This is a genomic window from Paenibacillus sp. FSL K6-0108 (genome assembly GCF_045040695.1).
Lineage (GTDB): Bacteria > Bacillota > Bacilli > Paenibacillales > Paenibacillaceae > Paenibacillus > Paenibacillus pabuli_B.
In genome coordinates this window covers 6,978,062-7,035,732 of sequence record NZ_CP150288.1, presented here as the reverse complement: position 1 = coordinate 7,035,732, position 57,671 = coordinate 6,978,062, and the positions used below count along the sequence as shown (strand labels likewise).

General features: G+C 49.1%; 41 protein-coding genes and 1 riboswitch (2 of these 42 running past the window's edge). Of the genes, 34 read left to right on the top strand and 7 right to left on the bottom strand.

Annotated features, from left to right (window positions below):
• On the bottom strand, positions 1–1,531 hold the 5' portion of the coding sequence (locus MHB49_RS31895; protein WP_405154258.1) for an FAD-dependent oxidoreductase. Its footprint begins 14 nt before the window's first position; 1,531 of the gene's 1,545 nt are visible here — the first part of the coding sequence; it begins with the start codon at positions 1,529–1,531; its stop codon lies off the left edge, out of view.
• 389 nt (positions 1,532–1,920) lie between these two features.
• Here MHB49_RS31895 and MHB49_RS31890 point away from each other — a divergent pair, with 389 nt between their 5' ends.
• Positions 1,921–4,740, top strand: coding sequence for a glycoside hydrolase family 3 C-terminal domain-containing protein (locus tag MHB49_RS31890; RefSeq protein ID WP_405154257.1), 2,820 nt, complete (start codon positions 1,921–1,923; stop codon positions 4,738–4,740).
• Between the two features lie 103 nt (positions 4,741–4,843).
• Here MHB49_RS31890 and metE read toward each other — a convergent pair whose 3' ends face one another.
• The 3 genes from metE to MHB49_RS31875 form a co-directional block, all read right to left on the bottom strand.
• A complete protein-coding gene (gene metE / locus MHB49_RS31885; protein WP_405154256.1) occupies positions 4,844–7,192 on the bottom strand; it encodes a 5-methyltetrahydropteroyltriglutamate--homocysteine S-methyltransferase in 2,349 nt (782 codons plus the stop codon).
• A gap of 221 nt (positions 7,193–7,413) precedes the next feature.
• Positions 7,414–7,615, bottom strand: a riboswitch (cobalamin riboswitch).
• Between the two features lie 281 nt (positions 7,616–7,896).
• A complete protein-coding gene (gene nrdG / locus MHB49_RS31880; RefSeq protein ID WP_247899724.1) occupies positions 7,897–8,406 on the bottom strand; it encodes an anaerobic ribonucleoside-triphosphate reductase activating protein in 510 nt (169 codons plus the stop codon).
• Positions 8,403–10,364, bottom strand: a complete 1,962-nt coding sequence (locus MHB49_RS31875; protein WP_405154255.1) for an anaerobic ribonucleoside triphosphate reductase — start codon at positions 10,362–10,364, stop codon at positions 8,403–8,405. The genes nrdG and MHB49_RS31875 overlap by 4 nt, the downstream gene beginning before the upstream one ends.
• A gap of 373 nt (positions 10,365–10,737) precedes the next feature.
• On the opposite strand from MHB49_RS31875, the gene MHB49_RS31870 reads away from it, so the two are divergent.
• Positions 10,738–12,375 carry a histidine kinase dimerization/phospho-acceptor domain-containing protein gene (locus MHB49_RS31870; protein WP_405154254.1) on the top strand — a complete coding sequence of 546 codons (1,638 nt, stop codon included), beginning with the start codon at positions 10,738–10,740 and terminating at the stop codon, positions 12,373–12,375.
• Positions 12,376–12,423: 48 nt separating this feature from the next.
• Here MHB49_RS31870 and MHB49_RS31865 read toward each other — a convergent pair whose 3' ends face one another.
• On the bottom strand, positions 12,424–13,437 hold the full coding sequence (locus tag MHB49_RS31865) for a LacI family DNA-binding transcriptional regulator (RefSeq protein ID WP_247899721.1): 1,014 nt from the start codon (positions 13,435–13,437) through the stop codon (positions 12,424–12,426).
• A gap of 305 nt (positions 13,438–13,742) precedes the next feature.
• Here MHB49_RS31865 and MHB49_RS31860 point away from each other — a divergent pair, with 305 nt between their 5' ends.
• Both MHB49_RS31860 and MHB49_RS31855 read left to right on the top strand, forming a co-directional pair.
• Complete coding sequence (locus tag MHB49_RS31860) at positions 13,743–15,389, top strand: cellulase family glycosylhydrolase (protein ID WP_405154253.1); 1,647 nt, start codon at positions 13,743–13,745, stop codon at positions 15,387–15,389.
• Between the two features lie 206 nt (positions 15,390–15,595).
• Positions 15,596–16,534: an aldo/keto reductase family protein gene (locus MHB49_RS31855; RefSeq protein ID WP_247899719.1), complete on the top strand. Its 939-nt coding sequence runs from the start codon at positions 15,596–15,598 to the stop codon at positions 16,532–16,534.
• 121 nt (positions 16,535–16,655) lie between these two features.
• On the opposite strand, the gene MHB49_RS31850 is transcribed toward MHB49_RS31855, so the two are convergent.
• The gene (locus MHB49_RS31850; RefSeq protein WP_405154252.1) at positions 16,656–17,783 is read right to left on the bottom strand and encodes a GGDEF domain-containing protein; all 1,128 of its coding nucleotides are present in this window, start codon (positions 17,781–17,783) and stop codon (positions 16,656–16,658) included.
• Between the two features lie 275 nt (positions 17,784–18,058).
• On the opposite strand from MHB49_RS31850, the gene MHB49_RS31845 reads away from it, so the two are divergent.
• The 19 genes from MHB49_RS31845 to MHB49_RS31755 all read left to right on the top strand — a co-directional run bounded on the left by MHB49_RS31845 (position 18,059) and on the right by MHB49_RS31755 (position 37,608).
• Positions 18,059–18,454 (top strand): Fur family transcriptional regulator, encoded by a 396-nt coding sequence (locus tag MHB49_RS31845; protein WP_024632818.1) that lies wholly within the window; start codon positions 18,059–18,061, stop codon positions 18,452–18,454.
• Positions 18,430–19,236, top strand: coding sequence for a winged helix-turn-helix domain-containing protein (locus MHB49_RS31840; RefSeq protein ID WP_405154251.1), 807 nt, complete (start codon positions 18,430–18,432; stop codon positions 19,234–19,236). The genes MHB49_RS31845 and MHB49_RS31840 overlap by 25 nt, the downstream gene beginning before the upstream one ends.
• 230 nt (positions 19,237–19,466) lie before the next feature.
• A complete protein-coding gene (locus tag MHB49_RS31835) occupies positions 19,467–20,930 on the top strand; it encodes a catalase (RefSeq protein WP_405154250.1) in 1,464 nt (487 codons plus the stop codon).
• Positions 20,931–21,172: 242 nt separating this feature from the next.
• Positions 21,173–21,589: a BlaI/MecI/CopY family transcriptional regulator gene (locus MHB49_RS31830; protein ID WP_247899715.1), complete on the top strand. Its 417-nt coding sequence runs from the start codon at positions 21,173–21,175 to the stop codon at positions 21,587–21,589.
• Between the two features lies 1 nt (position 21,590).
• Positions 21,591–22,451: a M56 family metallopeptidase gene (locus tag MHB49_RS31825; RefSeq protein ID WP_405154249.1), complete on the top strand. Its 861-nt coding sequence runs from the start codon at positions 21,591–21,593 to the stop codon at positions 22,449–22,451.
• A gap of 40 nt (positions 22,452–22,491) precedes the next feature.
• Complete coding sequence (locus MHB49_RS31820) at positions 22,492–22,902, top strand: DoxX family protein (protein ID WP_247899713.1); 411 nt, start codon at positions 22,492–22,494, stop codon at positions 22,900–22,902.
• Positions 22,903–23,181: 279 nt separating this feature from the next.
• Positions 23,182–23,883 carry a pirin family protein gene (locus tag MHB49_RS31815; RefSeq protein ID WP_405154248.1) on the top strand — a complete coding sequence of 234 codons (702 nt, stop codon included), beginning with the start codon at positions 23,182–23,184 and terminating at the stop codon, positions 23,881–23,883.
• 48 nt (positions 23,884–23,931) lie between these two features.
• On the top strand, positions 23,932–24,267 hold the full coding sequence (locus MHB49_RS31810; RefSeq protein ID WP_405154247.1) for a hypothetical protein: 336 nt from the start codon (positions 23,932–23,934) through the stop codon (positions 24,265–24,267).
• 320 nt (positions 24,268–24,587) lie between these two features.
• Positions 24,588–26,048 carry a spore germination protein gene (locus MHB49_RS31805; protein WP_405157285.1) on the top strand — a complete coding sequence of 487 codons (1,461 nt, stop codon included), beginning with the start codon at positions 24,588–24,590 and terminating at the stop codon, positions 26,046–26,048.
• A 4-nt stretch (positions 26,049–26,052) separates the two neighbouring features.
• Positions 26,053–27,252 (top strand): Ger(x)C family spore germination protein, encoded by a 1,200-nt coding sequence (locus MHB49_RS31800; protein ID WP_405154246.1) that lies wholly within the window; start codon positions 26,053–26,055, stop codon positions 27,250–27,252.
• Positions 27,245–27,466 (top strand): hypothetical protein, encoded by a 222-nt coding sequence (locus MHB49_RS31795; RefSeq protein WP_247899706.1) that lies wholly within the window; start codon positions 27,245–27,247, stop codon positions 27,464–27,466. The genes MHB49_RS31800 and MHB49_RS31795 overlap by 8 nt, the downstream gene beginning before the upstream one ends.
• A 51-nt stretch (positions 27,467–27,517) precedes the next feature.
• Positions 27,518–28,738: an endospore germination permease gene (locus MHB49_RS31790; RefSeq protein WP_405154245.1), complete on the top strand. Its 1,221-nt coding sequence runs from the start codon at positions 27,518–27,520 to the stop codon at positions 28,736–28,738.
• A 130-nt stretch (positions 28,739–28,868) separates the two neighbouring features.
• Positions 28,869–29,702 (top strand): uroporphyrinogen-III synthase, encoded by an 834-nt coding sequence (locus tag MHB49_RS31785; protein WP_247899704.1) that lies wholly within the window; start codon positions 28,869–28,871, stop codon positions 29,700–29,702.
• 223 nt (positions 29,703–29,925) lie between these two features.
• Positions 29,926–30,645 carry an SDR family oxidoreductase gene (locus MHB49_RS31780; RefSeq protein ID WP_405154244.1) on the top strand — a complete coding sequence of 240 codons (720 nt, stop codon included), beginning with the start codon at positions 29,926–29,928 and terminating at the stop codon, positions 30,643–30,645.
• Between the two features lie 36 nt (positions 30,646–30,681).
• Positions 30,682–31,320 carry a ThuA domain-containing protein gene (locus tag MHB49_RS31775; protein ID WP_405157284.1) on the top strand — a complete coding sequence of 213 codons (639 nt, stop codon included), beginning with the start codon at positions 30,682–30,684 and terminating at the stop codon, positions 31,318–31,320.
• Between the two features lie 72 nt (positions 31,321–31,392).
• On the top strand, positions 31,393–31,770 hold the full coding sequence (locus tag MHB49_RS31770; protein WP_053782782.1) for a phasin family protein: 378 nt from the start codon (positions 31,393–31,395) through the stop codon (positions 31,768–31,770).
• Positions 31,771–33,441 (top strand): ABC1 kinase family protein, encoded by a 1,671-nt coding sequence (locus MHB49_RS31765; RefSeq protein ID WP_405154243.1) that lies wholly within the window; start codon positions 31,771–31,773, stop codon positions 33,439–33,441. It abuts the gene before it with no gap.
• A gap of 563 nt (positions 33,442–34,004) precedes the next feature.
• On the top strand, positions 34,005–35,456 hold the full coding sequence (locus tag MHB49_RS31760) for a SulP family inorganic anion transporter (RefSeq protein ID WP_405154242.1): 1,452 nt from the start codon (positions 34,005–34,007) through the stop codon (positions 35,454–35,456).
• Between the two features lie 583 nt (positions 35,457–36,039).
• A complete protein-coding gene (locus MHB49_RS31755; RefSeq protein WP_405154241.1) occupies positions 36,040–37,608 on the top strand; it encodes a DEAD/DEAH box helicase in 1,569 nt (522 codons plus the stop codon).
• Positions 37,609–37,839: 231 nt separating this feature from the next.
• On the opposite strand, the gene MHB49_RS31750 is transcribed toward MHB49_RS31755, so the two are convergent.
• Entirely contained in the window at positions 37,840–38,772 is a 933-nt protein-coding gene (locus tag MHB49_RS31750; protein ID WP_405154240.1) for a hypothetical protein, read from the bottom strand.
• Between the two features lie 408 nt (positions 38,773–39,180).
• Between MHB49_RS31750 and MHB49_RS31745 the strand changes: the two genes are divergently transcribed.
• The 11 genes from MHB49_RS31745 to MHB49_RS31695 all read left to right on the top strand — a co-directional run.
• Positions 39,181–40,974, top strand: coding sequence for a vWA domain-containing protein (locus MHB49_RS31745; RefSeq protein ID WP_405154239.1), 1,794 nt, complete (start codon positions 39,181–39,183; stop codon positions 40,972–40,974).
• Positions 40,975–40,992: 18 nt separating this feature from the next.
• Positions 40,993–44,382, top strand: coding sequence for a tubulin-like doman-containing protein (locus tag MHB49_RS31740; RefSeq protein ID WP_405154238.1), 3,390 nt, complete (start codon positions 40,993–40,995; stop codon positions 44,380–44,382).
• A gap of 14 nt (positions 44,383–44,396) precedes the next feature.
• Entirely contained in the window at positions 44,397–46,952 is a 2,556-nt protein-coding gene (locus tag MHB49_RS31735; protein WP_405154237.1) for a transcription initiation factor TFIID, read from the top strand.
• 221 nt (positions 46,953–47,173) lie between these two features.
• Complete coding sequence (locus MHB49_RS31730) at positions 47,174–48,457, top strand: vWA domain-containing protein (protein ID WP_405154236.1); 1,284 nt, start codon at positions 47,174–47,176, stop codon at positions 48,455–48,457.
• Between the two features lie 20 nt (positions 48,458–48,477).
• Positions 48,478–49,125: a beta-mannanase gene (locus MHB49_RS31725; RefSeq protein WP_247899694.1), complete on the top strand. Its 648-nt coding sequence runs from the start codon at positions 48,478–48,480 to the stop codon at positions 49,123–49,125.
• Positions 49,126–49,215: 90 nt separating this feature from the next.
• The gene (locus MHB49_RS31720; RefSeq protein WP_247899693.1) at positions 49,216–50,475 is read left to right on the top strand and encodes a TRAFAC clade GTPase domain-containing protein; all 1,260 of its coding nucleotides are present in this window, start codon (positions 49,216–49,218) and stop codon (positions 50,473–50,475) included.
• On the top strand, positions 50,472–53,648 hold the full coding sequence (locus MHB49_RS31715; RefSeq protein WP_405154235.1) for a hypothetical protein: 3,177 nt from the start codon (positions 50,472–50,474) through the stop codon (positions 53,646–53,648). Before MHB49_RS31720 ends, MHB49_RS31715 begins: the two co-directional genes overlap by 4 nt.
• 451 nt (positions 53,649–54,099) lie before the next feature.
• Complete coding sequence (locus MHB49_RS31710) at positions 54,100–54,987, top strand: ABC transporter ATP-binding protein (protein WP_405154234.1); 888 nt, start codon at positions 54,100–54,102, stop codon at positions 54,985–54,987.
• An 89-nt stretch (positions 54,988–55,076) separates the two neighbouring features.
• Positions 55,077–55,889 (top strand): ferric iron reductase, encoded by an 813-nt coding sequence (locus tag MHB49_RS31705; RefSeq protein WP_405154233.1) that lies wholly within the window; start codon positions 55,077–55,079, stop codon positions 55,887–55,889.
• Positions 55,890–56,073: 184 nt separating this feature from the next.
• Entirely contained in the window at positions 56,074–56,556 is a 483-nt protein-coding gene (locus MHB49_RS31700) for a glutathione peroxidase (protein ID WP_405154232.1), read from the top strand.
• Between the two features lie 558 nt (positions 56,557–57,114).
• Positions 57,115–57,671, top strand: the start of a protein-coding gene (locus MHB49_RS31695) for an FAD-dependent oxidoreductase (RefSeq protein WP_405154231.1). 805 nt of this gene lie beyond the right edge of the window; the window shows 557 of its 1,362 coding nt (coding positions 1–557); the start codon lies at positions 57,115–57,117; its stop codon lies beyond the right edge, outside the window.

Here is a 57,671-nt window from a genome sequence, read left to right as displayed (position 1 = left end):
CCAACACCTTGAGGTCTTCAACGGCAGGGCCTTCAATGACTTTGCCAGCATAGTCGTAGCGTGAGCCATGGCATGGACAATCCCAGGAGCGTTCCCCTTTATTCCATTCCACCTCACAGCCCAAGTGGGTGCAGGTAGTGTCCACTAGAAAGAGTTTGCCATTCGGATCTTTGTAGGCGCCAGCCCGTTTGCCGTCATGGCGAACAACAGACCCTTCATCGTTACTGAGTTCTCCGACGTTTCTGTGAATAATGCCCACTTTGCCGGAAATTAGTTCCTTGGCTACATTGGCATTCTCTACAATGAAGTTTTTCACTCCAGGATCTGCCTTGAACCTTGCAGGATCGAATACAGCTGCGTAAGAGTTGTCCCGTCCAGTAATTCGATCCGTAAGAATATGTCCAGCCATCGTTCCTGTGGTCATGCCCCACTTGGCAAAACCCGTAGCTACATAAACACGCTCATGTCGGCCAGTGATCGGTCCAATGTAAGGGACCTTGTCGAGTGAAATCAGGTCCTGGGCTGACCAGCGAAACGGAATGTTGCGAATGCCAAATGTTTCGGCCGCATAGCGCTCCAGATGTTCATAGTGACCAAACGTACAGATGCCTTGTCCTGTTTTGTGATTTTCTCCTCCGAACAGGATGTGTTCCTTGCCTTCATGGATCACGGTGCGAAGTGAACGATAGGGTTCATCATCCGAGAGGTACATCCCACCAGTAAACGGCTTCTGAGGCTCAACAACAACAGCATAAGAACGTTCAGCGTGCAGCCTTGTAAAATAAAACCCAGGGTCGTAAACCGGAAAATGGGAGGCGACAACGACATGTTCGGCCGTTACGGATGGACCGTTCTCATATGTTCGCACATGTAGCGAGGCGTCTTCCTCTACATCGGTTACCGTTGTATGTTCGTAAATGCGGACACCTTGCTTAACTGCAGATTCCAGTAGGTAATGTAGATAACGAAGCGGATCAAAGCGAGCCTGTCCCGGCATCTTAATGCCTGCCCTGGATGGGACAGGGATAGGAAGGGGATCAACCCATTGACCCGGAATATCCAGCTTGCCATAGGCGGTCAGTTCAATTTCCAGCTTCTTGAGGTTCTCCTCGGATTGAATATAGACGTAGGCATCTTCCTCAGCCCACTGACAATCGATCTTCTTCTCTTTCACCAGATCGCGTATCCACTTGGCTGCTGTCGCATTGCCTTCATAATACATGCGGGCCTGTTCCTCACCAAAATGATGCAGCAATTCATCGAATATCACGCCATGCTGCGCGGATATTTTGGCGGTTGTATGGCCGGTTGTGCCATCCAGTATTTTTCCAGCTTCAAGCACAACCACGCGCATACCTTTCTGGGCCAGCAGATAGGCGGTTGTGATGCCCGCGATTCCTGCACCAATAATGGCTACATCGGCAGTTGTATCTTCTGTCAGTTTCGGATATTCATTGAATGTATTTGTTGCTCTCCACAGCGATTCCGGAATGGAAGGCAAACCCGTGGAGGGCTGTTGGTGGTCACTCACTCGATTTTCCTCCTTCAATATTCTCCTTCATTAAGGACTATGCTTGGCTCAATAAGAACGTCATACCTATACTCCTATCCATGATTACCATACTGTGCCAGAATAAAACGGTTGTCCTCATACTTTCCCGAGGAAAGTTCACATTTTCCTATGGAGCCCCCCTGTTTTTTTTGGCAAACATGCTATATGATAGTTTTATCGAAACCGTTTTAGTAAATAAAAAGAAGAGTTAACGATGGCCTGTAAATTGCTTGTTATAAAAGGTTATATCTTCGAATTGTGAGGTCGGATACATCAAGATTACATCGTAATTATTTGCTGGTTATGTATTCGCTATCATTCCGAATAAATCTAATAAATCAATGAACACCCAAAGGAGATTCCATATCATGACCAACCAAACGAAATATCCCTTCCAGGATACAACGCTCGAACTGGATACACGTGTAAAGGACCTCGTATCCCGTCTGTCGGAAGATGAGAAAATCGAATCCATGCTGCAATACCAACCCGCAGTAGAACGACTGGGTATCGCAGCATACAAACACGGCACAGAAGCAGCTCATGGTCTGGCTTGGCTTGGCGAAGCGACTTCCTTCCCGCAGCCGGTAGGGCTGGCGTGTACATGGGATGCGGACCTGATGAAAGAAATCGGCTCCGTGATCGGAGACGAGGCACGTGTATTTTACAAACGCAATCCAGCAGTAAACGGTCTGACGCTGTGGGCACCTACGGTTGATATGGAGCGTGATCCGCGTTGGGGTCGGAACGAAGAGGCTTATGGTGAAGACCCGGAACTGACTGCTGAGCTGACAACGGCTTTGGTTAAGGGAATCCAGGGCGACCATCCGAAGTATTACAAGGCGGTTGCCACGTTGAAGCATTTCCTTGCAAACAATAATGAAGTGGACCGCGGCAGTGGTTCATCGAGCATTGATCCACGCAACATGCGTGAATATTATTTGAAGGCGTTCGAGAAACCGTTTAAAGAGGGCGGCGCGCAGTCCATGATGACCGCGTACAACTCGATTAATGGTACACCGGCATTGCTGCATCCGTTTGTAAACGAGATTGTGAAGGGCGAATGGGGCATGGATGGCTTCATCGTGAGTGATGCAGGGGACGTCATGGGGATCAAGAACGATCATAAATACTATGATTCCCACACACCAGGTACAGTAGAATCCGTCAAAGCCGGAATTGACAGCATTACCGATGATGCGGAGCTGTCGAAGCAGGCGCTGCGTGAAGGATTGGAGCAGGGCACACTCACCATGGATGACATTGATCTAGCGTTGTTTAATACGTTCCGTGTCCGTTTCCGTCTGGGAGAATTCGATCCGGCTGAGGGCAATCCGTATGCTTCCATTGGTGAAGAAGCGATGATGACGGAAAAGGCGAAGGCTCTGTCATTGAGAGCAGCGAGAGAACAAGTGGTATTGCTCAAAAATGATCAAGGCACACTGCCGCTGGATAAAACAAAATCCGGCAAAGTGGCTGTGATTGGTCAACTGGGCGGAACAGTCTATCGTGACTGGTATGCAGGCACCATGCCATATAGCGTATCCCCGCTTGAAGCGATCAGCGGCAAAGTAGGCAGCGACAAAGTTGCGTTCAAGGATGGTAATGACCGCATTACACTTACTTCCGCAGCAAGCGGCAAGGCTGTCGGGCTGGCTGGAGATGAGAAATCATCCATCATTGCTTCAGGAGATGCCGAGACATTTACACTGAGTGACTGGGGCTTTGGCAGCTATACCCTGCAGGCAGCAAGCAACGGCAAATATCTGACAACAGATGAAGAAACGGTTACGGCATCGGCGGATGAAGTATATGGCTGGTTTGTGAAGGAAGTATTCCATCTGTTGCCGCAGCAGGATGGAAGCGTGGGGCTAACGACTTGGAACGGCAAAACCGTAACAGCACCGAATGGCGGAAACGATGCGTTTGCCGTCTCCGAAGAGTTGAAATCCTTTGGTGCTACGGAAACATTCAAAAAGGATATCGTGGTGAATGGATTGGAGGAAGCGGTAGCGGCCGCGAAGGAAGCGGAGACGGCGATTGTATTTGTCGGCAACAATCCACTTGTGAATGGTAAAGAAGAAATCGACCGTCCAGGTCTGGATCTGGCTGAATCCCAGCAGCGTCTGGTTGAAGCCGTATATGCAGCGAATCCAAATACTGTTGTAGTTATCGTGGGAAGTTACCCGTTCACATCCAACTGGGTACAGGAAAACATCCCGGCTGTATTGTATACATCGCATGCAGGACAAGAGTTGGGGAACGCTGTGGCTGACGTATTGTATGGCGATTATGCGCCAGCAGGCCGCCTGAATATGACATGGGTACAATCGGCAGATCAGCTGACCGATATCAGAGATTATGATATCATTCAATCCGGACGTACGTATCAGTATTTTGAAGGTGACGTACTGTACCCATTCGGACATGGATTAACGTATGCATCGTTTAAATACAGTAATTTGGAGCTTAACCCTGCCCAGGCTGGAGTGGATGAGTCCGTTACTGTGCATGTGGACGTGACAAATACAGGAACGATCGCCAGTGATGAGGTTGTGCAGTTGTACGTGCGCGCCGGACAGTCACGTGTGAAACGTCCGCTCAAAACATTAAAAGGTTTCCGTCGTCTTCATATTGAAGCTGGAGCTACAGTAAAAGTCAGCTTCACACTGCCCGTTCAGGAACTGGCGATCTGGGATGTAACCCGTGATCGTTATGTGGTCGAAAGCGGCACCTACTCCATTATGGTGGGCAAATCTTCTGCCGATGTTCAGCTTGTTGCTGACCTGACCGTACAAGGCGAGACTATTCCTGCACGTAATCTGGGTGTAGCTACTCGTGCTGAGAATTACGATGCATACTTCGGTGTGGATCTGGATGAGAGCAAGGAAGGCGGAACTTCTGTCCGTGTGATTGGGGAGCAGGGATGGATTGCCTTCAAAGATGCGGATCTGGGCAGCGGGGCAGCAGCGCTTGAAGCTCGTGTATCGGCAGAACAGGCAAATGCGGTATTGGAAGTTCGACTGGGCGCACCTGACGGTACACTGGCAGGACACGTGGAACTGACACAGGGCGAGGCACAGCAGTGGGCCACGGTTAAGGCAGACCTGCAAGGCGTATCGGGTCAACAGGATGTATACCTCGTGTTGTCCGCAGGAGTACGTGTCAGCCATTTCGAGATTCGTTAAGTCAGATAAAAAGATATTGCCAGAATAAACAAATAGAATGATCGTAAATGACAAAAGCCTCCGAAGGAATTCGGAGGCTTTTGTCTGCATGCACAAGCTTCGTTTAGATGGAGGAGTCTGCCGTTACTCGTTCTCTTGCCGTACGGGCAGCGTCAACCATGATGCTCAATGCATCAACGACTTCGGCTTTACCACGTGTTTTCAGTCCGCAGTCAGGATTCACCCAGAACAGATCTGCTGGCAGCACTTGAAGTGCGCGCTCGATCATATTCAACATCTCGTCCTTGCCTGGAACACGCGGACTGTGAATGTCGTATACACCGAGTCCGATGCCTTTGTCATACGTATTCTGCTCGAAGCTGCCTACCAGTTCCCCATGGCTGCGGGATGTTTCAATCGAGATTACATCTGCATCCAGGTCGCTGATGGCTTCAATAATATCATCGAACTCGCAGTAGCACATGTGGGTATGCACCTGCGTTGTCGGTTTTACGGTTGCAGTAGCCAAACGGAAGGATTCCACGGCCCATTGCAGGTACTCATCCCACTTGCTTCGTTTGAGCGGCAGTCCTTCACGCAGAGCCGGCTCATCCACCTGAATCATCTCAATGCCTGCTTGCTCCAGCGCTTCAACCTCGTCCCGAATGGCGCGAGCAATCTGGTAGGATACTTCGCTGCGCGGAATATCCGAGCGGACAAAGGACCAGTTCAGAATGGTTACCGGACCTGTGAGCATGCCTTTCACCGGTTTGCTGGTCAGTGTCTGGGCATACGCCGTTTCTTTCACCGTCATCGGTTCATTGAACAGCACATCTCCGTAAATGACAGGTGGTTTCACGCAGCGTGAGCCGTAGGATTGTACCCAGCCGTTTTTGGTGAAGGCGAATCCGGTCAGCTTCTCACCGAAAAATTCGACCATATCGGTACGTTCAAACTCACCGTGCACAAGCACATCCAGACCAATTTCCTCCTGAATGGTGATCCACTCCTGAATTTGCTCGCGCACATAGGCGTCATACTGCTCCGCGTTCCATTCGCCTTTGCGGAAGAGGGCACGTGCCTTACGCACGTCTGCCGTTTGCGGGAAGCTGCCAATGGTTGTCGTGGGCAGCAGCGGGAGCGACCATTTTTGCTGCTGCAATTCGCGCCGCTCCTGGAATGACGCGCTGCGAAGCAGCTGCTCGTCAGCGTGCACCCCAGCAGGCGAACCGCTCAGGCGTGTCCGTGATTCGGACTCGCTCAGCAGGCGCACCGCTTCGGTGCTCGCCTCCACGCGGCGGCTAGCTTCAGCCACAGCCGCTGCCGGGTCCGCCTGCTTCGCACCGCCGGACAACAACGTGCCGAGCGTCGCAATTTCCTCCAGCTTCTCATCGGCAAAGGCCAGGGCATTGCGCAGTACCGGATCAAGCGCGCTCTCCTGAGCGGCAGTAACCGGTACATGCAGCAGGCTGCAGGAAGGCTGAATGATCAGCTTGCCTTCGGCAGCGAATTCAGTCACCTGCTCCAGCAGCTTCGCCGTCTCTGCGAGATCGGCGCGCCAGATGTTGCGCCCGTCGATGACACCGGCGCCCAACCATTTATCCTGCGGGAAGCCATGCTCCCGCAGGCTGGCCAGGTTGCCTTCATAGCCGTGGACCAGGTCCAGGCCAATTCCGGCAACAGGCAGTGCTGTCACGACCGGATAAGCTTCCACCGATTCGAAGTACGTTTGAAGCAGCAGCTTCAATTCCGGTGCTGCTTGTGCCAAGGCAGCATACACCTGCTGCAGCAAGGCTTCATCCTCGTAAGAGACCGCCAGCGTCAGAGCTGGCTCGTCGATCTGTACCCACTGTACACCTTCTGCCTGAAGCTCGGACAGAAGCTGGGCGTATACCGGAACGAGGCGTGTAACGATCTCGGCGAAGCGTTCCGCGTCATAGCCTTTGGCGAACCGTACATACGAGTATGGTCCGACAACGACGGGTTTACCCTCCAGCCCAAGCTCCTGCTTCGCTTCGCGATAGGCGGCAAGGGGTTTATTTTCAAGCAATGCAAATGCAGTATCATTATGAATCTCGGGTACGATGTAGTGATAGTTGGTGTTTAGCCATTTGGTCATCTCACAGGCCGTTGCCTGGTCATTACCCCGGGCCATAGCGTAATAGGTAGATACGGATACCGGTCCGCCTGTATGGTTAAAGCGCTCAGGGACGACGCCAAACATCGCCGATACATCGAGAATATGGTCATAGTAGGAGAAGTCGCCCACAGGAATCAGATCGAGCTGCTGTGCCTGCTGTTTCTTCAGATCCTGCAACCGAAGAGTGGTCAGTTCCTGATGAAGCGCGGATTCATCGATTCGGCCAGCCCAGAAAGACTCCAGTGCTTTCTTCCATTCACGTCCCGCACCGATGCGGGGGTAACCGAGGTTGCCTGTCAGAACTCGTGCCTGTTGTTGCTGTGATTGCGACATGTAAAATTCCTCCTCATTATAATGGTGAACTCATCATTCAGGTTGAAGCTACGGTGTTGTGTTTCATTTGAAAGCATCAAAAAAAGGCGTTCCTTCCGATTCCGTACCCCGAGAGACAGGCATCATGAATGACGACTGTGCACAAAGATAGAATGGGAAAGAACACCTGCTATAAGTCATTTTAGCGGCTGCTCTAACACCTCCCTATCTTCCGTAGGTCATGCGATGCTGTCGAAACAGGCAGGTCTCCTGGCTTACGGATCATGGTCTTGAACATGTCCTTCCCGGTGGATACACCAGTGGATTGTTTATGTACAGACTCCCCGTTTACAGTGGCGGGACCGCGACGGATTTGCACCGTGCTTCCCTTTTAAGCCTGACTACGCATGAAGCGCAGTCGGCACCTGTTTCCGTGTGCAGAAATGTGCGTACACATCTCCGGCTATGAAATTGAGTGACCAAGCATAGATGATAGATTATATAATGATGCAATCGTCGTATACTTGCTCTTATGCTACCAATCATAGACGATAACCTATTGGCTTGCAACATATATCATTAATCCGATCGGAAATGAAATAGAGTCAGTTGAAACCTTGGTTTATTAACAGATTTGACTCCTTAAAATGACTCTTCAAAATGAACTAAATGAACTGAATATCCATCATCACACGTTGTGCTTGATTCTCCTCAAATAAAAAACGTTACCCTGCATCCAACTGCAAGGTAACGATTGTCTGACCAGCCCTCGTTGCTTCCACATCAATGATGCGCTGATTACGACTGCCCCGAAAAGGAAGAGACACATCACGCTCAGCTGCGATATAAGGCCCATCAATTATGACGTCACATAGCCGGGATAACTCGGCACGCGACGGTTCTGTAATCAGCTCCTCGTATACAAACCCCGTGTAGGCCCATACCGTCAGATCAGGCCGAGCAGCTCGAAGCTGCCGAACCCAGGATGCACACTCCGCAGCAGAGAAAAAAGGATCACCTCCGCATAACGTAACCCCTTCCAGCAAGGGATGGGAGGTCACTTCATGCAAAATCTGCCGCTGCCGCTCCTGCGTGAATGGTTCACCTGCACGGAAGCTCCAGGAGTCCGGGCTGAAGCAGCCCGGACAGGCATGTCGGCATCCACTGATGAACAACACGGCACGCAGGCCAGGCCCCTCATTCACCGATTCCGGGATATAACCGTACAGATTCACCGATGCTTCACCCGGTCTCTCACTTCGGCCTGCTTCGCCGCATTGAAGCGAACCTTATAGTCCCCGGTCAGATAGCCTGTCACCCGGCGCAGCCGCTGGAAATGCACATGGTTTTCATGAGCATCACATCCTGGACATACATCTCCAATGACACCCTCATAGCCACAGGACGGACAGCGGTCGATCGGATGATTAATGGAGAAATACCCGATGTCCTGGGCCAGCGCGTATTGCACAATCCGTTGGAAAGCTGATGTATTGGCCCTTACATTCCCGTCGAGTTCGACGTAAGAGATCGCTCCGGCATTACATAAGGAGTGGAAGGGAGCTTCCAATTCAATCTTGCGATAGGCAGGAAGGGGGTGATAGACCGGAATGTGAAATGAATTAGTGTAGTATTCCCGGTCGTTGACCCCTGCAATGCTGCCGTATCTCTCCATATCAATCTTGGTGAATTTGCCGGATAGGCCCTCAGCAGGCGTAGCAAACAAGGTGATATTCAGGTTATGCTGCTCACTCATCCGGTCGCAGAACTCTCTCATTGTACGAATGATGTTCAAGGCTTCTCGGTGTACATGCAGATCTTGTCCATGGTGACGGCCATAGAGAGCGGTCATACATTCAGCAAGCCCGATAAAACCAAGGGATAACGTACCATGCTTCAACAGGTCGGCCACCGTTTCATTTGGAGCCAATTGTTCACCGCCTTCCCATACCCCTTCCCGCATCATGAAGTCCGACGCTTTGGCAGGCTGGTTCGTCTGAATTCGATATCGGTGCAGCAGTCCATCCGTAGCATTGTGCATGACGGTTTCCAGCGCCTTATAGAAGCCAGCCCGGTCTGCGATGGCTCTTGCTCCTTGGCAGATCCCATATCGAATGCCGAGCTTGACCAGATTAATGGTATTAAAGGAAAGGTTCCCTTTACCGCTCTGACGATTGCGTCCGAAGCGATCTGCCAGTGTACGTGTACGACATCCCATCGTGGCAATGATTGTATCCGGATCTTCCGGTCGATAATAGGGCAGGTTGAAGGAGGCATCCACATTGACAAAATTCGGATACATGCGCCGTGAGGAGCAGGTCACAGCGAGCCGGAACAGATCGTAATTCGGATCTCCCTCAGATTGGTTAATGCCTTGCTTGCACTGGAAAATATGTTGTGGAAACACGGGCGTCTCCCCGTTGCCGAGTCCACGAATGGTCGCTTCCAGAAGCGAGCGGGACACGAGCCGGCCTTCGGATGAAGTACACAGTCCGTAGTTCAACGAAGTGAAAGGAATCTGTCCGCCAGCACGACTGCTCATGGTGTTCAGATTATGGATCAGAGACTCCGCAGCCTGTCCGGTCTCCAGTTCCGTTTCTTCACAGGCAAAGGCAAAGGCTCGTGGACACTTCTCCTTCGCGTCATCACTATTCAAATGCAGCTGTTCATCCTCAATCTGTGCATTTTCCCCAAAAAGTCGCTGCCCTTTCCGGTAATGCTTACGAAACGAACGCTTCACATAAGGTGCGAGATCCCAGTCGATTTTATTGGCGGATACCCCGCCGTATTGGCTGTTCTGCTGGGATTGAAAAATAATGGCGACCAGTGCCATGGCTGACATGATCGTCTGTGGTGTACGAACCGAACCGTTGCCAGTGTTGAATCCAGAGGCCAGCAATCGGTCAAACGGGATAAAGATACAGTTGGTCGTTCCAAGAGCATACTGATCCAGATCGTGTACATACAGATCTCCGTTCTCCACAGCTGCAGCGAGCTCCTTCGGCAGCACATGACGCAGAGCATGCCACTTGGCGGTCTCCGAACCGAGCCTGCTCATCTTGCCGCTAAATGAGTCTCCGTTCAAATTGGCATTCTCCCTCAGGGTATCGGCGTCTTCCGCGCCGATAATTCGTCTTCCCAGGTCTGATAGCAGATCGGATGCCGGTGGAGAGGCATACTCAAGCATGTTCATGTCAGGTTCCTCCTAAATAATGAAATTGAAAATGTATGGGATAATGTCCATTCATTGAACACTACATGTAGAGTTTCTTTATCCATTTATAAACTATATATTGTTATTTAGGTGTGATAATGATCACATGAGAGAAGCTGGTCAACTGTCATGATTTGTAGCCCTGAATGATAAAGGTTTTCAAAGCTGGAGGGTAAGCGTATAATTTCTATTTACCGTGCAAGTTCAGTTGACGATGCTTGAAAAAAAGGATAGAAAACTTCATATATGAATAGTTTGTGACAGCTGTTTCGATATTTGAACCCTCGTTAATCGATTGAATCATACTGTGGAATACGGATTAGAAATGCAGCTAAGACAAGAGGGGTGAGTCATGGAAACGGTAAGCATTACAAGGGGCTTCTATGAAAATATACAGGAAGCCGCGTCTCATATTGTTGACGTATTAAGCGGAATCTTAAAGGTGAACACCATCTTCGTTGCCACGAATGATGGCGTGACCAATGTTATTATCGAGGCTTTTAACCGCGAGGAAGAGTTGATCGCCAAAGGTAGTGAACTTCCATTTGAAGCTTCATATTGCAGCTTGGTATTGAGAGATAAGGGCAGCAGTCTGATCATCACGGATACATGTGAACACCCTCTTACAAAATCAATGGACGTAACAAGCGGACTGGGCAATCGTTTCTTTGTGGGGATTCCCATCATGCGGAGGTCCGGGGATACGTTCGGTACGATCTGTCTGATGGATGATCCTGATTATGTGATAAGTGAAACGGATATGAAAACATTGCAAGCCATGGCCGTTTTTCTAGGATATGTTGTGGATCTGGAAGATACGCTTCAAGTTCAGGAACAGAAGCTGAGTGATTCGGAGCAATTACAAGCGCAATTGCAGGCAGAGAAGGAACGTGCGGAGTCTGAGGCGATGACCAAGACGCAGATGCTGTCGCTGATGAGCCACGAGATTCGTAATCCACTGAATGGCATTCTGGGATTAACGGACCTGATGCGTACACCGGATATGTCGGAAGAGCAGAGAGAATATGTGAATATGATTGAATCCAGCGGTAATCTTTTGCTCTCCCTGCTGAATAACATGATGAGTTTTAACGTCAATGATGCAGGCAAAACGGTTGTACACGATGATCCATTTGATCTGGTAGCGACGATTGAGAATACTGTTTATCTCTATGCGGGATTGGCGCTGAGCAAAAATATTGAACTGGGACTGAACCTTGATCTGAATGTATCTCAGGTTTACGTCGGGGATGAAATCAAGATCGGACAACTATTGGCACATGTCATTCAGTATGCCATAGATTCAACACGGACAGGTTCAGTGTTGGTTACAGCAACCGTGGAGGGTGGAGATGCAGAAGGGGCTGGCACGCTTCAACTCCATGTGAAGTACACTGGGAGCATGTTGACATCGGACAACAAGTTTAAATCCTTTAACAATCTGGATGCAAATATAAGTACACAAAAGCTCGTTGGAACCAATCTTGGTTTGGCGGTCAGCCAGAACCTTGCTATCCTTATGAACGGCCGTATTCAGGTGCACGGCATGGGAGAGAAGGAGACAGAATTTGAGATCTGCCTGCCGCTCCGCAGACATTGGGAACTGCCTCAGCTTGCCAATATTCAACATCGACTGAAGGGAAAGAAGGTCTTGCTTGCCAAGGACCCCGACATTCTGCAAGGGGCTTCTTCCCTGATGCGCAGATGGGGGATGGACGTGCATATGACCTCAATTACGTCCGAGGCGTACAATTGGCTGCAAGAAGGTTTTAAGCCCGATGTGGCCGTTGTGGATATGGGTCTGCTGGAAGGCGGTGCTGTGGATTTTGTACACCAGCTGAAGCGCTTGATTGCAGATCCCCCGGTGATTGTTCTGATTCCGTATGGTATGCATATTGATCCGCATGAGGCGGAAGTCTTTGATGCGGTCCTAACCAAGCCGGTAAAGCAGGCCGATTTGTTGAATGCTTTAAGCATCATTGTGCATTAAGGACATGAGCAAGGATGTTAAACCAGGCGTACCTGTCACGGGTGCGCTTTATTTCGTTATTTTGAAGGAGGAAGACTCTCGAACAAGCAATTCTGAGTCGACTTTGAATACACGCTTGTCCTGAAATTCATTGGTGTTCATCATGTCAATCATCTTTTCCATCAGAATGGCTCCCATCGTATACTTGGGCTGGTTCACTGAACTTAGCGTAGGATGGATATATTTGCTGATTCGATTGTTGTCCACGCCTACGATAGCCAATTGCTCAGGTATGCTTATTCCGTATTCCGTGCATGCCTTGTACACGCCCAGAGCCATCTCATCATTAGCCGCATATACAGCAGAGAAGGACAGGCCTTTGTTAAACAATCTTTGGATGGCCTTGTACCCGCCTTCCTCGTTGAAGTTTCCATTCTCGATCAGCTCGGGACGGAACGGAATCTGATAATTACGCAAGGCTTTCAAATAACCTTCAAGCCGTTCATAGCTGTCGATCGCTTCAGGATAACCGTTCAGGAAAACGATATTTCGATGTCCGGCCTCAACCAGATGCTGAACAACTTCCTGGGAGAATTTTACGTTGTCCGTGTAAATACACGGGATCTGGTCATGTTCGATATATTTGCCAACGATGCCAATGCGGTAACCCTTATCCGCAAGCTGAAATAATTCCCCGTCTGCCAGCATGGGAGTGATAATGATGACACCATCGATGGTTCGATCCAGCAGCAAATTGAGATATTCACTTTCTCTTTCTTTCTGGTTATGGGCGTCACATATAATAACCTTATAATGGCGAGCATAGGCTATGTTCTCAATGCCTTTAATAATTTCGGCATAATAGGAGTTGTTGATATCGGGAACGATGACGCCAATCGTCATGGTTCTCTGTGAACGAAGATTCTTGGCTGCTGCGTTGGGGTGATATCCCAATTGCTCGATGGCGCGCATCACCTTATCTTTGGTCTTGGTGCTAACCTTACTATGCTGATTAATGACCCGCGATACGGTTGCCGGGGACACTCCTGCAATGGCAGCTACATCAATGATTTTGACATCCATATTCTTCACAACTCCAAATAAATGATTGACAATTAATTCAAATTCATTATAATTCCAAATGAAAACGATTACAAGTTATAACCGCATGAAACAATAATTGGCGATAGTGGAAGTATAAAGGTTTACTGTTTCAACAAAATGTAATCGATTTCATAGGCCCCTCAATTGTGATAAATAGCGGTCATCCATGGATCCTACCCTTCGTATACCCGCTGTTTATATAGCATTACCGTTACCTGTCGTGAAAGTGCTGCATCCTGGTTCAGTCATACCTCAAGATATGACCATTTAAGGGAGGCGTCAACATGTTGAAGAAGAGCACTATTATGCTATTGTGCAGCTGTCTGCTGCTGGGCCTGCTGGCTTCAGCCGTAGGTTCACCAAAGGCCAGTGCGGCTTTTGGATCAGGGGATTTCCTGAAGGCTAACGGGACGGTTGTCCGGAATAATTCGGGTACAGGAAATGTGGTAAATCTGCGTGGAACAAATTTGGGTGGCTGGCTGCTGCAGGAAGAATGGATGACGCCATCCGGGGCGGTAGATGAATACACGCTGCGTCGCACGTTGACGAATCGTTTTGGAGAATCGGGTGCACAGAGCCTGATCAATGGATATCAGGACACCTGGATTCAGGCTGGTGATCTGGATAACATCAAGAACTGGGGCATGAACGTTGTACGTGTGCCGATCTATTGGGAGGATTTTATGAACACCAGCGGTGTCATGAAGCCTGATTCGGTTACGTTCCGCAAACTGGATTGGCTGATTGATGAAGCGGGTAAACGGAACCTGTATGTCATTCTCGATCTGCATGGTGCACCGGGAGCAGCGTGTCCATGGCATTCCTGCGGCCAGGAGAATTCCAACCAATTGTGGACCAATTCTACATACCAGAACTGGACTATTCAGATCTGGGAACGGATGGCAGCACGTTACAAAGGCAATCCAACCGTTGCCGCGTACGACCTGCTCAATGAGCCTCTTGTAACCATGGGAACGGGTGAAAATGCAGCACAAATCAAGCAAAAGATGGATTTCTATGACCGGATGTACAAAGCTGTCCGTGCCAAGGATGCCGATCACATGATCATCATCGCCGCATTCTTCGACTGGTGGGCCGCTTCTCCACCAACGACTTATGGCTGGACGAATGTGATGTATCAGACACATCATTATCAATTCACGGATTATAACAACTGGGATCTGACCAATTCGGAGATGGATCGCTGGCTGAAGGATATGGCGTCCTATCAGAAGAATTGGAATGTTCCGGTATTAGCGGGCGAGTTCTCGTTTGGTCAGAATGATCTGACCGAGAAGTGGTTGTCCGGTCTGAATGCGCTGAATGCTTCATGGACGAACTGGAGTTATAAGGTCAAAGGGGGCGGAACTTGGGGTTATTACAATAACAACAACAACCCGGCACCGAACCTGAATACGGACAGTGCAGCAACGATTGCTTCCAAATGGAGCAAGTTCACAACGGCGAATTTTGCCTCAAATACCTCGTTCCAGAATGTGGTCAAGAAACATACGGGAACTGCTGCATTTACAGAGACATGGTCCAGTCTAAAAGCCAACGCCAACGGCACTTTTGTTAGCGCAGAGAATGGCGGTGCAGATGCACTGGTAGCCAATCGGGATACTGCCGGTCATTGGGAGCGTTTCAAAATCATCCAGAATTCAGATGGAACAGTGTCCTTCCTTTCGATGAGCAACATCAAATATGTGCAGGCGGACCTGAATAACGGCGGGCGCTTAATTGCCTCAGCCACGTATCCATCCACATGGGAGAAGTTTACCCGTGAAGATCTGGGCGGGGGGCTGGTTGCCTTCAAATCCGTGGCGAATGGTAAATATGTCTGTGTGGATCTGAATAACGGAGGTGTGCTGTACGCCAATCGTAACGCTATGGGCGGAGCCTGGGAACAATTTATCGTAACAGCTAACTAAGACAAATTAGCGCCCAGTCATAAATTATATGAAGTAACCGTAACATAGTGACTTGTATCGTGGCTCCGCTTATTTAGCGGAGCTTTTCCTCTCAATCCCTATCTATTTCCCAAATTCTGCTCCAAAGCCCTTTTAATCCGAGCCGAATACGATACAATAGAAAGGGAACTTCATCATTAATCAGTTTAGAGGAGGATGTGCATTCAATGGAATACCGTAGATTGGGTGGAAGCGGACTGAAAGTAAGCGAGATCAGCTTGGGTAGCTGGCTAACATACGGAGGGTATGTGGAACGTGAAAACGCGGTGAAATCAATTGAAGCCGCATTCGATGAAGGCATCAACTTTTTCGATACAGCCAATGTGTATGAGCGGGGTGCTGCAGAGGAGCTGCTAGGGCAGACATTGAAAGCGTATTCCCGTGATTCGTATGTTCTGGCAACCAAGGTATTTGGCAAAATGGGTGACGGTCCAAATGACCAAGGATTATCCCGTAAACATATTAAGGAACAATGTGAAGCCAGTTTGCAGCGGCTGGGTGTTGATTATGTAGACATATATTATTGCCATCGCTATCATAACGAAACACCGATTGAAGAGACACTGAGAGCATTGGACGATCTGGTGCGGCAAGGCAAAGTGCTCTACGTAGGTGTTAGTCAATGGACCGCAGCACAGATGGAAGCTGCATTGGGTACCGCTGATCGCCTGCTGCTGGATCATATTGTGGTGAACCAGCCGGTGTACAACATGTTTGACCGCTACATCGAAAGTGAAATCATCCCGCTGGGTGAGCGCAAAGGTATTGGACAAGTCGTCTACTCCCCGCTTGCACAAGGGTTGCTGACTGGGAAATACACTTCCGTGTCGGACATTCCTGAGAACAGCCGGGCAGCGAAGCTGGGATGGGATGAAGGCAAAATCAACGCTGATCGGATCGGTAAGGTTCGTCAGTTAATTGAAGTGGCGGACAAGCTGGACCTGAAGGTTGGTCAATTGGCTCTGGCGTGGATTCTCCGCCAAAATAACGTGTCCAGTGCGCTTGTAGGCGCAAGCCGCCCTGAACAGGTGAAAGAGAACGCGGCCGCTTCAGGTGTGAAGCTGGATGCTGCTATTGTTGAAGAAATTGAACAAATATTAGCTTAAGGCAAACAGGTTGTTCTTGTACCGTAAGCGAGATCAACCGAATCATGTAAAATAGTGAAATATGAAAGGGATGTCCTGGTTAGCCTGTATGGGCTAAGGGACATCCCTTTTTGGTCTGAGATTAGAACATGTTCTGGCCGCTGGAGAGTGACCTGGAACGCAGCGGAATGGCACATACCCGGTTCCGACCCGTATTCTTGGCTTCGTATAATGCACGATCTGCCTGTTCAAAGAAATCGTTATCATCTCTGTCGTCGCAGTGATCTGGAAAAATAGCGACTCCGATCGATATGGTCAGCCGGATCGTATTGCCATCAGGCAGAGCGAATAGGTATTTCTCGACCGATTGTCTGATTGACTCGGCAATGGCCATAGCCTGGTGGTGACCACAATCGAGCAGCAGTATAGCAAACTCCTCGCCTCCGTTTCGAGAGACGATATCCGCTGAACGGGCATGTTCGATGAGTAATTGTCCGAGCTGCTTCAGGACTGCATCACCTGATGTATGACCGAAGGTGTCATTTACTTTTTTGAAACGATCAATGTCAATAACCAACAGCGAGAGCTTCTGCTTATGATCTCTTGCTCGTTCCAGCTCCAGTTCGAGTGATTTCTCAAATTGCCTGCGATTGCTAAGGTTGGTGAGATGGTCGGTCGAAGCTCTTCGTTCAAGCAGGAACATCATCTCATTGGATTTATTAATGAACTCTGCGATGAAATAAATAAAGATTCCACCGACAAACGAAATGGTCATTTGTAGTGGATATACTTTCATTAATGAATTCATGCTGGAGGTATTTAGCATCAGGATGACAAAAATCAGGGTCATTCCCAGCAAATTCATGGTAATGATCTTGGTTAATCTTGACCATGGAGCATAGGCAAAATATACACCTGATAACCCAATGATGGTCATGACGAATGCTGCATCAATGGCTGCCGATGACATTCCAAACATCACGACTCGCAGGATAGAGATGACGAGTCCCGTGACGACAGAAGCCAGTCCTCCCAAATACACAGCAGCGGTAACGATAGCCAAATGTCTTTGATCCACGATGGTGCTCTCGTTCAGCGGGAATGAATAATTCATTAATATAGTTCCATAAATTCCAAACAGTAGTCCACCGATCATCTGAACGCGCATGGAGGGAAAGGGCACACGGATACGATAGAATTTGGCGATGATTCCGGACACATACATGAACGTGATCATGACACAGACATTGACGAAAAACGTGCTTAGCAACAGCATCCCCCCTTTAGCGCACATTCCTATATTTTAGCTGAAATGCGATATTGTAGCGAACCATATTATCCCAAATGTAAAAAGCGAATGAGCAAAAGAGGTATGATAATGGGGATCTATGGACAAAAAAGAGCAGATATTGACTTCATTATACAATGAGAATTATACTTAATCTAAATCAAAATTGATTTTGATGTTTCTGGAAATCATAGTAATCCGTAGATTGCTGTGTCATGTTATAGAATTTTGAATGGATCAATAAAGGAGAATTGCCGGTGAGAACTCTAAATCTGACAATACAGCGTCAGGCAGTTTACGATGTAGTACGCCATTCCGAAGACCATCCAACGGCAGCAGATGTAATGAACCGTCTGGTGGAGCAAGGTTATAATTTGGCTTATGGTACGGTATACAATTCACTTCGATATTTGACAGATAAAGAATTGATTCGAGAGCTCAAGCTGGGTGAGACGGCGAGTCGTTATGATGCCCGCATGGACGATCATCAACATATTATGTGTGAAGTATGCGGCAAGGTGGATGAAGTCATGACGGAAGTTCCTCCCCAATGGATGAAGCAGGTTGCGGAGGAAACCGGATATGCGATTGATCACGCTCATGTGGTCTTTGGAGGTGTCTGCGCAGAATGCAGAAACAAACGGGTCAAGTAAAATTCAACCTGTCCGGTCGTCGTTTGCCGCTCCGGGTGAAGCCGGTCCTTACGGATCCAGCTCCCCTTGTTGATAATTGCCCGGTTACACGACGGGTCATTCTGATTAGTCCGATGCCTGGTCAAGTACATGAACTCGTCAAGGCATTAACGGACAGCTGCTTCGATGTGCTGGTATTTCATCGATGGGAGCCTGATTTACATGAACGGCTTGTATTTGATCTGTTGATCTATGACCTGTCAGTTGCCGGAACCATCGATGCTTTTGCCGGCATCAGCAGCCGATTGAACCGTGAGGCGGAACATGCAACACCGTGTCTGTATCTGGTGGGAGAGAAGATGATTGGCAATGCCAGTGGCCCGATGCTTCAGGAGGAATTATTGGTCTGGCCGGCCCGTCCGCAGGAAGCCTTGTATCGTGTGCAACGCATGATTGGCAATAGTCCTGCAACTCCAAAACGCGGGTTTCTGCCTCAGGAAGGACAGCGTATCGGATTCAAGGATCTATGGTTAGATCGTGAACGGATGAGTGTACACCGGAATAATGACCGCATTCATTTGACCAAGACAGAGTATGATCTGCTGCTGAAGCTGATTGATGCCAAAGGGGCTGTGATTTCCCGTGAGGAGATGCTCAGCGATATCTGGGAGACAGATTTTACAGGTGGAAGCAATGTGGTGGATGTTCATATCAAAAGCTTGCGCAAAAAACTTGGCGATAACGCAGCTTCGCCTCAATATATAGTAACGGTAAGAGGAGTGGGCTACCGCCTGGCGGACTAGTCCGCTTTTTTTTGTGGGCAGATTATGCTGTTCATGTTCATATTTTATTCATGAATCGAGCAAGAAACTCATCTTAAACTCATACGAACCTCATGCAAGAGACAAGTGGGACATGTTAGAATCAATTTAAAAGTTAGATCAAGTCTAAATGTATATTTAAACCGATGGCGAATATGATTTTAATAGAGTATATACAGCAGGCATGAGACCAACATGAGGAGGATGACGATATGACAGAACGCATGACAACCAATCAGGGTGCACCCGTAGGTGACAACCAGAACTCCCGTACCGCAGGAAGAAGAGGCCCGACACTACTTGAGGATTATCATCTGCTTGAGAAGATTGCACACTTTGACCGGGAGCGCATTCCGGAACGGGTCGTTCATGCGAGAGGTGCCGGTGCACATGGCGTATTTACGCTGGAGAAGAGCATGAAGGATTATACCACAGCGGACTTCTTGCAAGACCCGGGCACAGAGACGGATGTGCTCGTGCGGTTCTCAACGGTCATTCACGGTACAGGTTCACCGGAGACAGCGCGTGATCCACGTGGTTTTGCTGTGAAATTCTATACCCGGGAAGGCAACTATGATATTGTAGGAAACCACTTGCCCGTCTTTTTCATTCGTGATGCCATGAAGTTCCCGGATATGGTTCATTCCCTGAAGCCTGCGCCGGATACGAATATTCAGGATCCTGCACGCTACTGGGACTTCATGACACTTTCTCCGGAGTCAACCCATATGATGACATGGTTATTCTCCGATTTGGGTACGCCAGCAAATTACCGAGAGATGGATGGTTTCGGTGTCCATGCCTTCAAATGGATTAATGCTCAAGGGCAGGTCCATTATGTAAAATACAAGTGGGAGTCGGCTCAAGGCGTTCGCGGCTTCTCACGTCGAGAGGCAGCTGAAGTACAAGGGCAGGATTTCAACCATGCGACCCGTGATTTACATGAGCATATCAAAAACGGACAATACCCGCAGTGGAAGCTGCAGGTGCAATTGCTGAAGCCGGAGCAGATGGATGATTTCGCCTTCGATCCACTCGACCCGACCAAGACTTGGCCGGAAGATGTACTGCCGTTCCAGACGATCGGAACCATGACGTTGAATCGTAATCCACAAAATTTCTTTGCAGAAATAGAACAAGCGGCTTTTTCCCCAAGTGCTTTGGTGCCTGGAATCGAGCCTTCCGAAGATAAATTGCTGCAAGGCCGTCTGTTCTCTTATCCGGATACACAGCGTCACCGACTTGGACCAAACTATTTGCAGATTCCGGTGAACTGCCCTTATGCTCCGGTTCGCAATCATCAGCGGGATGGATTGATGAATGTGAATCAGGACCCATCTCCGGTAAACTATGAACCGAACAGCTCGGGCAGCAGCCCGGAAGAAGCGCCGGAATACCGTGACAGTCAGGCTCCGATCCAGGGTCATGTTACACGTGAGAAAATTGAGAAGACAGATAACTATACGCAATCTGGAGAGTTGTTCCGCTCATTCACGGCGATAGAGCAGCAGCATTTGCTGGATAACCTGATTAATGACCTGAAGGTAGTGCCGGAACAGATTCAGCTACGAGCTCTGTGTCATTTCTTCCAGGCAGATGGACAGCTCGGTGGTCGTTTGGCCCATGGACTTGGTGTGGATATCTCCGCATTTATGCCTTCACAGGATCGTAAATAAAGCACTTATTTCACTGATATCTGAGGAAAAAATAATCGATTTATGAATTAGGCCGGGTTAGACTGCATACCAGCAGACTTGCCCGGCCTTTTTGTTTTTTTACCTATAATTTAGTCTTGTGCAGCGAAATAATATTCTGAAATGGAAAACATATTTACAAATCATTTACAATAAATAGCTGACATAGAGGTTGACTTCTCGTTTGTTGGCACTACAATGAGTAGTGTGAGGGGTGTCTGAACATGAGAATACACAATTTTAAAGTAGGTGAGCGTGGGCTGAATCGGTTTTTCGGTCCGCTGGAGGCGAAGATTATGGACATTTTATGGGCGCGTCCAGGCAGCAGCATTCGGGAAGTGCAAACCGCACTAGAAAAAGATAAAGACGTTAATTTCAATACCGTCATGACGGTGATGAATCGCCTCGTGGACAAGGAGCTGCTTCGCAAGTCACAGAAGGGCCGAACGTCATTGTACCATCCGGTACAAAGTAGGGAGGAGTTTATGAACGACCAATCCAAGGAGTTGTCACAAGAGCTGGTGGATGAGTTCGGGGCACTTGCTCTGAATCACATGCTGGATGCATTGGATGAAGCAGATGCAGGGTTGATTGAGCGTCTGGAGCAGAAGATTAAGCAGTGGAAAAAGGATAGCGATTAACATGTGGAAAGCCCGCTCGAAGCTGTTGTTTACCGTCGGGTTTGGCATTCCGTTATTCGTGTTCATGCAGATGTTCATGTACGCGATGTACAAAATTTTGGGTTGGGACATCCCGTTTAATCTGCTCTGGCTATGTAATCACTGGATGAGCAGGCTGGGTTGGTTATCCGTAGGACATGTTTTGATGGCGTTGGTATTGCTGACGTTTGCCGGTACAGGCTGGCTGTTGATGGAGCGGATGATGAAGACACGTGCAGCGGTACGGAAACTTCGGTTGATTGAGGATGAGGCCATGTCTCGGAAACTTGAGGTGCGGTACCGTCATCTGAAACAACCTGGATTCATTGTGGTGGACAAGTCGTCACCCGTTGCATTTACGATTGGCCTCTGGAAACCCTGTATTGTGCTATCCACAGGGCTGCTCACGATGCTGGATGCGGAAGAAGAAAGAGCGGTTGTGTATCATGAGGTCCATCATCTGTGGCATCGTGATCCACTCAAGACGACATTGTTGTCGGTATTTGCCGTGATGATGCCTTATATTCCGGTGTTGAAGCATACGTCCAAACATTACAATATCATTAGAGAAATTCTGGCTGACAATGAAGCGATTGAACGTACGGGGAACGCCGCGGGCATTGGCAGTGCACTGCTTAAACTGATCCGGGCTTGCCCTGAACCTTGGAGGATTAGAGAGACAGCTATTCAATCGTCTTTTGCCGATACTTCGGTGAATGTACGTATTTCCCGTCTATTAGACCCGGAGCAGGATGTTGCGCTGATACTCCCCCGCTATGCGGTGTTCATTTCTGCCACAGTGATCCTGCTGCTGTCTGTCTTGTTCGTTTGGTCAATTGGGTGAAATTGAACGTTGAACTTAAACTCCAAGGAGGATGATGAATATGAATAGAAGTGTGGAGATTGGCTTGTTTTTCTCGAGGATCATGATCGGACTTATTTTTGTATTACACGGGTGGAGCAAATTTGAAGGCGGAATTAGCGGTACAGTGGGTTTCTTCGAAAGTATCGGCGTTCCCGGATTTCTGGCATCGGTTGTAGCCATCATTGAGCTGGCGGGTGGCACAGCAATGATTCTGGGATTGGGAACACGTGTATTTGCAGCACTGTTTATCGCAGTGATGGCTGGTGCCCTGCTCACTGCAAAAGCGGGAGCGCCTTTCCTCAATGGTACAGAGCTGGATTACATGCTCCTTGCAGGTTCATTGACGTTGTTGTTTACAGGCAGTCGTTTTCTGGCGGTGGATCATTTGTTCTCCAGACAAGGGAACGCTCGCCAGAATGTGAGTGCATGATACAATTATCTTAAGCATAGGTCGATAGCGATAAGAAGCAAAAGAATAGAGGTGCAGGTTTAACCTGCAACGGGCCCTTTTCAGGCCAGTCCGGCACGGGAATTACACTCGCGAACCGAACTGATCGGGAAAGGGCTTTTTCATTTGGACGACTTGCTATGCTTTTGGTACAATGAGAATAAGTACGCTACTGAGAAAAAATAAGAGCATTCACTAAGAGCGCTCAATAAGAGAAATCAACAGGACCAATCAATTAGAAACTGAGGAGGATGCACTTTTATGATTAATGTCATTCCATCCGATGCCCGCTCCAGCTTCGATCGGGGCTGGCTGCGCGGCAGTCACAGCTTTTCCTTTGGAGAGTATCAAGACCCGGAGAATACTGCGTTTGGGCCCATGCGGGTCGCCAACGACGATGTAATTGCCCCGGGTCGTGGTTTCGGAGCACACCCGCATAGTGACATGGAGATTGTGTCCATCGTTCTGAACGGGAAATTGCGTCATGAAGATAACTTGGGCAATGTGGCTGTTACATCATTCGGGGGAATTCAGCGCATGTCAGCAGGTAGTGGCATGATTCATACCGAACACAATGCCTCCGATTCTGAAGAAGTACGTATATTACAGCTCTGGTTCATGCCTCATACGAAAGGGCTTGAGCCGTCTTACGAGACGACTTCGTTTGATCCAGAAGCGCTCGCGGGAGCACTCGTACCCGTGGTATCCCCGGAAGGTGGGGCGCGTATCGCTTCCATTCATCAGGATATGACCATCTATCTTGGCCGATTGGCCGCAGGTCAGTCATTAACATATGAACAGGCAGAAGATCGGCGCATGTACATTTTTGCCATTGAAGGCCAGCTTGGCTTGAACGAAGAGCATCAGTTGAATGAAGGAGACACGGCTCGCGTGGAACTGACGACATCCATGAATTTGGATGCAAGCAAGGACTCTTTCTATATGTTGATCGATCTGCCCTAGGTTACCGAAATGCAATGAAACTCCAAGATCAAAGGAGGATATACCTTTATGACGCAGCAGGAATGGTTCATGGTTAAGCATGCAGTGACTGGGCGAGGGCTGGTGAACAGCAAAACCGATTTGTTGTCCTATCGCTATCAAAGAGAGGGCACCGGATTTGTTTTTACCGTGACGGGTCTGGAACAGCAGGTGGTAGATAGCATTATGGAGCTTAGACATGAGCTCAATGTGTTCCGCTTTGTACAGCGTAAAGATCAACCCTTGGTGAAGCACTGGTATTACGTTCAGGGAGATCGGGTGCAGTATGTTCGAGAAAGTCATACATTGACCATATATGCGGAATCTGAGATCCGCTATGTTCCAGAAGATTATTTTGCCGACTAACTGCAGCAGATAAGTATAGTACATTAAAGAAATTTAAGCTTTGCCTAATGACCCAAGGTCTCTGTGATTCATACAGAGACCTTTTTTTGTTGCCTGTATTGAAGAATCCATTGGAAATTTTACAAAAAGACCACATAATTCCCCATCATCTGGCACAAGCTACCTTGTATAAAAAAACAGGAACGGAGGGGCGGCATATGGCGGACAAGACATCAGGGAAAGAGCGTTCCCGAGATTCAGAAAAGAAAAAGCACATCCCCTTGGGGCTGCCGTCTCCCCCCATTTTGCGACAACCTATAGGCCTTTCTCATGAAAGCCATATGTTGGCACTGGAAGACATATTCTCCGACTGTTCGGATGTAATCTTCCGCAATGTCAAGATTTCACCTGAAGTAGAAGGACTGTTGGTGTACATCGAGGGCATTGTGAATTCGACGGATATTCAGGATCATATGCTCCGACCTCTGATTCGCGGTCTGATTGAGCAGCGAACCGATGAACCTGCGGCCCCCCTGGACGATACACGAATCGCCCTGACGCAAGTGAAAAAGGTGGATTCATGGGCAGCCGCTGCGGATGGGGTACTGGAATCCTCTGCCCTGCTGTTAATCGACGGGAGCAAGGAAGCTTGGTTATTCAACGTCAAAGGCGGTGTGCGACGTGGTGTGGAGGAGCCCCAGACCGAGTCGGTTATCCGAGGACCACGCGAAGGCTTTACGGAGACTTTGCGGGTAAACACAGCTCTGCTTCGTTTCAAGCTGAAAACACCTGCGCTTAAGATGTTAAGCATGACGATTGGGTCCGAGACCAAAACCAATATCGTGCTCACCTACATTGATGATATTGCGGATCCCAAGCTGATTAAGGATGTCAAGAAACGCCTTAACAAGATCAAAATTGATGGAATTCTGGAGACAGGGTATATCGAAGAATTGATAGAGGATCATCCATTTTCCCCTTTTCCGCAGATGCACTATACCGAACGCCCGGATACGGTTGCGGGCAACCTGCTGGAAGGCCGATTTGCCATTTTTGTGGATGGCAGCCCGTTCGCCTTGATTGCCCCGGTGACCATGTGGCAGATGCTTCAGGCCAGTGAGGATTATTATGAACGGTTCTTTATCAGTAATCTGATACGGTGGATTCGGTTTTTGTTTGTTGCCATCGCGCTCTTTCTGCCTGCCCTATACATCGCCATTACGACCTTCCACCAGGATATGCTGCCTACCACACTGATTCTGAGTATTGCCGGGGCAAGGGAGGCCATTCCATTTCCTGCATTGGTGGAAGCCCTCATCATGGAGCTGTCATTCGAGGCCTTGCGAGAAGCGGGGGTCAGGTTACCCAAAACGGTAGGTCAGGCTGTCAGTATTCTGGGGGCGCTTGTTATTGGACAGGCGGCCGTTCAGGCCGGGATTGTATCTGCACCGATGGTTATTATTGTATCCATGACAGGGATTGCGTCGTTCACGATTCCGCGCTTTAACTTTGCCATTACGGTTCGTTTGCTTCGTTTTCCGATTATGCTGCTTGCCGGCGCACTTGGCTTGTATGGCATTGTCATTGGACTCGTGCTGATCTCGGTACATCTGACGCAAATGACGTCTTTTGGAGTACCTTATCTGTCAGGTCTCAGTCCCTATAGCAAGAAGGATACTAAGGATATTCTGATTCGTGTTCCATGGTGGAAAATGATCCATCGTCCTGCAACGGTTCATCGTGACCAGCAGCGGATGAATGAGAAGATTAATGGTTCACCTGAAGCTGAGGAGGGGTGGTAAGCATATGTTTCTTATCCATAAGCGGCATGCAGTAGCCATCATGCTCCTGTGTACGATTTTTATATCCGGATGCTGGGATCGAAAAGAAATTAATGATATCGCTTTTGTGATTGGTCTGGCCATCGACAAGGAAGATGATAATTACAGAACCAGTGTGCAGATTGCTCTCCCTGGTCAGTCAGGTTCCTCCGGAAGTGAAGGTGGCGGCGGGGGCACAAGTGGTGACAAGTCCTGGTTCATGTTATCCAATACAGCCAAAACCTTGCGTGGAACATCGATCGAAGGCCAAAAGTCACTCTCCCGTGAGCTTTATTATGCACATCGACGTACCATGCTGATTGGAGAGGAGCTTGCACGCGAGGGGGTTGCCCCCATGCTGGATCTGCTTACACGTTTCCCGCTCAATCGCTTCTCTGCACTACCCATCGTTACGAAAGGCCCTGCCTATAAAGTGCTTGATACCGATGCACCAATTGAAAAATTCCCTTCCGAAATGGTACGTGAACTATGCTTTCTCAATATGCGCAGACCGCGTTCGCTCAAGACATTCACGGATGCGATACTTTCGGAAGGGGTAGATCCATTCTTGCCGGTCGCTTCGACCGTTGACAATGTACCTAGCAATTGGAAGGACGTCAAAACCAACATCAAGCTGGATGGTCTCGCCATATTTAAAAAGGACAAATTAATAGGAATGATTAGTAAAGCACCTGCCGATGCACTTATATTGGCGATGGGTGAAGCCAATGAACCGGAGATTATGGTCAAAGCACCCCATGGGAAGGGTGATTTTTTTATCAAGCTGAACGAAAACAACTCTTCCTTGCATCCTCATATTAATAATGGAAAAGTGTCGGTGACCATCAGACTTTATGCCAAGGGAGTCATGGTAGACAATGAGTCAAATTATGGTGACCTGCGAGACCAGGAGATTAAGAATATGAGTCAAGCTCTTCATGAAAAGATCCAAGATGACATTAAGGAAGGGGTCAGACTGGTTCAGAAAAAATATCCTGCGGATATTTTGGGTGTCGGTCGTTCCATTCATCAACAAATGCCCAAAGAATGGAAAAAGATAAAGGATCGTTGGGATGACATTTATCCGAATGTAGTAGTTAAGGTTGAACCTCATATCATTATTGAAAATGTTGGGGTTATCAATAAACCGTTTGGATTGCAAGAGGAGGATATTGTTCATGATTAAGCCGCTGCTGTTCACTTATCTGGGTATGGTTGTTGTCGTGATTTTTATGGATTTCAGGCATTTGAAGCAGGCAGCGGTCATTAATCGCTGGTTATCCTATGGATTGATCGCAGTCAGCGCCGGGATCTGGTTCTATGTAACCACTTTAAGCAGAACCGTTTTTGTCGCCACGTGGCTAACTCAATTCATTCAACGCTATCTGCCGTTACCCTAACTCTGTTTCAATAAATTCGCTTGAATAAATAGGATAGAAAGGAGGTACCCCATGAATCAGGGAGTGACGGGCCGTCAGTTGGTGCTGCTTATTATGCTGCTCAGTGTAACAGGTACGTTGATCCAGCCGCATGCACAGGCTATTTTTTATGCGAAGCAGCATGCTTATTTATCCTATATCCCTGTGTTTATTGTCATGGTGGCATCGTTATGGATGTTAAACCGAGTTCAGAGGAGATTCCCCGATCAGGATTTGTTTGAATCTCTGGTGGAACGGTTCCCCTTTTTGGGTCGTGTGACAAGTCTGCTGTATATCATGTTCTTTCTCTTTATATTTGCCCGTGATATTCGTCTATTGGGCGACTATATAAGTATTACTTTGCTGGAAACGACTCCTATCTCCATCATTGTTTTGACTCTGATGGTTATGGCTGTGTTTATCGTAAGGGGGGGACTGGGGTCCCTGGTTGGGATGTCCGAGCTGTATGTGGCTTTGTTTTTGCTGAATTCGTTGATTGTGCCGTTTATGCTTATTCAGCAAATTAACATGGATAACCTTATGCCTTATTTTGACATTGATATTGCAGGAGTAGGCAAAGGAAGCTGGTACATATTTTCCTTTTTTGGAGAGATGATTGCAATCCCCTTTGTAGTCAAAGGCAGTGATTTTCGCTTCAAATCGGTCATGTGGGGGATTACGATTTCAGCGTTGTTAATGATGCTGATTATCACCGAAACCATCATAGCGATTGGCGTGCCGATCGCATCCAGGCTGGTGTATCCCTCTTATGAGCTGGCAAGGCAGCTGCAAATCAGTGATTTCCTGGATCGGTTTGATCTGGCTCTGGCAGCGGCAACATTACCCGCGATGATTACGAAGCTTGCATTTGATCTTTATTTTATCTGTTGGGGACTGAAACGAATGATTCCGAAGGTTTCGGGTAAAGTGATGACCGGTCCGGTTGCATTGCTGGGGTTTGTCTGCGGTTTCTGGTTTTTCAAAAATGCGATCCAACTTTTTCGCTTTACACGGGAATGGACATGGATTGCGATTGTGTTCGAAGTGCTGTTTCCCATTATACTGTTCGTGTTCCTTCGTCCCCGAAAAAAGGGCATGAACGACAGGCGCGCAGGCGATAGCCAGAATAACCAGCATAAAACGAAGGATCATCAAGAGGACAAAGAAGGAAAAGCATCGCAGGATCGAGAAAAGTCAGAGCCTGACAAGGGCAAGCATGAAGGGCCTCAGGGTGGAGAATTACAGCCTTCCTGATATATGCCATCAAAAATCGTTATAACTGAACCGCCCAAAAGAGGAGAAACCCGGTTTCCCTCGATAAAAGTACCCTGTATACTGTAGTCAGACTGATGACATTCGGCTGAATAAACGAGGGGGAACAGGGATGGTTCAACATTTGGCGGGTATACGAGTAGCACTGACAGGACCGCGAAAATCCAAAGAGATGTCCTTGCTGGTTGAGAAAATGGGCGGGATCCCGCTTGTCCGTCCTGCGCAGGGGACTGTTTTTCTGGACGATCGTAATATTCGGGATGGTTTGGTATCCTGGATATCGGATCCGCCAGACTGGACGGTATTCACTACGGGTATGGGATTGGACGCCATTTTTGATATGGCTGAGGATATGGAGATTGCAGGCCAATTGCTGGATGTGTTATCGGAATCGCTAATTGCAGCAAGAGGGTACAAGACCGTTAATGCACTCCGAAAACGTAAACTGACCCCACTGGTGCGGGATGATGATGGCAGCACAGACGGGTTGATTCGTGAATTTGCACCCCACGAACTTGCGGGACAGAAAGTAATGCTGCAGCTGCACGGGGAAACGGCGCCCAAGCTGGTCGGATGGCTGGAGGAACAAGGGGCTCTTGTACGTCAAGTACTTCCTTATCGTCACGTCCCGCCCGAAGAGGGCGAACTGGAACAGCTGTTGAATGAAATTCTACTGCATGAGGTAGATGCTGTCGCGTTTACAAGTGGGCCGCAAGTGCGGTTTCTTGTCGAATATGCGGCTTCAAAAGGGAAGCTTGAATCGATGCAGGAAGCTTTCCGTCAAGGCGTTGTGCCTGCTTCGGTAGGCAGGGTTACAGCAAACGCGATGCGTGAAGAGGGTATTGAGGCACTTGTGGTTCCGGAGGATGAGAAAATGGGGGCACTAATCGTTGAATTGGGGCGTTACTATGCTGCCAGATCTGCGGACAAGTCTCATCTTCTGTAAAACACAAACTTAATAAGCCGCGTTGTTCCAGGTTCTGATCCGCAATATGGATCAGAATTTTTTTTGCTGTTTATTTTCTATAAGCTGAACGAACGCTGATTCAAGGGAATCCACCTGAGACTTTGGTCGTGAAGTTAGTTGTACCCATTCATAATTAAAGGTTTTTAGATCATAATGTGGAATGAATTAAAGACAGATTAGGCTTGTGAGGGAGGGACAGCTGATGAAAACCGTATGTGTAACCGGGGCGGCTCGGGGGTTAGGGTTGGCTCTGACGGCACAAATGCTGAAGAGAGGTTATATTGTGTATGCGGCAGGGTTGGACATGGAAGAGTCCGAAGGGATCCGTCTTCTGACGGATGCTTATCCGACACATTTACGTACCCTTGAACTGGACATTGCGGATGATCTATCTGTAGCTTTGTTCACGGAGACACTTAAGCTGGATACAGAGCATTTGGATATGCTTATCAATAATGCGGCTATACTAGGAAGTATTACGGATCATATCCGTGGACCGTTGAACATGGCGGAGATGGCGGAAGTATTTAACGTTAATACTTTAGGTTCATTGCGTGTCACTCATGCCCTGCTGCCCCTCCTTCTCCAAGGAACCAATAAGCTGATTGTCGATATCTCTTCTGAGGCAGGCAGTATTGAGCAGTGCAGCCGGGATGGATGGTTTGCCTATTGCATGTCCAAATCAGCATTAAACATGCAGGCACGCCTTGTGCATAATGGTCTGAAGAATGAAGGTGGACAAGTGATGCTGATTCATCCTGGCTGGGTACAGAGTTATATGAGCGGGGAATTGAATACCGCTGCAGACCTTACGCCAAATCAATCTGCTCAACATATTACAGCACTCATCGATCGCCATAAGGAGTTCATGGGAGATCAGCCCGCGTATGTAGATTACAAGGGAGACGCCCTTCCCTGGTAATATTGTTATATGTAATTTGAAAGGAGTTTTTTAATGATGGATCATCGTAAAAAGGCGCTGCTGCTTGGTGATTATACTCATCCGGACTGGCATCCGCTGCAAGGTGTAGATGCGGAAATTAGTCGGATTTTTCACGATACTATGACTGTGCAGTGCAGCGAGAATCGCAATATGCTGCTGCAAGAAAATATAACTGGTTTTGATGTTTGTATCTGTTACATGGACGATTGGAAGGGCAAAGTCTCTCCACAGCAAACAGCAGGCTTATTGTCCTATGTTAGTAATGGAGGTGGACTGGTCATTATACATAACGGAATTTCGCTCCAGAATCGTTATGAACTGAAGCAGATGATCGGTGCCAAGTTCCTGCATCATCCACCCTATGCACCACTGGAGTTCAAAGTAACGGAAGAGAGTCATCCGGTGACGGAAGGCATTTCGGGATTTACAATGGAGGAAGAGCCTTATCAGTTTGAGTTCGGTTCTTTTGCGGAAACAAAGGTTCTGCTGGAGTATCAATCCGATGAAGGACCAAAGCCCGCAGCTTGGGCACATCGATATGGTGTTGGACGTATTGTTTACCTGATGCCAGGACATCATGTACCTTCGTTTGCGCATGATACCTATCGTCAGTTAATTTTGCAGGCAGGAAAGTGGGCTGCTCGTTACGTATAACCGGACCGTTTCTTTTGTGAGCAGCTGATTAGGGGTATACTATAGAGATCAACGAAGAGGAGGATAACAAGAATGAGCGATTTGTTCAAAAAGGCAATCTCGTTAGGGCTTGGTCTCACTGTTGTAAGCAAGGAGAAAATTGAGAAAACCGTGGATGATCTGGTCAAGCGCGGGGAATTGGCGCCTGGTGAATCCAAAGCGTTGGTTGAACGCCTGATGGAACGGGGCGATGAAGAGCAGGGTCAGTTCAAAAGAATGATCCACGAACAGGTTAAGCGCGTCCTTCAGGAAGTGGGTGTTCCATCCGAGAGTGATGTAACCAGCCTGGAACAGCGTGTTGCCGTCCTCGAGAAAAAGCTTGCGGAATTGGGTCACACACCACAGCTTCAGCCTGATGTATCCCCAGCTCCACTTGAAGTTCCTCCTCTCAAAGGAAACGAGATCGAGTAGATGGCTGTGCGAATCAAACATGTCGGCAGATACCGGGAAATTGCCATGGCGCTGGTGCGTCATGGCTTCGGTTATATGGTCGAGGAGCTGGGCTTGTTCCAGTTGCTGGCCATACCGCGGCGGTGGATGTCACGTGAAGCCCATACTACCAAAACACTCAGTGAGCGTATACGACTTGTGCTGCAGGAGCTGGGGCCAGCTTTCGTTAAGCTGGGGCAACTGGCAAGCACAAGGGCAGATTTGTTGCCTGATTCTGTCATCCGGGAATTGGTGAAACTGCAGGATCAGGTCCCGCCTTTTTCCTCGGAGACGGCACGGGGTATTTTGGAACAGGAATTGGATACACCGCTCGAGGAAATCTTTTCCCGGTTCGAGGATACCCCTGTGGCTGCGGCCAGCATTGGACAGGTGCATCTGGGCAAGCTCCGCAGCGGTGAGGCCGTGGCTATTAAAATTCAACGGCCTGGCATATCACGTATCATTCAGCGTGATCTGGATATTTTACGAGAGTTGACAGCCATGGCGGAGAAACGATGGGACTGGGTGAAGCAATATCAGATCCCGCAAATGGTAGAAGAGTACGCTCAGGCACTGATGGCCGAGCTGGATTATACAGTTGAGGGCCGTAATACAGAGAAGATTGCACAGCAATATCAGCAGGATAACAAAGTGAAAATACCGGTGATCTATTGGGATCAAACTTCTTCTCGTGTGCTCACGATGGAGTACATCGAAGGCATTAAGCTGAATGATCGTGACGAGTTGGTTAAACGTGGGCATGATCTAAATAACATTGCGCAGAGACTGGTAGATTCGTTGTTGAATCAGATCTTCATTCATGGATTCTTTCATGCCGATCCACATCCGGGCAATCTGATGGTGTTGAAGGATGGTCGGCTTGCTTTTATCGATTTCGGAATGGTAGGCAGTCTGAGTGATGAGATGAAGCAGCACCTGGCTTCGCTCATTATCGGATTGATGCGCAAGGATACGGACAGCATGATCCGGGCCATAGAGAAGCTGGGCATGATGCCGGATGATATGGATTTGCGAGGACTTCATAACGATCTGGACAAGCTCCGCAGTAAATACTATGATATTCCATTTTCCAAAATCAGCGTGGGGCAAGCGTTGAACGACCTGTTCGGCGTAGCGCAGCGCCATCGGGTTGTGATGCCAGCCGACATTCTGCTGCTGGGGAAATCACTGCTCACGATGGAAGGTGTCATCGAACATCTTGATCCCTCTTTGAGTATCGTGGACATGGCTGAACCATTTGGCCGAAAGCTGATTAAGGAACGCTTTAATCCGGGGAGGATCCGAAATCGTCTGTTTCGCGGTGCGGCGGATATGGCCGAGAGTGTCATGGGTCTGCCCGGACAGCTAAGGCAGATCTCATCGATCATCAGCAAAGGAAAGCTGCGGCTGGAGGTCAGCGTTCCCGAACTGGAGATGCTGCTGCGCAGGCTGGACCAGATTAGTAACAGGCTGTCTTTCAGCATTGTGCTGCTTGCTTTTTGTATCATTATGGTCGGGTTGATCATCGGTTCCTCAATCAGTCATCAATCCACGATGCTGTGGGATATCCCGGTCATTGAGATTGGTTTTCTCGTAGCTATTCTGATGGTCGCCTTCCTGCTGTATTCGATTTTTAAATCAGGGAGATTTTAGATTAACAAGAAGACCCGTAAAGAGACTTTTTTAAAGGATCTTTACGGGTTATTTCTATTAACGAAAGGGTGATCTTCGCAACAGGCTCTTTTGAGAAAAGTTAGTTTTAGAATAGAGTATAGCAGAGTAAACTAACGAAAAATAAAGATAATACGAGATATGAATCTATTTTATCCGTTTAATTGTGTTAGTACATATCGCTTCCTGTGACTATAATAATAGATCAGTACATTAACGGACCCGGTTTTTCTGAGAGGGGAAAACCTAGAGACATCTTGATATGATCAACGCTGTCTTGAGGCAAGACATCTGAATGTTGTGATGGAGACAAGAGGGTACACACTGGAACGAACAAGACATGCTTGAACATGAAACGATAAGCGAATCGGATCATGGGTCATGGTTAATTAGGCATGTTTTCAACTTATATAGACGAATTTTGCGGGAGGATCTTCCGCTGTTTTGTGTTGTCTGTCGTAGTTGGTCAGTGACGGACCGTTCCATTGCCATTCAGGAATAAGATGAATTTGAGTTTAAATACTAGGAGGACCGGCAAGAGACATATGAATACGTTAAAACAACAATGGTTTGGCAACATTCGTGGAGATGTGCTGGCAGGCATTACGGTAGCGCTGGCGCTTATTCCGGAAGCCATTGCCTTCTCGATTATTGCGGGCGTTGACCCAATGGTCGGATTGTACGCTTCAATCACGATTGCCATCGTGATCTCAATTGCGGGCGGCAGACCGGGCATGATCTCGGCAGCAACTGGCGCTATGGCGGTACTGATGGTGGGACTCGTCAAGGATTATGGCGTGGAATATCTGTTTGCCGCTACAATTCTGACAGGTATCATTCAATTCATTCTGGGGATTTTCAAGGTTGGACGATTTATTACATTTGTGCCCCATTCGGTACTGACCGGATTTGTAAATGCACTGGCGATTCTCATCTTTATGGCTCAGCTTACCCATTTCACAGGTGCGAACTGGATTATGTATGCGATGGTAGCGGGTACGCTGGCGATCATTTATATTTTGCCACGGTTTTTCAAAAGCGTTCCGGCTCCACTGATTGCCATTGTAATCATGACGATCATTACGGCGCTGTTACATCTGGACGTCAAAACTGTAGGTGATATGGGGAATCTCACAAGTACCCTGCCGATGTTTCATCTGCCGAATATCGACTGGTCCTTCAACACGTTACTGATTCTGCTGCCTTATTCGTTCACGATGGCTCTGGTAGGTTTGCTGGAATCTTTGCTTACAGCAACGATTGTGGATGAAATGACCGAGACCAAGAGCAGCAAAAACCGTGAAGTACGTGGTCAGGGAATTGCCAACTTTGTTAATGGCCTTTTCGGTGGCATGGGCGGCTGTGCAATGATTGGACAGTCGGTTATTAATGTGAAATCTGGTGGTCGGGGGCGATTATCGACATTTACGGCTGGGGCTTTTCTCGCCATATTGTTGTTATTGCTCAGTGGTGTGGTGAAAGATGTGCCGATGGGTGCACTCGTAGGTGTTATGTTTATGGTGTGCATCGGTACGTTTGACTGGAGTTCAATCAAGAACATTGCACGTGTACCGCGGGCTGAAGCTATTGTGATGATCGTTACGGTGGCCATTGTGGTCTATACGCATGATTTGTCGATTGGTGTGCTGGTTGGCGTTGTGCTAAGTGTGCTCCATTTTGGCTGGAAACAGACCAAGATTCGGGTACAGGCCAATGAGGATCAGGGACGAAAGGTGTACCGGGTCCACGGACCGTTCTTCTTCGGTTCATCTTCCCGCTTCGTTGATGAGTTCAATGCTGAGGCTGATCCGCAGGAAATTACGATTGATTTTGGCGGATCACATATTTGGGATAACACGGCGGTCGTCGCCATTGGTAAAGTGAAGTTCAAATATGCGAAGCTGGGCAAAACGGTACATCTGCGCGGACTGAACGAGGAAAGCTCCCGTTTGCTTGAGAAGAGCGGATTTGCCACGGTGCAAGGGCACAGTTCGTAATTTAGTTGCAACGAATTAGACAACATAAAAAGTTATTTTTTATCAGCGGCGTACTAATTTCCGGGTTTAAGTCGGGAGAGGGCGCCGCTGTTTTTATTAGAGGATGTGATGTGTACTGCGTTGTAGTTGTAATTCTAGGTTTAGTAGTTGATGTCATTGGGTTGAAGGTTGTGTCTTTCACTGTGTGTAAGTTCTAACGAACCTGGCACGTCTTATATGGGGTTATTGCATGTTTTCGTTATTCTAAAGAATCTCAGGAGCTTCTATATTTACTCTCCTCTCAAAGCTATCCACAAACTCACTTGGTCGCTACAATTCACGCTGATCTTGGAATTAGTGCTACAAGTTGAGGGTGCAACGCCCAATCCCCTTTTGTTTTGCTTGACTAACGTGTAAACTACAGGGTATGGAGAAGAAGAGCAACGGATCGATTGCTTTTTAAAAAATTCATTTCATAATCAGGGTTAAACTAAGGAAAGCTAGGTTTGGATTGGGGATGGATCTCAGATTCAAATGCAAATTCAGATGATTGAGGTCTTCTATGAAATGAACTTATCTAAATGAATATACAGAGGTGTAACGATTGGCAAACTTTGAACAACTGGGCATTCGCCCGGAATGGTGCGAGATCCTGAAACATCAGGGCATCGCCGTGCCGACTCCGGTACAGGAGCGTTCGATTCCGGTATTGCTGGGTGGGCGCGATATTATTGCTGAGGCACAGACGGGTACAGGGAAAACGCTGGCTTTTTTGCTGCCGATTATTCAGAAAATTAACGTATCCGACCGCTCGCCGCAAGCGCTGATTATTGCTCCAACGCGGGAACTGGCGCTGCAAATTACGGAAGAAGCGAAGAAACTGACTGCAAACGACGATAAACTGCATGTTCTTGCGGTATATGGCGGACAGGATGTGGACAAACAGCTGCGCAAACTTCAGAACGGTACACAGATCGTGATTGGTACGCCGGGACGTCTCCTGGACCATCTTCGTCGTGGCACGCTGAAGCTGGATAATGTGAAAAAATTGGTGCTGGATGAAGCGGACCAAATGCTGCACATGGGCTTCCTGGATGATGTGGAGACTATTCTTCGTGAACTGCCACACAAACGTCAGACGATGCTGTTCTCGGCAACAATGCCGAAAGGCATTCGCAATCTGGCGAAGAACTACATGAAAGACCCGGAGGATGTGAAGGTATCCTCCAAGTCCGTGATTCCGATCAATCAGATTCGCCAGCAGGTGCTGGAGTGCACGGATCGGGGCAAACTTGAGGCGCTTCGCGGCATGATTGATACGTATCGCCCGTATTTGGCAATTATTTTCTGCCGGACCAAGCGTCGTGCATCCAAGCTGAATGAAGATCTGCGCGAAGCAGGTTATGCCAGTGATGAGCTGCATGGTGATCTGTCTCAATCCAAGCGTGAGAATGTAATGAAGGCATTCCGTGACGCGAAACTGCAAATCCTCGTTGCTACGGATGTTGCTGCACGCGGACTGGATGTTGAAGGCGTAACGCATGTATTCAACTACGATATTCCACATGATGCAGAAAGCTATATCCACCGGATCGGCCGTACGGGTCGGGCGGGTGGTACCGGACTGGCTGTGACATTTGCAACACAGCATGACAGACCGGAACTGGCCCGTATTGAAGAAGGCACCAATCAGAAGCTTTCCCGTATTCAGTGGACAAGTGAAGGACCGGTGGCTTCCACCGGAGCAACCCGACGTTCCATCAACAGTCAGGGTGATGATGAACGTTCAGGCGGACGCTCTGCCGGGACAGGCAGCGCCCGACGCGGTGCAGGTCGCACTGGCCGCAGCGAAGGCGGACGTGGTGGTCGTGGTTCCCGCGGCGGCGAAGGTGGACGCAGCGGCGGTCGCAGCGGTGGTCGCAGCGGCGGTCGCAGTGGCGACGAGCGCAGCGCAGGCCGTGGTTCCGCGCGCAGCAGCGACAGCAGTCGCGGTGCAGCAGGTCAAGGCGGACGCGGTGCAGGTCGCAGCGGCGATGAGCGCAGCAGCGGCTGGGGCGGCCGCAGCGCCGATAAGCGCAGCTCCGGGCGCGGCGGCGAGGGTTCTCGCCGCCCGGACTCCGCAGGGCGCGGTCCGGGCAGAGGCGACCGTCGCGATTCTCGTCGCGGACGGTAAACGATAAAACCTTTGCAGTAATCTGGAAGAACGCCATACATTTTCCAAATATTAAAACACCTCATCCTAGACCTAAGGATGGGGTGTTTTTTCGTCGAAACTTATATGATAAAAATGATATGATGTCACGCGTAATTCCAGTTCGCATGCAGGGGTGAACGGGTCTTGGTTCGTCTATATACAGGGATTGAGTTTGCACTAATTTACGTTCCGATTCCATACACATCAGATCTACAATTGAACATCTGCGTACGAATTCCGGTATTTCTCGTTATACACCCGACCAACTGATTCCGCCAGATCACCGCGTGCCTTACCCGGATAAAGCTCCAGCGTTCGATAGAGTCGCATGAATCGATCTTTGGGCATAAAGCGGGCGTAGCGGGTAATAAGACTGGGGAACAACTCAATATATTTACTTTTGCGCACAGCGGCAGCCGCTACAGCCGTCAATATCTGAATTCCGTTATGCAGCTGCAAAATATTCACTTCGTACGTGGCCACATACCGAATCGCATCCTCACGGATCAATTCCGGCTTCAGACGTGCAATTTCCCCGATATACTCGGCGAGCAGACGCTCAAAACTGCGCAGCAGCAGAGGTTTGAGCTGCAGGTCCATGTCGCTGCGCAGCACAAAGGATTGCAGCAGCGCAACCTGCTGTAGACGAATCCGGTCGTTGTAGACAAGTGAGCCGATCTCCCTGAGCATCTCGTAGGCAAGTGCTTCATCCTGCTTGCGCGCTTCTGCGACAAGGGCCCAATTCCGGTTAATGCCTTGGCGTATCGCTTCCTCATCCTGACGCAGCATGCGTTTAAGTTCGCGCTGCTGTTCAACCTGGAAGGATCGCTTCTGCATGAAGATCAATCCAGCCAAAAGCAGCAGGGAGACGCTGGCCGCTGCCATCGTTTGGTCGATGCTTTCACCAAAGTAAGTGGCCGCCGCACCAAGGATTACGGTGATGAACAGGTCGCGTGCAATCCGGCGTTTCACGCGGGAAGCGGCGCGTTCTTCCACTGTGGCAAGGGTGCCGCGCCCACAGGCGGTGCAGTGATCTTCCCACAGGCAGGTATACTGGCCGCAACGCTTGCAGACACGCAACTTTTGAAACGCATGCGTTGTTCTTATAAAGGGTCTGATGGATACAACTTGTTTCGTGCTCATGCTTAATCACGCTCGCCATTCAGAATAGTGTAGAGGGTTCGATCCGCATCTTCCCGGGAAACGGGTTTGCGCCGATGAAGCAGGAACGAAATTACCTTTATCATGACAAAAAGAAACAATATGGCGAGGCATCCGTATGTAACCATAATCCGTTCCTTTCGAGAGCTTGATAATCAAGCGTTGTTATATTGCAGTTTGCTGGCAATAACTATATCATATTTCCATAGTTGGAACTTTCATGCCAGATTATGACGTGTTTTCGTCGGTTTTTGTCAGTCATTACAAAACTGTAACTGAAGATAGGGGTGCTTTTCAGAATTTATTAGTAGACTGTTAAGATTTCCTTAAGGCTTGACGCCTATAATAAACTATTCCCATTTTAATCTCAAACGTGAAGGAGTACACCCAATGCTGCGGACACGCAAAATACGCTGGCTCAGCGGAACTCTGGTTCTGCTGGCATTTCTAACGCTGCTGCTACCTCAGACGTTGCTGCCACATGCTGCAGCGGCTAAGGCACAGACAAGCGGAATCGATGCGGTACTTGTAGCCGATGTAAGTAATTCCATGAATACAAGTGACCGTGACAAGATCAGCAATGAAGCCATGAAAATGTTTATTGATATGCTGCCGGTCCAGGGGGACAAGGTAGGGATTGTTGCTTATACCGATCAGGTGGAGCGGGAAAAAGCATTGCTGGAGATTCAGTCCGATGCGGACAAGAGCAGCCTGAAAGACTTTATTGATCAGCTCGGCCGAGGGCCATATACCGATATCTCTGTCGGGGTGGCTGAAGCGGTGAATGTGCTGAACCATGGGGCTGATGCATCTCACTCACCAATGATCGTACTGCTGGCTGACGGTAACAACGATTTTAACAAAACCAAGGGCCGTACCCAGGCACAGTCCGATGCGGATCTGGCCAAGGCCGTTAAGGAAGCACAGGATCAGGGGATTCCCGTCTATACGATTGGATTGAACGCAGACGGCAAACTGAACAAGGACGCACTTGCAGATTTGGCCAAGCAGACTGGAGGCAAGTCCTTCATTACGGATACGCCGGATGATCTGCCGCAGATTCTGAGTGAGATTTTTGCCGATCACGCCAAACTGAATGTGGTGAAGCTGCCCTCTATTACAGGAAACGGCAGTTATCAGGAAGTTACCGTGAACGTACCGAACGACAGTGTACTTGAAGCCAACATTTCGATTATGTCTTCGAAACAAGTCCAGATTGAATTGACCGATCCTTCGGGCAAGGCCGTAGATCTGAACTCGGATGCAGCCAAGCTCTCGACCTCCAAAAGTTACTCCTTGGTGAAGCTGCTCAAGCCTCAGGAAGGCGACTGGAAACTTCGGGTAAAAGGGGCTCCGAAAGACAGCATTGATATCAACCTGTTGTTCAACTACGATCTCCAACTCGTCGTGGACCCGATTAAGACCAAGTCCTATACGAAGGGTGACAAAATTGATCTGGCCGCCAAGCTGGAGAATGGGGGACAGCCGCTGCAGGATAATGATCTGTATGCCGATATGAAGGCGACATTGGTTGTAAACGATCAGGATACAGGCAAAAGCACAGAACAGCCCCTTGAAAACACGGGCACCGGGTTCGCCGGAACGTTTGAAGTACCCGACAACCATAACTACGAGCTTGTGATCCGTGCAGAAGAAGACAGCTTCTACCGGGAAAGTGCTCCAATTACGATTAATGCGGGCGGAGCAGCCGGTAGCGGAACTCAGCCAACGACTCCTGCGGGCGAGCAGGACAAGCCGTTTCCATGGATGCCTGTTATTTTGGGCGTGATCGCCTTAATCGTGGTCGCTGTGGGTGTCTGGTTCCTGTTAGGCTGGCTGAAACGCAAAAACCGTGGATTTGTCGGACAGATGGTTGTCGAAATTCGCGATGAAAATACCGGGGACAAGTCGTACCCGCAATATAAAAAGCTGGCATCCTTCCGGGGCAGATTCCATTTGCACCAGCTGTTACAGCTGGACCCTGAATTGAAGGAAACCGAGAAATACGTATTTACACCCAGCAATGGGGATCGAATTATCATTCGCAACACCGCAGGCGGAACGTTGGAGAAATCCGGTCGTGCCGTTGATGCAAGCTCAGGCGTTGAACTGAAGAACGGTGACCGACTGAGCATCCCGCTGCAACAGGCGGACAAAACGATTTTGATCGAGTATTTAGTGTAATCCAAGGGAGGACAACGAATGAAACCGATTGTTAGAGAACATATTCAGCAACTGGATGTATCGCTTGGCGGAGGGATTGTCAGCGAGAAAATCAGAGTCGATACGATTGATAACCCGATTCTGATTATCGGTCTTGGAGGAACAGGTATTGATGCGCTGCTGCGTCTTAAATACCAGATTAACCGACGTTTCAAACTGCCACAGGACCCGGTATCCAAGAAAAAAATGGACAAACCGTCAAACGTGGAGTTCCTTGCTTTTGAAACGAACGAACAGGATCGCGCCAAAAAGTATAAAGGCATCGGACTCGATCCAATTAATGAATTCGTATTGCTGTCCAATGCCGAAATTGGTGGATTGCTTCAGAACCGCAGCGTATTGGAACCGTATATTACGGACTGGCTGTCTCCGGAGCTGAGCATTACCGATGGCATGAACGGCGCAGCAGGGGTGCGTCAGGCTGGACGTCTGCTGCTGTTCACCAAGATTAACCAGGTCGTGCAGGCGATCGACAAAAAGATCAAAACATTATCTGTAGGCACGAACAAAAAACTGATGGTGTTCCTGCTGACCGGTCTTTCCGGCGGTACGGGAAGTGGATGCTTCCTCGATATCTCCTATATCGTGCGCGGGATTATCGAACGCGATCACGGCTCGGCCGGGATTGACCGCGTGAACACGCTGGGATATCTGTTCACCCCAGACGTGAACCTGTCCAACAAAAGCTTGAGTGAACATACTCGCGAATATATCCGTAAGAATGGATACGCTGCGCTCAAGGAACTGGATTACTGGATGAACGTGGACAGCCGGGGTGAGCGTTTCTCCCAGAAATACGGCAATATTCTGACTGTAAATTCACCGCTGCCGCCGTTCAACCTGTGTCATCTGATTTCTGCAACCAATACGGAAGGCAAACTGCTGGAGAACGCCTATGATTACTGCATGAACGTCACCGCCGAGAACATTACGAACTTTATGGCAAGTGAGGAAAAGCAATCTGGCGAGGAGTTTGCCATCCACGACTATATCAGCAACATTCGCACAAACATCGCGCAGATGAACAAAGCCTATCCGGCCAACTATGATTACAACATTATCGGTGCATCCTCAGCGGTACTGCCGATTGAAGAAATGACAACCTATCTGGCTTACCGCATGTTCGACAAAATGAGCACCATGTTCTCCAAAGCGCCGAACCAGGAGGATACCGAGAAGTTTGCCCGCAAGCTGGGCATCGATCTCGAAAGTGTGGTCAAGTCCTTTGAAGCCCGTGTGCCGGAGCCGCTGCCAGGTTACCAGAACAGTGAGCGTCTGTCCTATGGCAATGTGGTGAAATCACAGGTCGTGAACATGGACACCGAACTGGAGCAGAACTTCCTGGCTCGTGCCCGTGAAGAATATATCAAGGCGAAGAAGCAATTGCCGGGAGAAATTGCGGGTCAGTTCACTGAACAGATCCGGCGCATGTTTTTGCATCCTGAACAGGGTCCGTTCTATGTCTCCCGTCTGATCTACACGGAAAAAGGCTTCTGTGTGCTGAAGATGATTCAGTCGTACATTGAAACCCTGCGTGAGAATGCCTTCCGCATTCCGCGTGATATTGAGGCTGCTCAGGAGCAGTCCGAAGAGAAGCTGGGCGATGCGAAGAGTGCTTTTGTCTCCAAAGAGAAGAAGAAGAATGCTTATATTGAAGCAAAAATTCATGAGTACTGGCTGCATGCCGATGTGGAACGCAATGATCAGATGATCGAGTTCTACGAGGACCTGTACGAATTGCTGAACCAGGAGAACAGCCGCATTTATAACGTATTTACCGAAACGCTGAACGCACTCAGCTCGATTTTCTCCAAAAACGGGGATATTCTGACACGCGGCGAAGAACAGTCCGACCACAAAGGCAACAAAACGTATTACTGGAACGTTGTAAGTGTGCCGGATATCGTCAGTGTGGTTGACGGACTGCTGGACAAGCGCGATACGGATGATCTGATCCGCGACTTCTCGCGTGAATTGTTGGAGAACTCCAGCCAGTGGGTGAAAGAAAATGAGATCGATATCGTCAGCTCCATCTCTGATTTCCTGACTGAGAAGTTCGGAGATCTGATTACCCGCTCGATGGAGGACTTCCTGGTGATCAAATATGGACAGGACGAGTCGGTCGAGAAATTTGTGGAACGCTTCATTGCAGGCAAACTGGATGATGAGGCAGTTCCGGTGTTCAACCTGAGCAACAGCACAGGCAGTCTGCATTTCCCATCTTGGGGATTCGTATCGGTGCCGGCACAGGCGCCGGGCATTCTGCGAGGGATTCGCAACTATCAGAATAATGCTGTGGGTAAATCTCATTTTACCGTTAAGGAAAGTGAAGTGCGCAACCGGATCTTCTGGCTGAACACGCGCAACGGGGTGCCACTGTTTGTGTACACACCACTCAAAGTATATGAGGAAAGTTATGAACGTACCATTTTGGACAAAGAAGGTATCGGCCGTCACCTGGTGCAAACCGAGAAGAATAACTGGACCTATCTGCCGTCTCCGATCCCTGAAAAGTCATGGGGTGATGTGTACGAGAACGCCCGGGTGAAGCAGTACAATGCCCGTGTGCGTAATGAATTCGAGCAGGCGATTGCATACAAGATTGTTACAGCCAAAACGATTGACGAAAATACAAGCAACCGCTACGCCGTTGTTACGACCGAACCGTTTGACCTGTCCGCGAAGCTCGCTGCTTACGACATGCGCCTGACGTCCACCACGCCGAACCTGGGTGAAGTGAAGCGGGCAGTCATGGAATTGAAACGCCTGCAATCCGAAGGACTGCCGCGGGTGTCGGTGAAGGATATTTTCGGAAGTATTAATGAAGACATGGCCAAAGAAAACCTCGTTCGTTCCCCGCAGCTGATCGCGCGGGTACGTGAAGAACTGGCGAAGATGAACGCCATCTCGGCCAAAGTCGCTGAGCTGGAAGGCATTCTCGCCCAGCATCAGGACGAGGAGCAATGGTATGATCGCTTCATCGAAGCACTCTACACCGATACCATCGTGAAGAAAGGTGCCCTGTACGTCTATGACCGTGATCCGGAAGAAGACGCATGGGAGCCGTTTGCGAACCTGATGAAGAGCCGCAACTTTGCTGAATATGAAGTGTTTGGCAACTTCCGTGGACTGGCAGAGAAGGATCGCAGCACGTTGCTGCGCAAAGCTTCCCGCCGGGATAACGACCTGACCGCTTCCGAAGACATCACGCCACTGCTTACGAAATTGGATGATCTGGCTGCATTGTTCATGGAATCCCGTGATCGTCTGGAATACGAGCGAGTGGAACTGGCAAACGGGGAAGACATCTACCAGTTCTACAGAACGATGTCATCGAAACTGAATGACATTCGCAGAAGGCTGAAGTAAGGGTGGCGGCCGGAATGGAGTTCAGCTCGAACAATGCTCTGAAGCGCAATCTGGAGAAGTATGCAGCACAGTATGCAGCAGAGCAGGAGCGCCAGGGCAGCCTGGGTGATGGTCGCAGCAGTATCCATTACCCCGCGTTGTTCCTGTTCGTGGGTGACCAGGTTGCTCCGGCAGTATCTGCTGTACAGGAGATCAACCGGCTGAAGTGGGATAACGGAGAAGGCGTAGTCTATGTACAGATTGGGACGGAAGATCAGGATGACGTGAGGGCGCACTCTGATCATGACAGCAGCGTGCGAATGAAGCATGACAACGATAACCGTGGTCAGCTTGATCACAGCGAATATAGCGATAACGTTCAACGATCATATCCAGGCTGGCATCGTCCTTCTGAAGCTGTGAATCGCAGCTCGTCCGATGACGGTCAGGTGACCCGCCATGTGCTTCCGATATCCGGGGCGCATACCGGACGTCCTTCCAAAACACTTCGCAAGGACGTACATCGCAGCTTCCACGATTCAGATCAGGCACTTTTTGGTCTGAATCGCACGCTGCGGCGGGTGAGTAATCGTATCGCCGAATACGGACGGTTATATTCATCGTTCGATCGAATTTACGTGACCGTCGTGACCCGAGCAGATGATCCATTGAATGTGTTGTTGCCGGAGCTTACCAAGTTGACCGAAACGATACTGGCTCAATCCTTCAAGTCGGTGCAGACCGATTTGCATGTGCTGGTCAGCGAGATGGAGCAGGTCGATTCCTTTGGTTATGCAAGCGCGGCGGGACTCGCTTTTCTGCGGGAGCTGGATTACATGCAGGGGCTGGACTATACGTTCAGCGGCAATCTGCTGGTTACGGAGGACGGTATCTCCATTCCGGTTGTACATCCCGCTTCTCCGCTATTCGATCTCGTATATATTTTGTCAGACAAGAATGAGCGAGGAACTGGCGTACCTGGCGGGTGGATCGAAAATGCCGAGATCATCTGCCGGATCTGTCTGCTTAAGAACCGGAAACAGGATGCAGATAGCTCCGGTTCGGTATCAAGCACAGGGGCCAACACATATAACAACACGTCGTTCAAAAATAACATCCGTACAACCTCGGATCAGCATGGTTATGCCAGCGCGGGTTTTGCCGAGATCAGACGGCCAAACAAACCCATTGCACTCGCGGTGTTGTATCATCTGTATCGTTATCTGCTTGAACGGATGCGGCAGGAACCCGAGTGGAGCATCAAGGACAAGCTCGCCTTTTTCGGACTGGATGGGGCTTCGGTAGAGCGCAAAGTGGAAGGGATTCTTCCCGATGAGGATCTGGTGAGCGGCATGAGCGGCATTATGACGCATAACGTCAGCTTCTCCGATCTGAAGCCGCTCTCGCTGCGTGAAGCGGAAAGAGCACTGTTCGGTCATGGAGCAGAGGCGTATTTCCGTGATAACGTGGTCCGCCTTGCCGAGGAACGAGTTCGTCAGCGCAGCACGGAAGGTTCGCTTCGTCGCCAAGCCGAGCAAGCGCGCACGGAGCATCCTGAGGTTGGCTATTTTCAATGGGCCGCCTGGAGTGACAGCGGATTCGGCAGCGTGCGTGAGGCTTTGCTTGGATTGATTCGTGATAAATCGGTGCAGCTTGAATCCGCACGTGCCTTGCTGGAGCAGCGTCAACAGGAGCGGGTAGAGGATCAGTCGTTCAAACGTGCGTTGTTCCGTGACAAACAGAACGTGCGCAACCTGATCGATTGTTTGTTGGAGCGCGTGTATGTGCCCAAAATTGAATTGCTGCGTTTGGAGAATGAATTGCAGCTGCTTCGTGTCTACGACACAGAGATGGAACAGCTGCATACGTTCAGCCGCAGTGTAACGGAAGCATTAGCAACGCTGGAACGTGTCTTGCGTGAAACAGCGGTAGAGAGCATAGCGGCTGCAGATGAATATATCGGTCAGAACGTCATGGAGTACTACGGTAAAGTGACGGAAGCGCTGATTACCGATTTGGAGGCAAAGCGTGGACGGGATGTCTGGTTTGAGGACCGCCATATGGGGGATATGAACCGACTTGCGACGGAAGGTAATGAACGACTCCTGCAACGTCTGATGGAAGTATGTCATGTAATGCTGCTTGCAGCAGAGCCGCTTCGGGTACCTTTTGAAGAAGAATTGCTGTTACGAGCGAATGTTACCATTACCTATGGCGACAAAAATGTACTGACCCGGGATGATCTGTTCCGCCGCTTGTATCGCACACTGGAGGATCAGGCGGTCGTTCGGGTAAGAGTATTCGACTATACGCAGGAACATCGGTATGAAGAAAAATATTTCTTTGGTGACCATGATAGTGCCTTCATGGACTACGCGGCGCATGCCGAAGAAACATCACGAATCTATAAGCTGGGTGTGGTATACGAAGAACGAAGCAGTGGTGTGGAGAAGCTGAATCTGATGGGAGGCTTCCACCTGGAAGACCTGATGGTGTATCGCAACGGCCGGGTATATTACGATTCGTATACGGAGAATGGTTATGAGCTCCATCCCTCCGATCTGGCCGAAAAGCTGTCACCCCTGCGTTAAAACAAAAGGCCATGTCATGAATAGACGAAATGGGAGGTGCAGCCGGGATGGGATCATGAGATGGCGGTATGGCGGTGTTTTCGTTCATAAACTGTATCATCTCCTGTAAGGATCCCAATCAGGCTGTTTTTCGTCCGATACATGAAGCCTTCATTTTTCATCAACCCATCTTGTATTAATTCAGCCGTTCATCGGCTGGTTTGGAAAGGATGCATGCAAACATGCAGCGAAAAATCAATCTTCTCCTGGTCCTGTTCAGCCTGATTGGCGGAGCTGTGGGCTTTGCGGCTGGAGAAATTATGCTTCGTCAGTGGCTTGGAGAAATGCCTCGTCTATTGCTGATGGGTCTATACTTTGGGGTACTGGCGCTCAGTGTGGGTTTATTCTGTATCATCGCAGAGATGATCTCGCCCAGGCTGAACGGGGCTTCCTGGAAGCTGCGATATCTCGGACTATCCTGGAAGCTGCTTGTTCCGGGGACACTAGCACTGCTTTTTGTCGTCGGACTTGGTTTGCAATTGTTGTATCAGATTAATCCAGGCGGTGCGAAGCAAGTCAAAGATATTATACTGATGATCGATAATTCGGGCAGCATGACCGAAACGGACCCGGATAACGGTCGCTTTGAAGCGGCCAAAACGCTGATTAGCCAAATGGAAAGCGACAAACAGGTCGCGGTAATTACCTTTGATGATCAACCGCAGCTGCTGCAGCCGTTCACCCCGTTGGACAGCGAAGCGGCCAAAAATGAGGTATACAGCAAGATTGACGGCATCGTAACGACGTCGGGTGGCACCAATTTTGATGCAGTGCTGCGCGAAGCGATGGAGCAAGTTAAAGGCAAACAGGACCCGAAACGCGGTACGGTGGCAATCTTGCTATCCGATGGATTCAGTGATGTAGACACCTCGGGCATTTTGTCAGAGTATGCAAATGAACAGATTGCTGTCAATACGGTGGGTCTGAGTCTGGTGGACCCTTCTGGAACCGACTTGCTGCGTCATATCGCTCAGCAGACAGGCGGTATGTATTATGATGTACCGGATTCCGGGGGTCTTAATCTGGCATTCCAGCAAATTTACGATACGATAGACGAACGAACGCTGGTGACTGAACGTACAGGCATGATGGAGCACAGTACGTATCTGGCTATTTTCCGAGTGGCCGCCATACTGTTGATGGGTGTCGCACTGGGCGTGTCGCTCGGACTTGTATTCGATAACCGTCATCTTGCACTCAGCTTCGGTATAGGCGGTGCCGTGTCCGGTCTATTGGCAGGACTCCTGCTCGAATGGGGTCTGGACGGATCAACGGTTGGTGATGCATTTGTAAGATTCGGAGCGATGCTCATCTTGTCTGGTGTGTTAACCCTGTTCACCTGGATCATTCCGATCAAGGAGAATACACCGCGGAAGACGCGTGGGCGCCGCGATGCTGGTGGAGGGACCAATTCGGTAGAAGGATTCGGTCAGCGGGCAAGAGATTCGCGCAGCAAAGGATTTTGACGTCTGGAGGTAGGCGATAGATGCGTTTTACGGATGCAGACCCTTCAGCGCCCCTGATTCGCAGACTGACACTTGCAGTGGACGAGAACCAGTGTACACTTCGCTGGCTCTGGCCAGAGAGTGTGGAAGCTGTATATGTTGAACGGCTGGAGCTCGATATGATGGGTGATGATCGTACCGGGGAACAGGCTGCACAGGGTAAGCTGAAGTTATACACGAGAGAAGAATATAAAGCAAGCAATGGATATATGGATCGAATCACAGGTTTTGGTGCCATCCGGTACACGGTATATGTATGTCAGATGGAGGAGGACGGGCCAGTTCTGGTGCGTCAGCGTGATGGAGACAACACGGTAGTTGCCAGTGCAGGCAAGGCGGATATTCGCTTTTCGATCCGGTACAAGAGCGGTTTTTTCCAGAAACGAAAAAGTGTACTGATGACCGTTACAGCCGAAGCACCTGTTCCGAAGGAAGCGCTCTGTTATGTGCGCAAACAAGGCGGGGTTCCTTTAAATAAGGAAGACGGCACGGTGTATCCTTTTGTGAGTGACTTTGCTCCAGGGAGAAATGAGATGCCGCCCGTCGAAGTAGCCAAGGACGATTACGTGAGGCTGTTCTTCACGGACGGACCAAAATACGGAGCCGCCTATAGGCTTATATCAGACTAGATAGTTAGGCGAGTTTTTACACAGAAACTCTGTCAACGTAGTGCAAGTGTAAATCAACTTTGTCTAACGGATCAGGGGAGGGGAGTGGCTATGAGCTTTTTTAGTCGGTTTTTGAAGAGACAGCAGCCGGAGGAACGTCCGCTGTTTTACGATATTGTATGTCCGTATTGCTTCAGCAAGTTTTCACCGGAGGAGGTTGTGTTCCGGGCTGCGCATCATCGCGACGACGATGAGGACTACGCACTTGGGGAAGATGCGAAGCTCAATCGATATCGCGAACGGTTTGGACTGGATACGGTGTTTGATATGGAGGCCGTGCTGGCTCCGCATGATGTACCGGAGGAACATCGCATCTATTCGGATAACATTGTAATGGGCCTGAACGACCGTTACGGTGTCGTTACGCGGCGTCGGCTGTGTCCACAGTGCCACAACGAGCTGCCGGTCACGGCAGGCAAAGCACCAAGCAATATCATTTCCATTATAGGCGCATCACAGGTGGGTAAATCCGTCTACATGACTTCATTGATTCATACATTGCAGCATTACACTGCCGATCATTTTGATGCGGCCTGCATGCCGCTGAATGCGGAGATTAGCCGTCGGTTCCGTGCCGATTATGAAGAACCATTATTCGAGCGGGGCGATCTGTTGGATTCAACGCAGAAAGAGAAGCTGCAGGAGCCTTTTATTTTTCAGTTTGTATTCAAGGATGAAGATAAAGCTCCGCTGACCCTGGTGTTTTTTGACGTCGCTGGTGAAGGTATGGTGGAGCAGGACTATCTGGGACTTCACGGGCAGCATATCAAGAACTCGGCAGGCATTCTGTTCATGGTGGACCCGCTCCAGATTCGTTCCATCCGGGACAAAATCCGCATCAACCTCGGCAATGAGCCAGGCGAGTGGACGCCAAGATACGATGAGCCGCGTGATGTGGTTCTGACGATGTTCGGTGACTTTATTGCGTACCAGGACAAAGCCAAAACGAATATTCCGACAGCCATTGTACTCACCAAAAGTGACATGCTGCATTCCCTCAAGGATGAAGAGGGCGATTATATCAAATCCAACAGCAATGTATTCCGCAACATGGTACACCGCGACTGGTTCGACCTGACCGAATTCGAGAATATCGACGGGGAGATCCGGCGTTTTATCGAGAAGGTGGACCGTCCGTTCAAAGGCACGATGGATGTGTATTTTAAGGATACGGCTTATTTTGCGGTGTCAGCGCTGGGCAGCAATCCGGTGGATATGAAACTGCAAGGTGTTGTCAGTCCAATTCGTGTCGATGAGCCATTCCTCTGGCTGCTGTACAAGCTGAAGTACATTGAGGGGAGAGTGGGATGATGCGTTCTTCCATAACCCCGCCAATTGAACAACAGATGTACACCAGAGAGCGGCGCGGGGTGTTTCGTACAACGGAGGGGTTCGATACGGTTGCCGCATCGCCGGGACTGGACCCTTCTTTTATCAAAAAAGTGCTTCATCCCTACTGCGTCTACGACGCTCCAGCGGAGCTGACAGGTCGGAGTGAGAAGGACGAGTCGAAATTCCCGCCTTCCATTCACCTGCTGCATCTGGAGAGCGGAGAGACGATCCTTGGGCAAAATGTGTATCAGTCCGCTGATTTCACCGGGCTGCGCAGCGCCTTTTTTGCCCATAACTATGTCTTGTCTCCCGAACGCTCGGAAGAGCAGATGAAGCAAGGCGGCTGGCTGGATGCTGTGTTCGCCACGTCCTATGACATCGAACAAGGCACAGTGCTGCCTGCGCTTACGGAATTGCCACTTGCGGCTGGTGTTGGACAAGGCTCTCCAAGCCAGATCCTTGGCGCTCTGAAAATGGACGAGGTAGTATTCAAACGACTGCTCTATGCCGTTATGCAGGCCGTGGCGACACGCCGAAAAGTATATATTGCGCTGGATGTGCCAGCTGAAGAAGTAACAGCCAGAGCAAAGGGATTGCTGCGTTTGTTATTTACGGCGCTGCCTTACGCGTTCCGGCGGCAGCTCGGCTTTATGACGTTTGCGAAGGAGCCGCAGGCGAAGAAAGGCATCCACCTCCAGTTTGTGGAGCGAGGCACGCTTCGTCCAAAAGACCGGAATACCGAGAAGGATTTCACCTTTGATCTGGTATCGGGCAGGGTTACCCATGCAGATGCATCTGTGGCCAATCTTCCTTACGCGGAATTTGCCTGGTCTCTGCTTCATGAGCCAGCGGCTGCTGGTCCATTTTATGATTTTGCTGATGAGATGCTGTCTGGCATGGAACCTGGACGGGAGCTCTCCATTGAAGCATACGGAGAACTCTCCATGTTCTATCGTCTGGAGCAGGGCAGGGAAGATCTGTATGTGGATAACAAAAACGATGTCCTGAGCGGCTTGCTCACCTACTTGAAACCGGAAGGCGGGGCACAGCAACGTTCACGTTTGAATGAACTGTTTCTTACATTGCTCAGTCGTGAGCTGGACAGCGTCAAAAGGGAGAATGTACCTGAAGAATCGGTTGCTGCACGCATCGGGGAGTATTTCCGGGTCGCTGCGCCCGTCGTAAAGTCCCGGATCGTGGATTATTTCATCTACGGCGTTAATAACGCCCGCTCACAGAAACGTATGCGTGCTGTGCAGGAACTTTATGGTTTGCTGGATCGGGACAGCCTGTTAAGCCGTGCTTTCTTCGATAAAGTGTTGGCGAACGAATCATTGACCAAGCTGTTGTTCGAGCCCTATCTGGATAATCAGCTGAAACGTACGGAATCAGCTGCCGATGTGGTGGAAGTGATCCAGAGATGGATTACATCTCACCCATTTGCCATTCACAATAGCTTCTTACTGGAACGGACAGCAACCGAGCTGCGTGAACGTCTGTGTTCTGCGCCTAACCCAGTTCAGTCTGCCAATGAAGCTCTGAAACGGGTTAGTGTATTGGATCGTCCAGTTGCAGGCTCCGCAGACACGGGGATTACCGCCCGAATTGGGCAGTCTGGAGCTTCAGTCCGCGCTAACCGGAAAGGTGGAACTGATTCCGCTGTTCAACCACCTGCTTACCAGGAGGATTTAACCCGGCTCGCAGACAAGCTGGCTTATGTTATTAACTTGTTTATGATCCAGGATCTCGATCTGGAGCGGGTTAACCGTGAACAGCTGCTAAGCATTGATATTTTGCTGCATGGCAACGAAGTTAGGGACTGGGCTGCACGCCAGGGAGCGGATGTATCCGCACGTACGAACATGATGTTGGCAGCGCGAGCATGGCTTAGCGGTGAGGGGCGTGACGAAGAGGAACTGGAAGCACTCTCCTTGGCCGAGCGTAACGAGCTCCAGCGCTGGACGCGTCGCTGGCTTGCCTTAGAGCTTCGCGATCGCCCGGATACGGCTGCGTTTGAAGCACTGCCGCTGGCTTTCTATCGCGGTGGCAGCAGCAGGCTCGATTATCCAGGTCTTATTGAATTTATCTACAGTAGCTCAGGACGTACAGAAGTGTTGTATCAATTTATGGAATGGTCGGGAAATCAACGATTGTTTATTCGCGGCTCCAACGCACATAAGGGATACTCGGATGCCATCGTGGCCTACTTCAAGGCCCATGATCGGGAAGCTTTTAAGTCAAAGTCAGCGTTTAAACCCTATTATGCCAGAGCAAGCAAGACGATGAAGCCGGCCTACGACCGCGCCAAAACAGAGCTGTCTTCCCCACTGGTACGTATGCTGACAGGTAAAAGGAAAAACCTTTTTTTAGGATTGGTCATTGCCATCCTGATTCTGGGTATTGCTGGAGGCACGTATGCTTTGATAGGGGACAAGGCGGAGACGCCAGCAGCATCACCTCCACCGACACAGGAGCCCGTTGTTCCCGCTGAACCTGAGGTACAGCTCGCTGAGCAGATTGCTTACCTCGTTCCGCCATCCGAAGCGGAAGACGGTACACATACGCCTGCCCGGTTGGTGATCCGTTACAGAAACGAAACGGACAGCAACGCTTTGCAAACGGACACGCTCCAATGGAACTTGAAAGATGGTACTACACAAGAGCTCCAAGCCGGGGGTGAATGGGAGAGTTTCAACCGAAATGAGGATCCGGATGGGGAAGGAGCAGCCGGAAACAGCTCAGAGGGCACGCCAGAAGGAAGCTCTGCAGGTTCTTCTACTGATACTGCGGACGATACTCAGCAGAGCGGAGAAGCCAAGCAAGAGGCGCAAGAGGCAGATTCAGCCTCAACGGATGGCAACACTTCAGATCCAGCAGCAGGGAGCACATTGACGGATGCAGGTACTGGCACAGCCTCTGATACTACGGATGGAGACACACCACAGGGAGGTGCAGACGGCACGTCTTCAGATTCGCCTGAGTCTGCTGGCTCAGGTTCACCTTCAGTGGATAATCTGACTACTGCCGAAGCAGATCGGTTATATCCATATGGGCATGAAGTGGATCTTCCGGCTGATATCGATCTGGAGAACATCGTCAGTGTTCAGAGTGGAGAGACCGTAATCAACCTGGTCCCGGAACCGAAGCTCTGATTCATATGATCTGATTCATATGACTTGAATAGGTTATTTACAGAATACAGCCACCTCGAAGAAACTTCGCAGGGGCTGTATTTTTGTTGTTGTTCGAACGACGGAGATTGATATATATAAAATGAATCATTAAAGGTCTAATTTTCACAAATCGGACACATTATTAAGATGTTGGGCAATTCGGCCATGTGCAAAAGCGTTAAAATGCATATACACGATGAGAAAAGCTCTCACATAAAGCGCGGGCAGTTTGACCGATTTCTTGTAAAATACATCAAAAATAGCTCTCAACCATCAAGGAATTTGGTATTTGGTGTTGACAAATGATAATGATTATCAGTATCTTTAGTATATAAGATCTTGTTGCGCCGGAAATACGCTGAACTACAATTTCGTTTTCGTTGTCATAGCCGGAATACATAACCGGGATAAATGAGAGAGGGATGATCGCATGTTTCGTCTGGAGACGTCCAAGCTGGATATCGCTTATGAGGAAAGACTGATTGTTGATAATCTGAATATTCAAATTCCCCAAGGAAAAATTACAGCACTTGTTGGAGCCAATGGTTCAGGGAAGTCAACTATCCTAAAAACGATGGCACGGATCATGAATCCAAAAGCAGGTAGTGTATTGCTCGACGGGAAGTCCATCCATAAGCAGTCCACACGTGAAGTAGCCAAGCAGCTTGCGATATTGCCTCAAAATCCCACAGCGCCTGAAGGACTTACCGTAACCGAACTGGTATCCTACGGACGCTTCCCTTATCAAAAAGGTTTTGGATCGATGCGTGCTGAAGACAAACGCATGATTGAATGGGCTATTGAAGTGACAGGCATGACAGAGTTCCATGATCGTCCGATTGATCAACTGTCCGGTGGACAGCGTCAACGTGCCTGGATTGCCATGGCTCTTGCACAGGAAACAGATATTCTGTTCCTGGACGAGCCGACGACGTTCCTGGATATGGCTCACCAGCTTGAAGTACTGCAATTGCTGGAGCAGTTGAATGCCACAGCGAACCGTACGATCGTTATGGTTGTGCATGACCTGAACCATGCTTCCCGTTATGCGCATCACATGATTGGGATTAAAAAAGGTAAAGCAATCGCTACAGGCTCCCCTGTAGAAGTTATGAACTGTGATGTGCTCCGTGAAGTATTTAACATTGAAGCGGATATCGTGATTGATCCACGTTCCGGTGTACCACTCTGCTTGCCTTATGCCCTTGCGGGTGAACGCCAACAATCAGCACCTCCAGAACAAATGGTCATGAACAGTGCAATGGTTCATGCTGCTGGACGGACAGAGCAACGCGTTCGTCACGCGACAGGAAGTTAATGTAACGGGCCATATGTGGTCCTAAACTATAGAATGAAGCCGCTGTGCATGATGCACGCGGCTCATTCGCATTCAGGGAGGTCACAGGAATGGGAGAAATCAATTACACCTGGTTACAGCAATATGGACGAATCACAACCAGAACGATCGACGAACCGGTCTTTGAGATGCCTTTGACGGCATTAAAACATCCAGAGAAGGCCAAACTTATGCTGGAAGCGTATAACGAGCATCTTCGGGCCGATTCTCTTCGCTCAGCAGCTGTTTATTTCATGCATTCGGTTCGCGGACTAATGATGGGGGTCCACTACATGACAGCGTTATGTGACACCTATCTGGATCTATCCCTGGAGAATATACATATGAAGTTGGAGGTCAAGGATGGCCGCCCGGCGATTGGTTTTCAACTGAATGATGCAACCGAGCACTCGCATCCGATTGGGGTGAACGGTCCTGATACTCTTTCATCTTTCTGGCGTAATGAGGTGTTGACGTCTTATTACAGTGAACAGCTGCGTCCGATGATTGAAGGGGTGGCTGTTGCTGGAGGAGCAAATCCGGGTCAGATGTGGGCCCAGCTCGCATCCATGCTTAGATGGTTCAAAACGACAGCGTTAAAGATGAATATCACGGAGACGGAACGTGAAGCGGTTATACAAGGGTATGAGCATGTGATTGCTATGCCGCCAGAGATTCTCGGGTTGAAAAAGAACCTGCTTACCTTCAAACCGGTGGAGATTGATAATCCGCATCAACCTGGAGAAACCATGCTAATGAAGCCAGTCTGCTGTTTGCACCATCAGGTGTATGGCGGTCAGAACTATTGCTACAGTTGTCCCAAACTGACCAAGGCAGAGCGGCAAGAGCGGTATGATGCTATTATGGCGGCGAAGTCAGGTTAAAAGAAAATATGTCCATGTCGATGGACGAAGGTTTTTACGATATGAACTTGAGCACGGTTTAATCACAGATTTGGTAATTGATCGCCTCAGGTTTATAATATGGAGACAGGCTGTGTGCCGCATGGTCATATGGTACAGTACATACAGCAGCCCACCTACATCATACTCATGGGAGGAATCAGTCATGTCCGTATATTCGTATCAGGCGGTAACGACCGCAAATCAGGAAGTTCCACTCGATCTGTATCAAGGCAAAGTGTTGGTCATCGCCAATACAGCCAGCAAGTGTGGACTGACTCCACAATACGGTGAATTGCAGAAGTTATATGATCGCTATCGTGATCAAGGCTTGGTTGTACTGGGTTTCCCTTGTAACCAGTTTGGCGGCCAGGAGCCGGGTACAAGTGAGGAAGCAGAATCCTTCTGCCAAATCAACTATGGCGTTAATTTCCCGGTGTTTGCCAAGGTCGACGTAAATGGTGAAGATGCACATCCATTGTTCAAGTATCTGCGTGAGCAGCAACCTGGTGTTGGTGAAGACAACAGCATCCAATGGAATTTCACCAAGTTCCTCGTGAATCGTGAAGGTGAAGTTGTAGGACGTGTTGAACCCAAAGAATCCCCAGAGGACATGACCGCAGAGATTGAAAAGCTGCTTGGTGTATAAAAAATGAATGAAGAAGAGGATGTCCCATAAGTCATGAATATGACGGGGGCATCCTCTTTTAGTGTCATTTTGTTTTAATGAACCTGACACACGCTATTCGCTCCCATTTGCCCAGATCTGAGATCTAACGAATTACAGAGACGTTATTTCGTCGATTCACTTGATTTTTTAGGTTTTTAAGCCCTTTTATGACGAAAAAGCGTTACTGAGGTTCGTTAAATCTTGCAACCGTTGATGATCTGCCTTTTAAGGTGCGGTAGGTTCGTTAGCGCTTGGAGCGAGGCGGAATTCCTTTTGAGACAGCCCCTTTTTTTTGAGCATAAACCAGCTACAAGCAGGGAAAACTGAAGTTTATAAAAATGAGTCGATTTCGGAAGAAAAACACATTCGACAAATTTATTTTGAGCAACCCCTTGTAATGTGAAAAAGATCACATTATAATAAGTGTATAAAGTGAAATAAATCACATACCACTATTCACTTAGTAGTGAATTTTTTCACAACATCAATGACGTTATATTCAATTTCTTATTTATATATTTCGAGGAGGAATTTTTTATGAAAATCGCAGTTATCGGATGTACCCACGCAGGAACCGCAGCCATCGTTAACACCGCCAAATTGTACCCGGATGCTACCATCACGGTATATGAGCGCAATGACAATATTTCCTTCTTATCTTGCGGTATTGCGCTGTATGTGGGTGGTGTGGTGAAAGATCCTGACGGATTGTTCTACTCTTCGCCAGATCAACTGGCCGGCCTTGGAGTTGTTACCAAAATGCTTCATGAAGTGACTGCCGTGGATACTGAGGGACATACACTTCGGGCTAAAAACCTGAAAACCGGGGAAGAATTTGAAGATACCTTCGATAAGCTGATCGTAACTACAGGTTCTTGGCCTGTCGTACCGAAGTTGGAAGGCATCGAGATGGACAACATTTTACTTTGTAAAAACTACAATCATTCCAACACCATCATTGAGAAAGCCAAACATGCCAAACGCATTACCGTGGTTGGCGCAGGCTATATCGGCATCGAGCTTGTGGAAGCTTTCCAAATGAACGGCAAGGAAGTTACATTGATCGACAGCGTGGATCGGATTCTGAACAAATA

What these genes read in the sequence shown, in the direction of transcription:
- MHB49_RS31890 (WP_405154257.1), top strand. Translation starts at nt 1,921, where the DNA reads ATGACCAACCAAACGAAATATCCCTTCCAGGATACAACGCTCGAACTG.
- metE (WP_405154256.1), bottom strand. Translation starts at nt 7,192, where the DNA reads ATGTCGCAATCACAGCAACAACAGGCACGAGTTCTGACAGGCAACCTC.
- MHB49_RS31875 (WP_405154255.1), bottom strand. Translation starts at nt 10,364, where the DNA reads ATGAACATGCTTGAGTATGCCTCTCCACCGGCATCCGATCTGCTATCA.
- MHB49_RS31870 (WP_405154254.1), top strand. Translation starts at nt 10,738, where the DNA reads ATGGAAACGGTAAGCATTACAAGGGGCTTCTATGAAAATATACAGGAA.
- MHB49_RS31865 (WP_247899721.1), bottom strand. Translation starts at nt 13,437, where the DNA reads ATGGATGTCAAAATCATTGATGTAGCTGCCATTGCAGGAGTGTCCCCG.
- MHB49_RS31860 (WP_405154253.1), top strand. Translation starts at nt 13,743, where the DNA reads ATGTTGAAGAAGAGCACTATTATGCTATTGTGCAGCTGTCTGCTGCTG.
- MHB49_RS31855 (WP_247899719.1), top strand. Translation starts at nt 15,596, where the DNA reads ATGGAATACCGTAGATTGGGTGGAAGCGGACTGAAAGTAAGCGAGATC.
- MHB49_RS31840 (WP_405154251.1), top strand. Translation starts at nt 18,430, where the DNA reads ATGCAGAAACAAACGGGTCAAGTAAAATTCAACCTGTCCGGTCGTCGT.
- MHB49_RS31835 (WP_405154250.1), top strand. Translation starts at nt 19,467, where the DNA reads ATGACAGAACGCATGACAACCAATCAGGGTGCACCCGTAGGTGACAAC.
- MHB49_RS31830 (WP_247899715.1), top strand. Translation starts at nt 21,173, where the DNA reads ATGAGAATACACAATTTTAAAGTAGGTGAGCGTGGGCTGAATCGGTTT.
- MHB49_RS31825 (WP_405154249.1), top strand. Translation starts at nt 21,591, where the DNA reads ATGTGGAAAGCCCGCTCGAAGCTGTTGTTTACCGTCGGGTTTGGCATT.
- MHB49_RS31820 (WP_247899713.1), top strand. Translation starts at nt 22,492, where the DNA reads ATGAATAGAAGTGTGGAGATTGGCTTGTTTTTCTCGAGGATCATGATC.
- MHB49_RS31815 (WP_405154248.1), top strand. Translation starts at nt 23,182, where the DNA reads ATGATTAATGTCATTCCATCCGATGCCCGCTCCAGCTTCGATCGGGGC.
- MHB49_RS31810 (WP_405154247.1), top strand. Translation starts at nt 23,932, where the DNA reads ATGACGCAGCAGGAATGGTTCATGGTTAAGCATGCAGTGACTGGGCGA.
- MHB49_RS31805 (WP_405157285.1), top strand. Translation starts at nt 24,588, where the DNA reads ATGTTGGCACTGGAAGACATATTCTCCGACTGTTCGGATGTAATCTTC.
- MHB49_RS31800 (WP_405154246.1), top strand. Translation starts at nt 26,053, where the DNA reads ATGTTTCTTATCCATAAGCGGCATGCAGTAGCCATCATGCTCCTGTGT.
- MHB49_RS31795 (WP_247899706.1), top strand. Translation starts at nt 27,245, where the DNA reads ATGATTAAGCCGCTGCTGTTCACTTATCTGGGTATGGTTGTTGTCGTG.
- MHB49_RS31790 (WP_405154245.1), top strand. Translation starts at nt 27,518, where the DNA reads ATGAATCAGGGAGTGACGGGCCGTCAGTTGGTGCTGCTTATTATGCTG.
- MHB49_RS31785 (WP_247899704.1), top strand. Translation starts at nt 28,869, where the DNA reads ATGGTTCAACATTTGGCGGGTATACGAGTAGCACTGACAGGACCGCGA.
- MHB49_RS31780 (WP_405154244.1), top strand. Translation starts at nt 29,926, where the DNA reads ATGAAAACCGTATGTGTAACCGGGGCGGCTCGGGGGTTAGGGTTGGCT.
- MHB49_RS31775 (WP_405157284.1), top strand. Translation starts at nt 30,682, where the DNA reads ATGGATCATCGTAAAAAGGCGCTGCTGCTTGGTGATTATACTCATCCG.
- MHB49_RS31770 (WP_053782782.1), top strand. Translation starts at nt 31,393, where the DNA reads ATGAGCGATTTGTTCAAAAAGGCAATCTCGTTAGGGCTTGGTCTCACT.
- MHB49_RS31765 (WP_405154243.1), top strand. Translation starts at nt 31,771, where the DNA reads ATGGCTGTGCGAATCAAACATGTCGGCAGATACCGGGAAATTGCCATG.
- MHB49_RS31760 (WP_405154242.1), top strand. Translation starts at nt 34,005, where the DNA reads ATGAATACGTTAAAACAACAATGGTTTGGCAACATTCGTGGAGATGTG.
- MHB49_RS31750 (WP_405154240.1), bottom strand. Translation starts at nt 38,772, where the DNA reads ATGAGCACGAAACAAGTTGTATCCATCAGACCCTTTATAAGAACAACG.
- MHB49_RS31745 (WP_405154239.1), top strand. Translation starts at nt 39,181, where the DNA reads ATGCTGCGGACACGCAAAATACGCTGGCTCAGCGGAACTCTGGTTCTG.
- MHB49_RS31740 (WP_405154238.1), top strand. Translation starts at nt 40,993, where the DNA reads ATGAAACCGATTGTTAGAGAACATATTCAGCAACTGGATGTATCGCTT.
- MHB49_RS31735 (WP_405154237.1), top strand. Translation starts at nt 44,397, where the DNA reads ATGGAGTTCAGCTCGAACAATGCTCTGAAGCGCAATCTGGAGAAGTAT.
- MHB49_RS31730 (WP_405154236.1), top strand. Translation starts at nt 47,174, where the DNA reads ATGCAGCGAAAAATCAATCTTCTCCTGGTCCTGTTCAGCCTGATTGGC.
- MHB49_RS31725 (WP_247899694.1), top strand. Translation starts at nt 48,478, where the DNA reads ATGCGTTTTACGGATGCAGACCCTTCAGCGCCCCTGATTCGCAGACTG.
- MHB49_RS31720 (WP_247899693.1), top strand. Translation starts at nt 49,216, where the DNA reads ATGAGCTTTTTTAGTCGGTTTTTGAAGAGACAGCAGCCGGAGGAACGT.
- MHB49_RS31715 (WP_405154235.1), top strand. Translation starts at nt 50,472, where the DNA reads ATGATGCGTTCTTCCATAACCCCGCCAATTGAACAACAGATGTACACC.
- MHB49_RS31710 (WP_405154234.1), top strand. Translation starts at nt 54,100, where the DNA reads ATGTTTCGTCTGGAGACGTCCAAGCTGGATATCGCTTATGAGGAAAGA.
- MHB49_RS31705 (WP_405154233.1), top strand. Translation starts at nt 55,077, where the DNA reads ATGGGAGAAATCAATTACACCTGGTTACAGCAATATGGACGAATCACA.
- MHB49_RS31700 (WP_405154232.1), top strand. Translation starts at nt 56,074, where the DNA reads ATGTCCGTATATTCGTATCAGGCGGTAACGACCGCAAATCAGGAAGTT.